The sequence below is a fragment of the Sulfurivirga sp. genome (genome assembly GCF_015490265.1).
Lineage (GTDB): Bacteria > Pseudomonadota > Gammaproteobacteria > Thiomicrospirales > Thiomicrospiraceae > Sulfurivirga.
Window position 1 is genome coordinate 1 of the sequence record NZ_WFYD01000062.1, and the last position, 56,083, is coordinate 56,083.

The following is a 56,083-nucleotide window of genomic DNA, read 5'->3' on the forward strand; positions in this document are numbered from 1 at the left end:
AACTCGATGCGGGCATGGGTCATGAGGGGAATGGGAATGGCCAGCGCCGGCTGACCGGTGGCGATGCTGTATTCGCCACTGAGAATGAGTTTGGCGGGGCTTGTGCCCTCAGCGACGCTCATACAGGCGTTTGTGATCTCTGATCGCCTTGAGGCGGTAGCGGCCACGGTTGTATTCGGGCAACACCACCTGGCCTTCGTAGAGCCCTTCCGGCTGGGTGTGGTAGAGCTGCAGGTAGTCGGCGTAATCCAGCGGCTGGCGGTGGTCGATCTGCCAGCGGTGGTCTTCGGTGAACAGATGGTCGCGATAGCCGGGTTCCACGATGCCGGTGAAGAATTCGGAGACGCAGCCGGAGCCGTAGCTGAACAGACCGATGCGCTGGCCGGTGAGGTCTTCCGGCGCGTTGTCCAGCAGGGAGGCCAGCCCGATGAACAGGCTGGCGGTGTAGCTGTTGCCCAGCTGGCGGTTGTAGGCCTGCATGGGGGCGAGCAGGGTCTTCAGCTCATCATCGCTCAGTTCGACGCCGGTGAGGCGGGTCAGCTGGCGGTGGGCCTTCTCCGCCATCTTGGTGAAGGGCAGGTGGTAACAGAACCAGTCGATGTCCTCGTAGCGGCGGCCGGTGTTGGCGGTGAAGTGCTTCCAGGTCTCCCGCAGGCTGTTGAGATAGACCTTGGTGGAGTATTTGCCGTCCACCAGCGCGGTTTCCCGGTAGTTGGGTCGCCAGAAGTCCATCACGTCGTCGGAGTAGAAGCCGGAGCCAGGCTCCAGCGTCAGCAGGCGCGGGTCCCGCTTGATGATCATGGCCGCCGCGCCGCAGCCCTGGGTGGCCTCGCCGGAGGAGTCCACGTCGTATTTGGCGATGTCGGCGGCGATGACCAGCACTTTCTCATTGGGGTTGGCGTGCACCAGTCCCTGGGCCATCTGCAGGGCGGCGGCGCCGGCGTAGCAGGCGTGCTTCAGTTCGATCAGGCGGCAGTTCTTGTGCAGGCCGAGCAGGCCGTGCAGGTAGGCGCTGGCGGACTTGGACTGATCGACGCCGCTTTCGGTGGCCAGCAGCACGGCCGTGATCTTGTCGCGCTCGATGTGGTTGAACAGGGGGTCGGCGGCCTTGGCGGCCAGGGTGACGATGTCCTCGTCCGGCGGGGCGATGGACATGCGTTCCTGCCCGATGCCCACGTAATACTTGTTGACGTCCACGCCCTTTTCGGCGGCGAAGGTGTCCAGGCCCAGATAGTAGTCCGCCGTGGCGAAGTGGATCAGATCAATGCCAACCTTCATCAGAATCTCGACTGTTGCAGTAGCAGCTGACGGTTATCGAACAGCGCTTCAAAGGTGGCGGCGCCGAGCAGGAACTGGGCCGTGTGGTAGGCGCGCCGGAAGTGCTCGATAACCTCGATGACCGCCTCGGTGCTCTCCGTGGCGGCGCGCAGCAGCGGCCCGGCCACGCCACAGGCGGAAGCGCCCATTATAACACACTTGACCATATCCACCCCTGAGCGGACGCCGCCGCTGGCGATGAACGTGGCGCGGTTGCGGTAGGGGGCCGCCTGCCGCAGGCTTTCGACCAGCGTCAGGCCCCAGTCCTGAAACTCGAAGCCCAGCGGGTCGTCGGCGCGCAGGGCTTCGATGCGGCTCCAGCTGGTGCCGCCACGCCCGGCCAGGTCAAAGTGATCCACCCCGGCGCGCAGCCCCAGCTCGATGTCCTCGGCCGACAGGCCGCAGCCCACTTCCTTCAGAATGACCGGCACGTCGATGCCATCAGCCACCTCGGCGATGCGTTCGGCCAGGCCGGCGAAATTGCGGTCGCCGCCGGGCTGGATCACCTCCTGCAATGGGTTGAGGTGCAGGTAGAGGGCGTCGGCATCCAGCACGTCGATCAGGTCCTCGATCTGTGCCAGGGTGACGCCCTCGTTGAGCTGCACGGCACCCAGATTGGCAATCAGCGGCACGCTGGGTGCGTAGCGGCGCAGGGCGAAGCTCTCCGCGGTTTCCGGGTGTTCCAGCATGATGCGCTGGGAGCCCACCGCCATGGCCACGCCACAGGCCTCCGCCGCCTCGGCCAGATGACGGTTGATGCGGTGCAGGGCCGCCCCCTCACCGCCGGTCATGCTGGAGATGAGGAAGGGGAAGCTCAGGGTGTGCTCCAGCAGCGTGCAGCAGGTGTCCACCTCGTCATAGTCCAGTTCCGGCAGGGCGCGGTGGGTCAGGCGGATGGCGTCCAGCCCGCTGGCGTGCCGGTCCACCTGCGGGTCGTTGAGCACCAGTTCCACATGGTCGTGCTTGCGCTGGCGGATGTCGCTCATGAGCGCTGCCGCTCCAGCTTCAGGTGGGCTGCCATCAGCTCACCGGGATTGGTCTGGGCCGCCAGCAGTGACAGTTCGCCGCACAGCACGGTGGCGGCGCAGATGGCTGCCAGTCGGCGGGCGTTTTCACCCGGCGCACGCTCTTCAAGGCAGCCCATGCGGCTCAGGTTGTCGCGCACGAAGTCCAGCCCTTTGCCGTTGCCCACCGTGCCCACGATCAGGTTGGGCAGGGTGGTGGAGAAGTAGAGGTCGCCCGCCGGCGTCACCTCGGCGTGGTTGATGCACTGGGAGCCTTCCACGATGTTGGCGGCGTCCTGCCCCGTGGCCAGGTAGAAGGCCAGCAGCATGTTGGCGGCATGGGCGTTGGCGCTCATCAGCGAGCCCGCGGCGATGCTGCCGAGCAGATCCTTCTTGATGTGCAGGTCCACCAGCCGATGGGGCGTGGTCTTGAGAAAACGGCGCACCAGCCGCTCGGGAATGACGCATTCCGCCACCACATACTTGCCGCGCCCGTGCAGGCTGTTGACGGCGGAAACCTTCTTGTCAGTGCAGAAGTTGCCGGAGATGGACACATACTGCAGGGCCGGATACTGCTCCAGCAGCCAGGGAATGAGCCGGTCGGCGGCATTGGTGACCATGTTGTGGCCGGAGGCGTCTCCGGTGGTGAAGTCCAGCCGCAGAATGAGCAGGTTGCCGATGATCTTCGGGTGCACGTCGATCAGGCGAGCGAAACGGCTGGTTTCCGCCACCACCGTCTGCAGGTCCTCCAGCCGCCCTGTCACCGCTTCGGCGATGTCCCGCGCCGAGCCGGCATCCGGTGCCTGCAGGGTGATCGAGCGGCTCATGCGTGCGTCTACCAGCGTGATGCGGATGCCACCGGCGTGGGCCGTGACCCGCGCCCCGCGGTTGACCGATGGCCAGAGGGGCGTCTCGTAGGTGGCCATGGGGGCCTGCACTTCGGCGTCCAGGTCGCCGGTCAGCCGCAGTGGGCCGACCCACTGCATGGGAATGGTGGCGTAGAGGGTGTCAGTCATGGCGCCATTATTGGAAGGGGCCAAAATCCTGTCAAGAAAAGTCGGGTGCGGGTCTTGAAAGAAAATAATCTGACTCTATGATGAAAAATCGAACGATAGACAGATCAAAACAACCCGATGACAGGAGGTGAGACCATGACCGAAGTACGCATGCCGCTTCTGGGCGAAAGCTTTCCCGAGCTGGAGGTTCAGACCACGCATGGCCCCATGAAGCTGCCCGAGGATCTGAAGGGCAAGTGGACCGTGCTGTTCAGCCATCCGGCGGACTTCACGCCGGTGTGTACTACCGAGTTTGTCGGCTTCCAGCAGAAGAAGCCGGAATTTGACGCGCTCAACTGCCAGCTGATCGGCCTGTCCGTGGACCAGGTGTTCTCCCACATTCAGTGGGTGCGCTGGATCAAGGAGAAGCTGGGCGTGGAAATCGAATTCCCCATCATCGCCGCCACGGACACCATCGCCGCCTCCATCGGCATGCTGCACCCGGGCAAGGGCAGCAACACCGTGCGCGCCGTGTTTGTCATCGATCCTGAGGGCGTGATCCGCACCATCCTCTACTATCCGCAGGAGATCGGCCGCAACATCGACGAGATCGTGCGTGTGGTGAAGGCGCTGCAGACGTCCGACGCCAATGGCGTGGCTACCCCTGCCAACTGGCCGGAGAACAGCCTTGTGGGCGACCATGTCATCGTGCCGCCGGCGGCGGACGAGAAGACCGCCGCCGAGCGCGAGAAGCAGTACGAGTGCTTCGACTGGTGGTTCTGCCACAAGTCACTGTAAGAGCAGCTCATCTGAGCGGTGGAGAAAAGCGGGCCTCTGTGCCCGCTTTTTTATTGGCATGATGGTTGCTATGTAGCCCCTGTCAAACTGTCGTCAAGGAACGGATTATGACCATTCGCGCCAAACTCTACATGGGGATGATCGGGGTGTCGCTGCTGCTGGTGGTGATCACCGCCATGGCCCTGATGAACCTCAATCTGGTCAAGTCGCAGCTGAATACGGTGATCGTGGAGGATCAGCCGCGCGCCTTTGCCACGCTGGAGCTGGCGCGGGACGTGGAGCGCCTGTCGGCTCATCTGGTCAGCTACATGCTGACGGGCGAGGAGGCCAAGCTGCAGAAGGTGCAGCAGGATCTGGAGCAGCTGGAACGCCGGGCCAGTCGGCTGGAGAAGCAGCTGGCCTCCCCGTCCGACCGGCAGGTGCTGGCCGGCATCCGGCAGAAGATCGATCTGGTGCGGCAGAAGTTGCCGCAGATTGAGGCGATGGAGAAGGACGACACCATCAAGTATCCGGCGCTGAAGGTGGTCTCCAGCGGCATGGACAGCGCCGCGCAGAAGATTCAGGGCGCGCTCTCCCAGATGATCCTGTCCGAACTGTCCGACATGGATCCGGAGCGGGCGGACCTGTTGCAGCAGCTGATCGACCTGCAGAAGACCTGGCTCAACATCATGATCAACCTGCGCGGGTTCGTGGCCTTCCGCAGCCATAACATGCAGGAGAACATCGACAACTTCCTCGACGTGTTCGAGAGCAAGCTGGGTCAGCTGGAAAAGGTCGAGGACCTCACGCTGGAGGAGGAAGAAGGCATTCCGGTGGTGCGTGAGAACTACCAGACCTGGCGTGAGAACTACATGGTGCTCAAGGGCGTGCTCACCAGCGACAAGTGGCGCATGGACGCCTGGATGTTCGTCCATGAGGTGGACCCCATCCTGATGGAGATCGAGCAGGATCTGCAGAAGCTGCTGCAGTCGGTCATTCAGGGCATTCAGGCCAAGGGCAGGGCGGCCGAAGAGCAGACCCACCGCAACATCTGGATCATGAGCGCGCTGGCCGGTGGCGGCCTGTTGCTGGGCTTCGTGGTCATGGGCTTCGTGATGCGCTCCATTCTCTCCTCGCTGGATGACCTGCGCGAGGCCATGAAGAATGTCTCCAGCGGCGAAGCGGACCTGACCTTGCGCCTGCCTGAGGACGGCAAGGACGAGCTGGCGGAGATCTCCCACTACTTCAACCGCTTCGTGGGGCGCATTCAGGAGGTGGTGCGCCAGCTGGTCAGTGATGCCCAGCAGCTGGAGCGGGCCGCGCTAGTGCTGTATGAGCAGAGCGAGGGCGCGCAGAAGGGGATTGACACCCAGTTCAGGAGCGTGGAGCAGCTGCAGACGCTGATGGACAAGCTGGAGCAGGAGGCCAACGAAGTGGCCGGCTTCTCCACCAACACCGCCCGTGCGGCCAATGACGCCATCGAGCGGGTGGACGACGGTGTGAGCAAGGTGGCCGGCACCCAGCGCACCATCGAGACCCTGGCGGAAGTGATGGTCAGCCTGCGCGACAGCATTCAGCTGCTGGATCAGGAGAGTGAGACCATCGGTTCGGTGATCAATGTCATTGAGGACATCGCCGAGCAGACCAACCTGCTGGCGCTCAACGCCGCCATTGAGGCGGCGCGGGCCGGCGAGCACGGTCGCGGCTTCGCGGTGGTGGCCGACGAGGTGCGTCAGCTGGCGCAGCGCACCCAGGAGTCCACGCAGGAGATTTCCAATGTCATCAACCGCATCCGTGACAACACCCGCCAGACGGTGGAGCGCATGGAGGCGGGCGAGCAGGCGACCGAAGAGAGCCGGGCGTCCATCGCCGCCGCCGAGCAGGGCCTCAAGCCGGTGGTGGAGTTGATGCGCGACCTCAACAGCCTCAGTGGTGAAATGCAGCAGGTGGCCCAGCAGGAGACGGAGCTGGTGCGCACCGTGGGACAGCAGATCACCCAGATCCGTCAGGTGACCGAAGAGACGGTGCGCCAGGCGCAGGCCACCAAGGAGGAGGGCGAGAAGCTGCGGCAGCTGGCCCACCACCTGGACGAGTTGCTCAAGCGCTTCCGCGTGTAGGGTTTTTCAGCTGGCAAAAGAAAAGGCCACCGTGAAGGTGGCCTTTTTCATTTGGTGTGGGAAGGTTGTCAGCCTTCCTGCTTGTGCAGGTGCACGTCCATCTGCGGATAGGGGATGGAGATGCCCTTCTCGTCGAAGGTGAGTTTGACCTTCTCGTTCATGTCCCACAGCACGGCCCAGTAGTCGCTGCTCTTGACCCAGGCGCGCACGGTGAAGTTGACGCTGGAGTCAGCCAGTTCGGCCACCGCCACCACGGGCGCGGGGTTGTCCAGAACGCGCGGGTCCGCCGCCAGCAGGGCTTCCAGGGTTTCCTTCGCCAGCTTCAGATCGTCGTCATAGCCGATGCCGAAGGTCATGTCCACGCGACGGGTGTCACGGGCGGAGTAGTTGGTGATGGTGTCGCCGTAGATCTTGCCGTTGGGCACGATGATCTCGCGGTTGTCGCCGGTGTGCAGCTGGGTGGAGAACAGGCTGATCTGATCCACCACGCCGCTGATGCCGGCGATCTCCACGAAGTCACCCTTCTTGAAGGGGCGCAGCAGAATCAGCATCACGCCGGAGGCGAAGTTCTGCAGCGAGTCCTTCACCGCCAGACCGACGGCCAGGCCGGCGGCACCCAGCAGTGCGATCAGGGAAGTGGTGTCCACGCCCAGCTGGTTGAGCGCGGCGATGACCACCACCAGCAGCAGCACCGCCTTGAGAATGGTGCCGAGAAAGTCGGTGAGCATGGGATCCAGCGGGATGCGGTTGAGGCTCTTTTTGACCAGTTGCACGATCCAGCCGGTCAGCCAGTAACCCACTACGGCGATGACAATGGCCATGGCGATCTTGATGCCCCACGGCAGGGCCATGTCGACAAGCGCTTGGGTATCCATCGAGGGTATCCTCCTGTGTTGTCAAATTATTGATGCCAGTGTTCAAAAAATGGCGGCGGAATTATTGACGATGTTGCGGCATAATACAAGCCGTTTCTGATCGGGGGAGTGGGTGTGCTGACCTATCCGCAGCTGGATCCTGTTGCGCTGGATCTGGGGTTTTTCCAGGTGCGCTGGTACGGGCTGATGTATCTGATCGGGCTGGGGCTGGGCTGGCTGATCGCCCGCCATCGGGCGCGCGCCTCCCACATCTGGACGGCCGAGAAGGTGGACGATCTGCTTTTCTACGTAGCCTTCGGGGTCATTCTCGGCGGACGTCTGGGCTATGTGCTGTTCTACAACCTGCCCTACTATCTGGATCACCCGCTGGAGATCTTCCAGCTGTGGCACGGTGGCATGTCATTCCACGGTGGCCTGCTGGGGGTGATCACCGCCATCTGGCTGTTCCACCGTCGTCACCGCATTCCCTTTCTGGCCATCGGCGATTTCATCGCCCCGCTGGTGCCGCTGGGCCTGCTGGCCGGGCGGCTGGGCAATTTCATCAACGGCGAGCTGTGGGGACGGGCCGCCCCCCCGGACAGCCCGTTCGGCATGCGATTTTTCGATCCCGCGCTGGGGCATGAGGTGGTGCGCTATCCCACCCAGCTGCTGGAGGCGACGCTGGAAGGGCTGGTGCTTTTCGCGCTGCTCAACTTCTATGCCCGCTGGAAACCGCCGGTGGGGGCGCTGTCCGGTGCCTTCCTGGTTGGCTACGGGCTGTTCCGTTTCATCGTGGAGTTCTGGCGCGCGCCCGACCCGCAGCTGGGCTATCTGGCCTTCGGCTGGTTGACCATGGGGCAGGTGCTCAGCACGCCCATGATCATCGCCGGCCTGTGGCTGTGGCGCCGGGCCTATCGTCACAACCGCGGCATGACCGCCTGGTGAGGAGACCATGAGACAGTATCTGGACCTTCTGCAGCACATTCTGGACCACGGCACCGACAAGGGGGATCGCACCGGCGTGGGCACCCGGTCGGTGTTCGGCTATCAGATGCGCTTCGACATGGCGGACGGCTTTCCGCTTCTGACCACCAAGAAGCTGCACATCCGCTCCATCATCTACGAGCTGCTGTGGTTTCTGCGCGGGGACACCAACATCCGCTATCTGCATGAGCATGGGGTGACCATCTGGGACGAATGGGCCACGGAGGATGGTGAGTTGGGGCCGCTTTACGGCAAGCAGTGGCGCGCCTGGCAGACGCCCCATGGTGAGGAGATCGACCAGATCAGCGAAGTGATCGAAACGCTGAAGACCAACCCCAACAGCCGCCGCATGATCGTCACCGCCTGGAATCCGGCCGATCTGCCGGATGAGTCCCTCTCACCGCAGGAGAACGTCAAACGGGGCAAGATGGCGCTGGCCGCCTGCCACGCCTTCTTCCAGTTCTACGTGGCCAACGGCCGGGTGTCGCTGCAGCTGTATCAGCGCAGCGCAGACACCTTCCTCGGCGTGCCCTTCAACATCGCCAGCTACGCGCTGCTGCTGCACATGGTGGCGCAGCAGACGGGCTATGAGCCGGGCGAGCTGATCTGGACCGGCGGAGACGTGCATCTGTATCACAACACGCTGGAACAGGCGAAACTGCAGCTGACCCGCGAACCGCGCCCGTTGCCCAGGCTGCATATCCGACGCAGGCCGGAGAGCATCTTCGACTACCGTTTCGAGGATTTCGAGATCGTGGACTACGATCCGCACCCGCACATCAGGGCCGAGGTGGCGGTGTGATCAGCCTGATCGCCGCCATGGACCGCAACCGCGCCATCGGGCGCGGCAATGCCCTGCCGTGGCACCTGCCGGATGACCTGAAGCATTTCAAGCGTCTGACGCTGGGCAAACCGGTCATCATGGGGCGCAGGACCTTTGAGTCCTTGGGTTGCCGGCCGCTGCCGCAACGGCCCAATTTCGTCGTCTCCCGTTCAGGGTTGGATGCGGAGGGCGTGACCGTGCTGCCCGATCTGGATGAAGCGGTGGCAGCGGCGCGGGCCACCGGTGCGGAGGAGATCATGATCATCGGCGGGGCGCAGATCTACCGCCAGATGCTGGACTGGGCCGAGCGCATCTATCTGACGCTTGTGGAGACGGAGATCGACGGGGCGGACGCCTGGTTTCCCATGCTGCCGGAGGCGGACTGGCAGCTGGTGGGGCAGGAGAGCCACCCGGCGGATGAACGGCATCCGTGGCCGTTTCACTTTCAGGTATGGCACAGAAAAGCCCCTCAGTGAGGGGCCTTCCATTCAGAACATCAGCATCTGCAGGCGGCGGCGGTATTTCTTGACCAGTTCCGGGGCTTCGTCCGCCAGCATGTCGAACACGTCCAGCAGCAGCGCCTTCACCTTGCCGTCCATCACGTTCACATCGGGGGTAAGCGCCTTCATGAAGGCTTCAAACGCGCCTTCGTAATCCTGCCGCAGCAGCTTGTGGGCCGCCTCGGCCACCCGCAGCTCCGGGTTGTTGGGGTCTTCCGCCAGTTTCTTTTCCACTTCTTCCAGCGGGCCGGCGGACTGGGCGGTGCGGGCGAATTTGAGAATCAGACCCAGCGGCTTCCCCTGGGCGCTGTTGCGCACTGCTTCCGGCAGGCTGTTGTAGAGTTCCGCCGCTTCGTCGATGCGGCCGGTCTTGAGGAAGATGTTGACCAGATCCAGATGGATGCGGGTGTTGCGCGGGTCTTCCGCCGCCGCCTTCTTGAGCAGTGCGATGGCAGTGTCCGCGTCTCCGGCGCGGAAGGCGGCCAGCGCCTGCTGGCGCAGGTCATCGGAGGCACGCACCAGATGGGGTTCCAGCAGCTGACGGAAGGCGGATTCCGGCTGGGCGCCCATCAGCTCGGCCACCGGCTGGCCGTTCTTGAACAGCTTGAAGGTGGGCACGGAACGCACCCCATACTGCATGGCCAGCGTCTGCTGTTCGTCGATGTTCACCTTGGCGAGAATGAACTGCCCGGCCATCTCTTCGGCCAGCTTTTCCAGCACCGGCATCACCATGCGGCACGGGCCGCACCAGGGTGCCCAGAAGTCCACCAGCACCGGCTGCTGGCTGGAGCCTTCGATGACCACCTGATTGAAGTTGTCCTGGGTGACGTCGATGATGAATTCACTCTTTGCCATGGTCTCGCATCTCCTTCAGTTCGTAGAGTGTCTGCAGCGCCTCTCGGGGTGTCATGGCGTCCGGTTCCAGCGTGTCGATAAATTCCAATATGGGGTCGGGTTGCGGGGTTTCAACAAACAGATCCAGCTGCGGCTGGGCAGGCTGGGCGTTGAGGCTGTGGCGTTCCAGCTCGGCCAGTTTTTTCCGGGCGCGGGCGATGACGGCGCGGGGCACGCCCGCCAGCGCCGCCACCTGCAGGCCGTAGCTCTGGGAGGCGGGGCCGGGTCTGACCTGATGCAGAAAGACGATGCGGTCACCATGCTCCACCGCGTCCAGATGCACGTTGGCCACGCCGTCCAGCTGCTCGGCCAGCTGGGTCAGCTCGAAGTAGTGGGTGGCGAACAGGGTGTAGGCGCCCACCTTGCGCGCCATGTGTTCGGCCACCGCCCAGGCCAGCGCCAGCCCGTCGAAGGTGGAGGTGCCGCGGCCGATCTCGTCCAGCAGCACCAGTGAGTCGGCGGTGGCGTGGTGCAGGATGTTGGCCGTCTCGCTCATCTCCACCATGAAGGTGGAGCGGCCGGAGGTGAGGTCGTCGGAGGCGCCGATGCGGGTGAAGATGCGGTCCACCGGCCCGATGACCGCTTTCTCGGCCGGCACGAAGCAGCCGGCATGGGCCATGAGCACGATCAGCGCCGTCTGGCGCATGTAGGTGGACTTGCCGCCCATGTTGGGGCCGGTGATGATCTGCATGGGCTGCTCCACCAGCACCGTGTCATTGGCGATGAAGGGCTCGTCCGAGAGCGCTTCCACCGTCAGGTGGCGGCCCTGTTCGATATGAATGCCCCGTTCATCGGTGAGGGCGGGGCGGGTGAGGTTGAGGCTGCGGGCCCGTTCGGCGAGCGCGGCCAGCACATCCAGCTCTGCCAGCGCGGCGGCGGCCCGCTGCAGCGGAGCCAGATGTTCATTGAGCCGTTCCAGCAGCTGCTGATAGAGCCACTTTTCCCGCGCCAGCGCCTTTTCGCCGGCGGAGAGGATTCTGTCCTCGAATTCCTTCAGCTCCGGAGTGATGTAGCGTTCGGTGTTCTTGAGGGTCTGGCGGCGCACATAGTCGGCGGGCACGGCATCCGCGTGGGTGCGGGTGACCTCGATGTAGTAGCCGTGCACCCGGTTGTAGCCCACTTTCAGGGTGGGAATGCCGGTGCGTTCCCTTTCCCGCGCTTCCAGCGCCGCAAGAAAGTCGCCCGCCTCGTCCCGGAGGGCGCGCAGTTCATCCAGCTCCGCATCGAAACCCGGCGCGATCACGCCGCCGTCACGAATGGTCATGGGCGGGTTGTCCACCAGCGCCCGGGTGAGCAGGTCGTGCAGCTCAGGCTGTGGCGCCAGCGCCTCGGCCTGTTGCGTCAGACCCGCGCCTGTCAGCGCCTCCTGCAGGGCGGGCAGCTGGCCCAGCGCCGTGCCCAGCTGCACCAGATCCCGCGGGCGGGCGGAATAGAGGGCCACGCGGGAGAGAATGCGCTCCACATCGCCCACCGGCTTGAGCAGCTCGCGCAGGGTGTCCTCATGCCAGCCGTCCAGAAGCTGCTCGATGACGTCGTGCCGGGCGCTGAGGGTGGCACGGTCACGCAGCGGCTGGGTCAGCCAGCGTCTGAGCAGGCGGCTGCCCATGGGCGTGCGGCAGGTGTCCAGAATGGACGCCAGGGTGTGTTCCTCGCCGCCGCGCAGGTTCTCGACGATTTCCAGATTGCGGCGGCTGACCGCATCCAGAATGAGAGTGTCGCCCAGATGCACCCGGCGGAAGCCTGTCAGGTGCTTGAGATCGTGGCGCAGCATGGACTGGGCATAGTGCAGCAGCGCGCCCGCCGCGCCCAGCAGGGCGGGAGCGCCGTCCAGCCCGAAGGCGCGCAGGTCTTCGGTGTCGAACTGGTCGCGCACCTTGCGCGCGCCCGTGTCCGGCTCAAAGTGCCAGTCGGCCAGCGGCGTGACGGCCGCCTCCACCGGCAGGTTCAGTGCGCTGCCTTCCGGCAGCAGGATCTCCGCCGGACTCAGGCGGGCCAGTTCGGCGCGCAGCGCAGTCTCGTCGTCGCATTCACACCCTTCGAAGCGGCCGCTGGAGACCTCCAGCCAGGCCAGCCCGAACCCTTTTTTGAAGGGAAGCACCGCCGCCAGCAGGTTGTCGCGGCGGGCGTCCAGCAGGTCGTCCTCGGTAAGCGTGCCCGGCGTGACGATGCGCACCACCTTGCGCTCCACCGGCCCCTTGCTCGTGTTGGGGTCGCCCACCTGCTCGCAGATGGCCACCGACTCGCCCGCCTGCACCAGTCGGGCCAGATAGCTTTCCACGCTGTGGTAGGGCACGCCGGCCATGGGGATCGGCTCGCCGGCGGACTTGCCCCGTTTGGTGAGGGTGATGTCCAGCAGCGCCGCGGCCCGCTCGGCATCCTCGTAGAACAGCTCGTAGAAGTCCCCCATGCGGTAGAACAGCAGATGGTCGGGATACTCCGCCTTGATGCGCAGATACTGCTGCATCATGGGGGTGTGCTGGCTGAGATCCTGGTTCATGGCAAACCTGTGGGAAATGGGCGTGATATGCTAAAAGACCCTCGGGAGTAAAGCAATGGAACCAAGGGTTGAGCTGACTGAGCGTCTGGCGCAGGCGCTGCTGGCACGGGGCTGGATGCTGGTGACGGCGGAGTCCTGCACCGGTGGCATGGTGGCCGAGTGGTGCACGTCGATCTCCGGCAGCAGCCGCTGGTTCTTCGGCGGCTTCGTCACCTATGACAACCGCGCCAAGATGGAGTGGCTGGGCGTGCGGGAGGAGACGCTGCGGCTGCATGGCGCGGTCAGCGAGCAGACGGTGCGGGAGATGGTGGACGGGGCGTTGAGCCGCTCGCCGGCACAGGCGGCGCTGGCCATCTCCGGCATCGCCGGGCCGACCGGCGGCACGCCGGACAAGCCGGTGGGCACGGTGTGGATCGGCTGGGGGATCGAGGATCGGCGCTGGGCCGAGCGCTTCCACTTCGACGGGGACCGGGACGCGGTGCGCCGGCAGGCGGCGCAGGCGGCGCTGGAAGGGCTGTCGACCCGCCTGCAACTCCTGTAAAATGAAACGCTTATCACACAACCGCCGTTGATTGACGCCATCTATGAAAAACAGCCGTTTTGAGCGCGGAATCTATTTTCTGCCCAACCTGATGACCACCGCGGCGCTGTTCGCCGGCTTCTACGCGGTCATCGCCGGGCTGAACGGCCAGTTCGAGGCGGGAGCCATGGCCATCTTCATCGCCATGGTGTTCGACGGACTGGACGGGCGCATCGCGCGGCTGACCAACAGCACCAGCGCCTTCGGAGCGGAGTATGACTCGCTGGCGGACATGGTCTCCTTCGGGCTGGCGCCGGCGCTGCTGCTCTACAGCTGGGGGGTGAGCGAATTCGGCAAGCTGGGCTGGCTGGCGGCGTTCGTCTATGTGGCGGGCGCGGCGCTGAGGCTGGCGCGTTTCAACGTGCAGGCCGGCAGCCTGAGCAAGAAATACTTTCAGGGTCTGCCGTCACCGGCGGCGGCGGCCTGGGCGGCCGGCTGGATCTGGGTGGTGGAGCATTACGCCCTGCCGATGGAGGTGTCGGCCCATTTTGTCGGGGCGGTGCTGCTGGTGCTGGCCGGGCTGCTGATGGTCAGCAATGTGCGCTATTTCAGCGGCAAGGAACTGAATCTCAAGAAAAAGGTGCCCTTCGTGGCCCTGCTGGTCATGGTGCTGGTGCTGGTGGTGATCGCCATCGAGCCGGCGCTGATCCTGTGGAGCTTTTTCAGCCTGTATGCGCTGTCGGGGCCGGTGATCACGCTCCGGCAGCTGCAGCTGCGCCGCCGACTACGGGCGCAGGCCCGTGAGAATCTGCGCAAGCGGCGCGAACAGGCGGCCGCGCCCGAGGCTGACATGCCGCCGAAGAACAGTTGAGGAACCGAGACATGAGCAACAAGGAACGTCTGATCATTTTCGACACCACCCTGCGGGACGGGGAGCAGAGCCCCGGCGCCTCCATGACCAAGGAGGAGAAACTGCGCATCGCAAAGCAGCTGGAGAAGCTGCGGGTGGATGTGATCGAGGCGGGCTTCCCCGCCGCCAGCCCCGGCGACTTCGAAGCGGTGAAGGCCGTGGCCGAGGTGGTGAAGGAGAGCACCGTCTGCGGTCTGGCCCGTGCGGTGGAGAACGACATCGTCAAGGCGGGCGAGGCGATCCGTCCGGCCGAGAGCGGACGGATCCACACCTTCATCGCCACCTCGCCCATCCACATGGAAAAGAAACTGCGCATGACGCCCGACGAGGTGGTGGAGCGGGCCGTGTGGGCGGTCAAACGGGCGCGAGACTTCACTGACAACGTGGAGTTTTCGCCGGAGGACGCGGGCCGCTCCGAGCTGGACTTCCTCTGCCGCATCATCGAGGCGGTGATTGACGCCGGCGCCACCACCATCAACATTCCCGATACGGTGGGCTACAACGTGCCGGAGCAGTTCGGGGCGCTGTTCAGGCAGCTGATCGAGCGCATCCCCAACTCGGACAGGGCGATCTTCTCCGCCCACTGCCACAACGATCTGGGTCTGGCGGTGGCCAATTCGCTGGCGGCGGTGTGCAACGGCGCCCGTCAGGTGGAGTGTACCATCAACGGCCTGGGCGAGCGTGCCGGCAACACGGCGCTGGAGGAGGTGGTCATGGCGGTGCGCGTGCGGCAGGACTACTTCCCGGTGGACACGCGCATCAACACCCGCGAGATTCTGGCCACTTCACGGCTGGTCTCCAGCATCACCGGCTTCCCGGTGCAGCCCAACAAGGCGATCGTGGGCGCCAACGCCTTCGCCCACGAGTCCGGCATCCATCAGGACGGCGTGCTCAAGCATCGCGAGACCTACGAGATCATGCGCGCCGAGGATGTGGGCTGGAGCGCCAACAAGATGGTGCTGGGCAAGCACTCCGGTCGCAACGCCTTCCGCACCCGCATGGCGGAGCTGGGCATCGAGTTCGACACCGAGGAGGCGCTCAACGAGGCCTTCATGCGCTTCAAGGAGCTGGCCGACCGCAAGCACGAGATCTATGACGAGGATCTGATCGCGCTGGCCACCGACGCGGCCAACCAGATCACGGAGAACGAACGCTACCGGCTGGTGAGCCTGCATGTCTGCTCCGAGACCGGCGAGACGCCCGTGTGCGAGCTGACCCTGTGGATCGATGGCGAGGAGCACAGGGCCAAGGAGGCCGGCGGCGGCGTGGTGGACGCCACCTTCCGTGCCATCGAATCGCTGGTGGACTCCGGCGCCGAGCTCAAGCTCTACTCCGTGAGCAATGTCACCAACGGCACCGACTCCCAGGCGGAGACCATGGTGCGGCTGGAGAAGGCCGGGCGCATCGTCAACGGACAGGGGGCGGACATGGACATCATCATCGCGTCCGCCAAGGCCTACATCAACGCGCTCAACAAGCTGTGCGCGGCCGATGAGCGCGCCCACCCGCAGCGGGAGACCGATGGCGACATCTGAGCCTCGGCGCGTGCCTGCCGTCGTGGTCGCCTGCGTCGTCTGTCGGCAGGGCGTGCGCGCATGAGCGGCCGGCTGCCGGCCGAGCTGCTGCTGGACTGGGGTGAACCCGTCTGGCGGCTGCGAGACGGGGTCTCCCCCATTTTTGCAGGCCGCCGTGCCGGCGCGCCGGTTGCGTCCGAGGACAATGCCCCGCAGAACCCCGGTTTTGCGGGGTTTTTCGTCCCTGAGGCGCTGGATGCGCAGGAAAGCGCCCTGCTGTCTGCCATCGAACGGGTGTTTCCCCAACTGGGCGCGCGTTGTGCGCTGGAGGATCCGGCGCCGCTGCTGGAGGCGGACGGTGGCCGGGCGGTCATCTTCGGCGAGGCGGACTGGCTGGCGGACGCCGATGAACTGCCGGTGCGCCTGTGTGTCGTGCCCGCTCTCGGCCAGATGCTGGAAGACCCGCTGGCCAAGAAGCGCGCCTATCTTGCCCTGCTGAACTTCCTTGCCGACGCATGAGTTGCTTTTCCCATCTGCGTGTCATGGACGTGGACGATCTGGACTGGGTGGAATCCGTGGAGCGGCGCTGCTACCCCATGCCCTGGTCCCGTCGTGGACTGGAACTGGCGCTACGCAACGGGCTGGGCTTCATCTTCTGCGCCGCCGATGAAACGCCACTGGGCTACTGCTTCGTGCAGACGGCGGCCGACGAGGTGGAACTGCTCAACTTCGCCGTGGCTCCGCAGCAGCAGGGACGGGGTGTCGGCAGCGCGGCGCTGCGGGCGCTGCTGGGCCGCTTCGAAGGCGGGCGCTTCGCCCAGATGTTTCTTGAAGTGCGCGCGTCCAACACGCCCGCCATCCGTCTCTACCAGCGCGCCGGCTTCAACGAGATCGGCCTGCGTCCCGGCTACTACCGCAACCCCGACGGCAGCCGCGAGGACGCCGTGCTGATGGCCCACACCTTTCTGCCCGACTTTCCAGCCTGAAAAGCCTGCCTGAAATCGGGGAAAGCGTGGCGATTTTCCGCCGCGACAGACCACCGTCCGGCAAAAATGGGGGAGACCCCATCGTCAGGGCGCTTTCAGCATGGCAGGGCGACTTCTGCGGTGTCGTGCCGTTCGCCGGTGGCGGTGACCGTGGCGTATCGGGTCGGCCTGCAACAATGGAGGGCGCCACACCGGAAAAAATCGACGGAAGGCCGCATTTCCCCCTGTTTTCCGCCAGGCCGCCGGCGCGGTTGCGCGGCGGACCGTATAAACGGGAGAGACCCCGTTCAGTGGGCGTTGCGGGGCGGAAAAGGGTTGTTGGGCGGGCTTTTTCCGATGTGCCGCGGGCGGGTCGGACAGGCATTGGGCAAAAATGGGGGAGACCCCGTGTGGGACGGTGTCTGCCGGTTGCCCGGCAGAGCCTTTGAGAAGCCTCGGCCACTCAGTGACCGCCGTGGCCGAGGCTGCGGGCGTAGAGGGTGAGGGCAAACAGAGCCAGATAGCCCCAGATGACCAGCCCGGCCAGCAGGGTGGCGCCGGTCAGGCGCAGACCGGTCAGCCCCAGCTGTTTCAGCTGGCGCACCAGCACCCACAGGGCGGCGATGGCGGCCAGCACATTGAACAGATTGAAGGCGCGCAGCCACGGGTCATGGCGGAAGCTGGCCCAGGGTTCCGCCGTCTGGGGCAGACCCACCAGCCAGTAGAAGGCGTTCTGCAGATCCGGCGCGTAGTGCAGGAAGAAGAAGGCGCCCACATGGCTGAGGGCGCCGATGAGCATCAGCGGCCCGAGCGCCAGTCCGGCGTGGTCGAACATCTGCCAGAAGGGCACGCGGGCAAATCGGGCCGCCAGCCAGAAGCCGCCGAACACCAGCGCCAGAGTGCCGGCGGTGGCGGTGACCAGCGCACTGAAACCCACCCAGTCCAGCCCACCGAAATCCGGCAGGTGAGCGGCCAGCCAGTGGCCCATCTGCACCCACGGCAGCTGTTCCTTGAGGGCGGAATGCCCCAGAGCGTGATGCAGGCGCATGGTCATGGTGATGACAATCAGCAGGGTGAGAAACACCCACACGGTCATGCGCCGGTCCAGTTTTCCGGAATGGCTCAGCTGGGTCATGGGCGGCACCAGATCCCACCGGACGGCGCTGCAGGCCTGCGCGCAGTCCATGCAGGTGGTGCAGTCCTGCATGTCGTTCTTCTGCTCGAACAGGTAGGGGCGCAGTTTCCACTGGCACGCCTTGACGCAGTCGAAGCTGCGGCAGCTGGTGCAGCGGCTCTGGTCCGTCTCCAGCCGGGCGAAGCCCACCTTGCTGAACGCCTTGGTGACGCTGCCGATGGGGCACAGATAGCGGCAGTAGTCCATGTTGCGGTAGCGGTAGAACATGAACCAGGCCAGCAGGGTCAGCGCCAGAAAGTAGCTGGCGGTGACCAGCGGGTTTTTCAGCAGCCCCGGCCACAGGTAGAGCGGCACCCAGTAGCTGACCACCAGCAGTCCCAGCCCCCACCAGCGGTTGCGCAGCCAGTTGGGCATCAGCTTTTGCGGCCCGGACCGGTTGAGCCAGCGACCGATGAAGCTGTGGGGGCAGATCATGCAGAACACCGGCCCCAGCGTCACCATGGTGGTGATGAGAAAGAAGGGCCAGAACAGTGACCAGAACAGCGCCGTGGTGTAGGGGTTCTCCTCCGCCTTCGGGTAGATGAAGCCGAAGGCGATGGCGGAGAGAAACAGCAGCAGCACCGCGGCCCGCAGGCCCTCCAGCAGCGCGTGGCGGCGCAGCAGCGGGCCGATCAGCGGCCAGTCGAGCAGGTTGCGGGTCATGGCCGGATGTCCTCAGAAGGTGTATTTGTAGCGCAGCTGCACATAGCGCGGCTCGCCCGGCACATAGCTGGTCTTGCTATAGGAGCCATACCAGGTTTTGCTGGCCTCCTCCGCGTAGCGCAGGTCGAACAGGTTGTTCACATTCAGCTGCAGGTCATGGTGGCCGTGCCGCCAGCCCACCATCAGGTCGGCCACCATGTTGTAGCCGGGGTAGCGCTCGGTGTTTTTGTCATCCATGTAGTAGGCGTCCATGCCCCGGCCGGACAGGCGTGCCCGCCAGGCGCCGCGGTGGAAGTCGGCATACAGCATCCAGCGCTGTTCCGGGGTGAAACGCACCGCATTGCCGGAGTAGTCGATGCCGTCGTCCTTGAAATCGATGTAGCGGTAGTCCAGTCCTTCCCAGTTGGCGCCCACATCCAGCCAGCTGAGCAGGGTGTAGCCGAGGCTCAGCTCCAGCCCTTTCTTTTCCGTCCGTCCGGCATTGGTGTAGTAGGTGGCGCCGGTGGCGTCGGTGCGTTTGACGATCTCGTCCTCCAGGTTGATCAGGTAGGCGGCCAGCTCTCCGTGCAGTTTGCCACGGCGGAACCGGGCGCCCACTTCATACTGGGTGCTGGTGGAGGCTTTCAGATCGGCCCCCCTGCCGACGGCATAGTTGGCGGAGACCTCGTTGTCGGTGGGCGCCTGCTGGCCTCGGCTCACATTGGCGTACAGGTTCACGCCCGGCAGGGCCTTGTAGAGCAGCCCGATCTTGGGGGAGAGCAGGTCGTAGTCGGCGCTGTAGCTGTAGCGGCCTGCGCCGGTCACATAGTTGCCGGCGGCGTAGTCATAGCGCTCCCATTGCATGCCGCTCACGTCGAAGTTGAGCCGGTCATAGCGTACGCCGGCGTCCATGGACAGGCGGTCGGTCAACTGCAGGTGCTGCTGGATGTAGCCGCCAAACAGGGTCGAGGTGCTGTCGCTGCGCTCCATCAGCGCGCCTTTTTCGTCGGAGAGCACCTCGGTGATTCTGGTTCCGCTCCATCCTGATGTAACCAGATAATCACGATAGCGGTAGCGCTCGCTCTTGTCGGTGGCGTCCTGCCGTCCGGTCAGGCCCACGACCAGCTGTCCCTTGCGGCCGAACAGGGTGTTGTGGCGGCTCAGCGGCAGATCCAGCCCGACCACATGGTCATACTTGACATTGATGGTACCGGTGACCGGGTGGAAGTGATCCCACCAGTTGGCATAGATGCGCGGCTGGAACCGCCAGTCGCCCAGACGGGTGTCATAGCGGCTGTTGAGAAAGAAAATGTGGCTGTAGCGCCCGCTTTTGACGAAGGCGCTGCCGGTGGCATCCGGCGTGTTGCGGGTCTTGCCGCTGTCCATGTATTCATCGAAACCGGTCTGGTTGAGCGTGCCCGGCAGCTGCAGGTTGGCCTCCGTGTAGCTCAGTTCCGTCTCCAGCGCGCTGTCGTTGTTGAAAAAGTGCCCGTGCTTGAGGCTCACCTGCGTGGTGTCGAATTTGTTCCACTCGCGCCAGTCATTGTCGGAGGCGCGGCGGCTCACATTGAGGGAGAACATGTCATCGGCCCCGGCGCTGAAATGCTTGCGGGCGTTCAGGTCATAGCTGCCGAAGCTGCCCCTGGCCGCCTTGACGCGGTCGCCGGTGGTGTCGAACACCGACTTGGAATGCAGGTAGATGACACCGCCGGTGGCATTGGCCGCCTCGATGGAACCGGGCCCCTTGAACACTTCAAGACTGTCCAGATCGTCAATGTCGATGTAGTCGAAGCGGGTGAAGCTGTCCGGGTCGGTCATGGGCACGCCATCGCGGATGACCATGATTTCGCGCACCCCGTAGCGGGCCTTCAGCCCAGCGCCACGGATGATCAGACGGCTGTCGTAGCCGTTGCTTTTGCTGATGGCCGTCACGCCCGGAATGCCCTTGAGCACGTCGTTGATATTGCGGGGAGCGCGCTGTTCAACCGCCTGCTGGTCCACCACCGTGACGGCGTGGGGCACTTCGCTGGCAGGGGTTTCCATCTTGGTGGCGGTGACGCTGACGGCCTCCATCTCTTCGGCCAGAGCGGGGGTCGATACGGCTGCGAGCACGGCTGTGGCAATAAGCGTTCGGCGCATGATGGACTCCTTTTTCATATTGCAGACCCTAAACACTGATGGATGTGCGGGTATTAGACGATTGAGTGTTCGGGAAAAGTCTGAAGAAAGCCTTGAAACAGGCTTGCGAAAGTATTGAGGTGGCAGGATGGGGATTGACAGCCGGTTTGAGATTTGTTGCCACTGTTGCCGCCTGCCTGGAGAACGGATGACCAGGGCTGAAGGTGACAGGCCGTGACGCTGCATTCGGAGCAGGTCGCACGGCAAAAGGGCGCTCGTCACACCGGAAAAGCCGGCTGACCGCGCATTTCCACGCCATGCTCCGCTCGGCCATCAGCGCGGTTGTACGGCAGGCTGTAAAAACGGGGGAGAGCCCGTTCAGCGGGCATTGCGGGGTGGGATATAGCCACGGAAAGGGCGTTTTTCCGGCACGCCGCAGGCGCGTCAGACGGGCGTTCGCTAAAAACAGGGGAGACCCCGTGCGGAGTCTGTCATTGCGGGCGCGGTCGTGCCCGCCGGGATTCAGGTGCGGTATTCCTGCGGAATGGTGCGGGCGATCACTCTGGCCATCTCGCGGAGCATGGCCGGGTTGGCCGCCAGAATGTTGCCGGACTTGAGGAAGTTCTCGCCCCCGGCAAAATCGGTGACGATGCCGCCGGCTTCGCGCACGATCAGCGCACCGGCCGCGATGTCCCATGGGCGCAGGTTGAACTCCCAGTAGCCGTCCACCCGTCCGCAGGCCACATAGGCCAGGTCCAGCGCGGCGGAGCCGGGACGGCGGATGCCCGCAGTATGCATCATGAAGTGGCGCAGGCTGGCCATGTAGCTGTCCACGAAGTCGAACTCCCGGTAGGGGATGCCGGTGGCCAGCAGCGCCTGTTCCAGCCGCCGCGTCTCGCTGACGCGGATGCGGCGGTTGTTGAGCCGTGCCCCTTCACCCCGGCTGGCGGTGAACAGCTCATCCCGGATCGGGTCGTAGATGACGGCGTGCTCCAGCCGTCCCCTGATGCGGATGGCGATGGAGACGGCGAAGTGGGGAAAGCCGTGCAGGAAGTTGGTGGTGCCGTCCAGCGGGTCAATGATCCACTCCGCCTCGGCGTTCTGCACCCGTCGGCCGTGACCCTCCTCCGCTATAATGCTGTGCTTCGGGTAATACTTCTCGATGGTGTCCACGATGGCCCGTTCGGCCTCGCGGTCCGCCTCGGAGACAAAGTCGTTGTAGGCCTTCTGTTCAACATTCAGGCGGTCGAGGTCGTCAAAGTGGCGGCGCAGCAGGCCGCCGGCCTTTTCGGCCGCCCGGATGGCGATGTTCAGATAGGGATGCATGGGTGTCCTGACATTGAATTTCGGGCGCGGAATTATACCCCACGGGCGGAGCGGAAGGGGCCTTTGAAGGAGTGTGGCATGGAAGCAGTCGTCCGGCCGGACAACCACTGTGACGACCCGCATCTGTCCCGGCTGCGGGTGGTGCTGGTGGAGCCCTCCCATCCGGGCAACATCGGTGGCGTGGCGCGGGCCATGAAGAACATGGGCCTGTGTCGGCTGGCGCTGGTCAATCCGCCGGCGGACTGGGCCGGCGAGCAGGCGCGCGTGCGCGCCACCTCGGCGCTGGATGTGCTGCAGCGGGCGGAGGTCTTCGACAGTCTGGAGGCGGCCATCGCCCCCTGCTCGCTAGTGCTGGGGGCCAGCGCCCGGCTGCGTTCCAGCCGCTGGCCGCAGCTGCCGGTGGACGAGGCGGCCTCGCTCGCCTTCGCCCGGGCGCAGGAGGGGGAGCATGTGGCGCTGGTGTTCGGACGGGAGAAGTCCGGTCTGACCAATGCCGAGCTGGATCTGTGCCATGCGCTGCTGCACATTCCCACCAACCCGGCGTGCAGCTCGCTGAACCTGGCCGCGGCGGTGCAGGTGGTGGCCTGGGAGGTCTATCAGCGCTGGCTGGGTGACGAGAAGCCGGTCAGCAGCACCTTCGAGGGCGCGCCGCGGGTCAGCGCCGAGGTGATGGAGGGCTTCTACGACCACCTGTTCACCCTGCTGGAGCAGGTGGAGTTCATGGACCCGAAGCAGAACGCACATTTTCGCCGGCGCATGCGCAAGCTGTTCCACCGCGCCGGGCTCAATCAGAAGGAAGTGGACATTCTGCGCGGCATTTTCCGCGCCTGTCAGCGCAAACTGGGTGTACTGGACTGAATCATGTGGGAACGTATTCGAGAAGACATCCGCTGCGTGTTCGACCGGGACCCGGCGGCGCGCACCACCTTTGAGGTGCTGACCACCTATCCGGGGGTGCACGCGGTGCTGTGGCACCGGCTCAACCACTGGCTGTGGCAGCGCAACTTCAAGTGGCTGGCCCGCTGGCTCTCCACGCTGGCCCGCTGGCTCACCGGCATCGAAATCCACCCGGGGGCGAAGATCGGCCGGCGCTTCTTCATCGACCACGGCATGGGCGTGGTCATCGGCGAGACGGCGGAGATCGGCGATGACGTGACGCTCTATCACGGCGTCACGCTCGGCGGCACCAGCTGGCAGCCGGGCAAGCGCCACCCCACGCTGCGCGATGGCGTGGTGGTGGGTGCCGGCGCCAAGGTGCTCGGCCCCATCGAGGTGGGCGAGAACGCCCGTATCGGCGCCAATGCCGTGGTGGTGCGGGACGTGCCGGCGGGCGAGACCGTCGTGGGCGTGCCCGGTCATCTGGTCAAGCGTGCCAAGGCCGAGCAGGCGGAGAAGCGCAAAAAGGCCGAGGCGCTCGGCTTTGACGCCTACGGCATCACCCCCGACCTGCCGGATCCGGTGGAAAACGCCATCTACAGTCTGCTGGAGCACATCCACGCGCAGGACTGCAAGCTCCGCGCGCTGGAGGAGGCGGTGGAGAAGCTGGGAGGGCGTGTGGAGGACAACTGCCCGCTGCCGCCGCTGGATGAGGCCGCACTGGATGACGCGTCCGACAAGATGTGATATATTTCCGACCAAAACAGTCGGAAATAGACATATCAACACGCGGGTGACATTATGAAACTGACCTCACGAGGACGCTATGCGGTCACCGCCATGCTGGACATGGCGCTGCGGCCGGAAGGCGAGCGGGTGACCCTCAACGAGATTTCCAGACGTCAGGGCATCTCCCTGTCCTATCTGGAGCAGATCTTCGCCAAGCTGCGCAAGGCGGGGCTGGTCTCCAGCCTGCGCGGGCCGGGGGGCGGCTACACGCTGGCCCGTCCGGCGGATGAGATCAGCGTGGCGCAGATCATCCATGCGGTGGACGAGGTGCTGGATGCCCGCTACTGCGGCGGCGGGCGTGACTGCCACAACGGACAGGAGTGCCTTTCACACCAGCTGTGGAACGACCTGAGCGAGCGTATCGAGAGCTATCTGGACAGCATTACCCTTCAACAGCTGCTCGACGCCCGCCAGCTGGGCGGGCCGGTCGAGGTGACCTTTTCGCGGGAGGCGGCATACTGATGGCAGTGACACTGACGGAATCGGCGGCGGAGCGGGTGAAGCAGATGCTGGCCAAACGGGGCCACGGCGTCGGCATGCGCGTGGGCGTGAAGAAGTCCGGCTGCGCCGGCTACAGCTATGTGGTGGACTACGCCGACGAGGTGGGGCCGGAGGACGAGGTGTTCGAAAGCCACGGCGCCAAGGTGGTGGTCAGCCGCAAGGATCTGGAATTCATCGACGGCATGACGCTGGACTACGTGAAGGAGAACCTGCTCAACGAAGGGTTCCAGTTCAACAACCCCAACGTCAAGGACAGCTGCGGCTGCGGCGAGTCATTCAGTATCTGATAGAATAGCCGCAGTTTTTCAACGGATGGAACACGCGTGGAACGAACTTTTGCCATCATCAAGCCGGACGCGGTGGCGCGCGATCTGATCGGAACCATCATCAGCCGCATCGAAGCGGCTGATTTGCATATTGAGGCCATGAAAATGGTGCACATGAGCCGGCGCGAGGCGGCGGGCTTCTACGCCGAGCACGAAGGCAAACCCTTCTGGGAGACGCTGCTGACCAACATGACCGCCGGCCCCAGCGTGGTGATGGTGCTCTCCGGCGACGACGCCATTGCCCGCTGGCGCGCGCTGATGGGGCCGACCGACCCGGCTCAGGGCGAACCGGGCCAGCTGCGTCATGATCTGGCCGAAAGCATGGAACGCAACAGCGTGCACGGCTCGGATTCGCCGGCCAGCGCCGTGCGCGAGATCGCCTGGTTCTTCGCCGGCATGGAGCTGCATCCCCGTGGCTGACGAACGCGTCGATCTGCTGGGCATGGACCGCCCGGCGCTGGAAGCCTTCTTCGCCGGGCTGGGCGAGAAGCCCTACCGTGCCGTGCAGGTGATGAAATGGATCCATCAGCGCGGCGTGGCGGATTTCGACGCCATGACCGACATCTCCAAGGCGCTGCGGGAGAAACTCAAGCAGATCGCCCGCATACGCACGCCGCGCATCGTGGCGGAGCAGAAGTCCGCCGACGGCACCATCAAGTGGCTGCTGGAGGTGGACCGGCATAATTTCGTCGAGACCGTCTTCATCCCCGAGAAGGACCGGGGCACCCTGTGCATCTCCTCACAGGTGGGCTGCGCGCTGGACTGCAGTTTCTGCGCCACCGGCAAGCAGGGTTTCAACCGCAATCTGGAGAACTGGGAGATCATCTCCCAGATGTGGGTGGCCACCAAGGCGCTGGATGCCGACCCCAAGCGCAACCGCAAGATCACCAACGTGGTCTTCATGGGCATGGGTGAGCCGCTGCTCAACGTCACCCACGTGTTCCCCGCCGCGCGCATCCTCATGGACGACAACGCCTACGGACTGTCCAAGCGGCGGGTGACCATCTCCACTGCGGGCGTGGTGCCCGCCATCGACCGCATGAGCCGTGAGCTGGACGCCTGTCTGGCGGTGAGTCTGCACGCGCCCAACAACGCCCTGCGGGACGAACTGGTGCCCATCAACCAGAAATATCCGCTGGAAGTGCTCATGCCTGCGCTGCACCGCTATGTGGAGGCCTCCAGTCACAAGAAGCACATCGTCATCGAATATGTGATGATCGAGGGCGTCAACGACACCCTTGAGCACGCCGAGGAGCTGAAAACACTGCTGAAGGGGCTGCCGTGCAAGGTGAACCTGATTCCCTTCAACCCCTTTCCCGGCAGCGACTACCGCCGCTCCAGCAACAACCGGGTGCACCGCTTCCAGCGCGTGCTGCTTGACGCCGGGCAGAACTGCACCATCCGCAAGACCCGCGGCGACGACATCGACGCCGCCTGCGGCCAGCTGGCCGGCAAGGTGAAGGACCGCACCGGCCGTCAGCGCAAGTATCAGGAAATTTTCGTGGAAAAGATTGGCTCATGAGCAAGACCATCAGCGCCGTGCGCGGCATGAAGGACATTTTCGGCGACGAGGCGCGCGCCTTCGACCACCTGGTGGACACCGCCACCGACCTGCTGCGCCGCTACGGCTTTCAGCCCATCCGCCTGCCGGTGGTGGAGAAGGTGGAGCTGTTCGTGCGCTCCATCGGCGAGGTCACCGACATCGTCGAGAAGGAGATGTATGTCTTCGAGGACCGCAACGGCGATGTGCTCGCCCTGCGGCCGGAAGGCACCGCCGGCTGCGTGCGCGCCGTGGTGGAGCACAACCTCACCCGCGGCCAGATCCAGAAGCTGTTCTATGTCGGTCCCATGTTCCGCCGCGAGCGTCCGCAGAAAGGGCGCTACCGCCAGTTCCACCAGCTGGGGGTGGAGGTGTTCGGCGTGGAGACGCCGGAGGCGGATGCGGAGCTGATCGCGCTCACCGCCCGCCTGTGGGAGGCGCTGGGCATCAATGGCCTGCGGCTGGAGCTCAACTCCCTCGGCAGCGCCGACAGCCGCCGCCGCTACCGCGAGGTGCTGGTGGCCTATTTCCGCGAGCACTACGACCAGCTGGACGAGGACTCGAAGCGGCGGCTGGAGACCAACCCGCTGCGCATTCTCGACAGCAAGAACCCGGACATGCAGGCGCTGATCGAGGCGGCCCCCAAGCTGACCGACCATCTGGACGAGGCGGATCGGGCGCACTTTGAACAGGTGCGCGCCTATCTGGACGATCTGGGCATCGAGCATGTGGTCAATCCCACGCTGGTGCGCGGGCTGGACTACTACAACCGCACGGTGTTCGAGTGGATCACCACCGATCTGGGTGCCCAGGGCACCGTGTGCGCCGGCGGTCGCTACGACGGACTGGTGGAACAGATCGGCGGCAAGCCGACGCCGGCGGTGGGCTTCGCCATGGGCATCGAGCGGCTGATGGCGCTGCTGCTGGAGCGCAACCTGCTGCCGTATCGCAGCGTGGCAGATGTCTATGTGGTGGCCGTGGGCGAGGGGGCTCAGCGGCCGGCCATGGTGCTGGCCGAGCAGCTGCGCGAGGCGCTGCCTACGCTCAAGGTGCAGCTCAACGCCGGTGGCGGCAGCTTCAAGAGCCAGTTCAAGAAGGCGGACAAATCCGGCGCGGCCTACGCGCTGGTGCTGGGCGAGGACGAAGTGGCCGCGCGGCAGGTGGGCGTCAAGCCGCTGCGCGGTCAGGGCGAGCAGGAGATGGTGGGCTGGGATGAGCTGGCCGATCACCTGCAGGGCCTGTTCTGTTGTTATCTGTAAGGAGTTGAATCCATGAGCCGCTACGAGACCGACGAGGAACAGTGGGAAGCCATCAAGCAGTGGTGGAAGGAGAACGGCAAGTCCATCGTGCTGACGGTGGCCATCACCCTGGCGGCGGTGTCCGGCTGGAAGTGGTGGCAGACGCAGCAGCTCAACAAGGCGCTGCACGCCTCCGGCACCTTCGAGCTGCTGCAGCTCAAGGCCCAGAGCGGTCAGTTCGAAGAGGTGGCCCGCGAGGCCGAACGCCTCAAGACCGAGCAGCCGGACAGCCCCTATGCCAGCGGTGCGGCCCTGTTGCTGGGCAGGTATTTCGCCGAACGCAAGCATGATGCCGCCAAGGCGGCGGAACAGTTCAACTGGGTGGTCGAGCACGCCCCCGAGGCGGCCATGAAGGATGTGGCCCACCTGCGTCTGGCCCGGCTCTATGCCGATCAGAAGCAGTTTGACAAGGCGCTGGTGGAACTGAACAGGGTGCCGCAGACGGGGCTGCCCAAGGCCGAGCAGGCACTCTATCAGTATGTGGCCGGCGAGGTGGCGCTGCTGAAGGGGGACCGTGCGGCGGCCAGAGCGGCCTTTGCGAAGGTGCTCGAGCTGACCGACGCGCAGGACCTGAAACAGCTGGCGCAGCTGCAGCTGGACGATCTGGCCGATGTGGCCAAGGGTGGCTGAGACCATGCGCCTTTTTCTGACCGTTCTACTGCTCGCACTGCTGGCCGGTTGCGGTCACATCACCACCGACGATGGCGAGACGCTCGACTGGACGCCGGTGGTGGATCGGGCCGGGCAGAAGCTGGTGGAAGGGGAGCATGACCGCAATGCCCTGCCGGGCATCGGCGCCCACAATCCCGTGGCCGCGCGTCTGGTGTGGACCCTCTACTACAAACCGCTCAACAGCGCCGACACCCGCGGTCTGCAGTGGGCCGAGGACGGTCAGCGTCTCTATCTGGCCATGCCCAACGGCATGGTCACCGCCTTTTACCGGGAGGAACAGCCCACCTGGGCCAGTCAGGTGGCGTGGCAGACGCTGCTGTCCAGCCCGGTGCTGGCCGGGCCGATCAAGCACGGTGATGTCCTCTACGTGGGCACTGCGGATGGTCAGCTGGTGGCGCTCAACGCCCGCAACGGCGAGGTGGTGTGGAACCGCCAGTTGAGCAGCTCCATCGACGCGGCGCTGGTACCGGCAGGCGACCGGCTGATCGTGCGTACGCTGGACAGCAAGGTGTATGCGGTGCGGCTCGCTGATGGCGGAACGCTGTGGAAGACGGATCACGAGGCGCCGCCGCTGGCGTTGCAGGGGGAGTCTGCGCCGGTGGTCACCGGTGGCAAGGTGGTCGTGGGCTGGGAGAACGGGCTGCTTGAAGCACTCGACCTGACCAACGGTGAGCCGCTGTGGCAGCGTCGTCTGGCCACGCCGTCCGGGCGCACCGATCTGGAACGCATGGTGGATGTGCAGGCGCAGCCGCTGCTGGTCAATGGACGCCTGTATGCGGTGGCCTTCAACGGTCGGCTGGCGGCGCTGGATCCGGACACCGGCGCGCTGGTGTGGGTCAAGGACTTCTCCAGCTACCGGGACATGGTGGCGTTGGATGACCGGCTGGTGGCGCTGGACGATGAGGGCGACCTGTTCGCCTTCGACCTGATCACCGGCACGCGCATCTGGGAACAGAAGGCGCTGCGCCACCGCCAGCTGACCGACCTGCGCCTGTGGCCGCTGGCCAGGAAGGTGGTCACCGGCGACCGGGCCGGGCTGATCCACTTCGTCGAGCCGCTCAACGGCGCCCTGTGGGGCCGCCTGCGCCACCACAGCCATCCGATCGCCGATCTGATGATGCTCTCCGACCATCAGATGGTGGTGGTGGACAACGAAGGCTATCTGTCGCTCTACGAGGTCAGACTGGCGGATGAGTGACGTCACACGCACGCAGGATGAGGCGCTTCGCCGCGCGCTAGAAGGGGCCCAGCCGGAAGAGCAGTCTGCTGAACGGCAGCCGTTGCCTCAGCCGGCATCCCGGCGCAAGCGCAAGCCGGTGGTGGCGCTGGTGGGGCGGCCCAACGTGGGAAAGTCCACGCTGTTCAACCGCCTGACCAAGAGCCGTGATGCCATCGTGGCCGACTACCCGGGGCTGACCCGCGACCGCCAGTATGGCACCGGCAAGGTGGGACGCTTCCCCTACATCGTGGTGGATACCGGCGGTCTCAGCGGCGAGGAGCAGGGTGTGGACCCGCTGATGGAACAGCAGGTGCGTGCCGCGCTGGAAGAGGCGGACGCCATTCTCTTTCTGGTGGACGCGCAGGCGGGCCTGACGCCGGCGGATGAACAGATTGCCGATATGCTGCGCCGCCACTACGGCGACAAGCCGCTCTACGTGCTGGTCAACAAGGCGGAAGGGCGCGATGCGGACAGCGTCCGCGCCGAGTTCTTCGGGCTGGGGCTGGGCGAGCCGCTGGTCATCTCCGCCGAGCACGGCGACCATGTGCGCGAGACCATCGACCATGTGCTGGAGATCGTCGAGCCGCGCCTGCCGGAGGATGATCAGCCGCTGCCGGATGAGCAGGGCGGCATCCGCGTGGCGGTCATCGGCCGGCCCAACGTGGGCAAGTCCACCCTCATCAACCGCATGATCGGCGAGGAGCGGGTGGTGGCCTATGACATGCCGGGCACCACCCGCGACAGCATCCGCGTGCCCTTCGAGCGGGACGGGCAGCGCTACACGCTGATCGACACCGCCGGGGTGCGCCGCCGCAAGAAGGTGTCCGACCGCATCGAGAAGTTCAGCGTCATCAAGGCCATCGAGGCCATGGATCAGGCTCATGTGGTGGTGCTGGTCATCGACGGCTCCGAGGGCATCACCGACCAGGATCAGACCCTGCTGGGCCATGCGCTGGAATCCGGCCGTGGGCTGATCATCGCCATCAACAAGTGGGATGGGCTGGATCCCGACCAGCGCCGGCAGGTGAAGGCGGATCTGGACATCAAGCTGCAGTTTGCCGAGTTTGCCCCGCGCCATTTCATCTCCGCGCTGCACGGTACCGGCGTGGGCAACCTGTTCGACACCATCCGCAAGGTGTATGAAGCGGCCACCCGGCGGGTGTCCACCAGCCAGCTCAACCGGGTGCTGGAGCAGGCGCTGCTGGAGCATCAGCCGCCGCTGGTCAGCGGCCGGCGCATCAAGATGCGCTACGCTCATCTGGGCGCCCTCAACCCGCCGACGGTGGTGATCCACGGCAACATGGTGGACCGGGTGCCCCAGCACTACACCCGCTATCTGACCAATGTCTTCCGCAAGGCGTTCGGCTGGCAGGGCACGCCGGTGAAGATCGAATACCGCGTGACCGAGAACCCCTACGAGGGCCGACGCAGCAAGATGACCCGCCGCCAGATCGAGCGCAAGCGCAAGCTGATGGCCTTCGTCAAGCAGAAGAAAAAGGCCCTGCAGCGCAAGAAACGCGGCAGATGACGGGGTCTCCCCCATTTTTGCCGGGTCGAATTTCCGCACGCCGGGAAAAGACGTGGACGTGTGCTAAAATTGCCGGCTTTTCATTGATTTGGAGCGTTGGAGCGCATGACTGACCGCATCCGCGAAATCCCCTACAACTACACCTCCTTTTCCGACCGGGAGATCGTCATCCGCTTTCTCGGCGAGGACGGCTGGCGCGTCATCGAGGCGCTGCGCGGCCAGCGGCGCACCGGGCGCTCGGCGCGCATGCTGTTCGAGGTGCTGGGGGACATGTGGGTGGTCACCCGCAATCCCTATCTGCAGGACGACCTGATCGAAAACGAGAAACGCCGCGCCCAGCTGATCGAGGCGCTGCGCCACCGCCTGCGCCAGGTTGAAAAACGCCTCAACGGCAATGAGCAGGCGGCGGAGCTGCTGGAACGGGTGCGTGATGCGGTCACGGAATTCGAGGCCTGGTTCCCGGAACAGGCTGCATTGCGGGAGAAAATCCTCAAACGGCTGAAAAAGGTCACCCGTGCCGACAATGTGGACTTCTCCGGTCTTGCGCGCATCAGCCATGCCACCGATGCCACCGACTGGCGCGTGGAGCTGCCGCTGGTGGTCATCAGCCCCGACACCGAGGCGGAGATCGCCCCAATCGTGCAGGCGTGCATCGAGCTGGGCCTGACCATCATTCCCCGCGGCGGCGGCACCGGCTACACCGGCTCGGCCATTCCGCTGGTGCCCAACACCGCCGTCATCAACACCGAGAAGCTGGAATACATCGGCCCGGTGGAGGAGATTCCCCTGCCCGGGCTGGAGGCGGTCAAAGTCAAGTCCGTCCATGTGGAGGCGGGGGTGGTCACCCGCCGCGTGTCCGAGGTGGCCGAGGCCCACGGACTGGTGTTTGCGGTGGATCCCACCTCGCAGGATGCCTCCACCATCGGCGGCAACATCGCCATGAACGCCGGCGGCAAGAAGGCGGTGCTGTGGGGCACCACGCTGGACAACCTCATCAGCTGGAAGATGGTCATGCCCGACGGCCGCTGGCTGGAGGTGACCCGTCTCGAACACAACCAGGGCAAGCTGCACGACCAGAAGACGGTGCGCTTTTCCGTGCAGTGGTTCAAGCACGACGGCCTGAGCAAGGACGGCGACCCCACCATTCTGGAAATGCCCGGGGCCATGTTCCGCAAGCACGGGCTGGGCAAGGATGTCACCGACAAGTTCCTCGCCGGCCTGCCCGGGGCGCAGAAGGAGGGGTGCGACGGCATCATCACCTCCGCCCGCTTCATTCTGCACCGCATGCCGGCGTTCACCCGCACCTTCTGTCTGGAATTCTTCGGCCACGACCTGAGCCAGGCGGTGCCCGCCATCGAGGAGATCACCGCCTTCATGGAGAAGAAGCGGGCCGAGGGCGTGGTGCTCTCCGGGCTGGAGCATCTGGACGAGCGCTACATCAGGGCAGTGAAATACAATACCAAGGCCGACCGGCGCGAGCTGCCCAAGATGATCCTGCTGGGGGATGTGTCCGGCGACAACGGCTTCGAGGTGGCCAAGACGGTGGAAGAGATCGTCGAGATGGCCCGAAAGCGTGACGCCGAGGGCTTCATCGCCATCGACGAAGCCTCGCGCAAGGCCTTCTGGGCCGACCGTGCCCGCACCGCGGCCATCTCCGCCCACACCAACGCCTTCAAGATCAACGAGGACGTGGTCATCCCGCTGTCCCGCCTCAACGAATACAACACCGGCATCGAGAAGATCAACATCGAGCTGTCGCTGGACAACAAGCTGGCCTGCGTGGACGCCATGCTGGCCTGGCTGCGCTCCGATGCGCCGGAGCTCAAGGCGCGCGAGTGCATCGAAACCGGTGAAGGGACGGTGGAGGATCTGGTGCACCATCGGGTGCAGGCGGCCATCGACCATCTGGAGGCGGTGCGTGCCCGCTGGCAGCTTTGGCGGGACAACTTTGACACCCCCGCCGCCGAGCTGATGGACAGACTGCCTGAAGACGTGCGCGGCCGGGTGCGGGCGGGCGACACCCTCATGGACCTGCTGCTGCGCCGCGACCTGCTGGTCAAGTTCCGCACCGAGGTGACCCCCTTCCTGCGGGAGAACTTCCTCGGTTACGACTTCGAGCCGGTGCTGGACAGGCTGCGCCAGATCCATGCCGATTACAAGAACGTGCGCCTGTTCGTGGCGCTGCACATGCATGCCGGCGATGGCAACGTGCACACCAACATTCCCGTCCACTCCGACAACTACGAGATGCTCAAAAAGGCCGACGAGGTAGTGGACCGGGTGATGGAGCTGGCACTCTCACTGGATGGGGCCATCTCCGGCGAGCATGGCATCGGCCTGACCAAGATCAAGTATCTGGAGCCGGAGAAGGTCGAGAAGTTCGTCGAATACAAGAACCAGATCGACCCGAACCATGTGTTCAACCGCGGCAAGCTGATGCCCGACTCCAGCCTCGATGTGGCCTACACCCCGTCGCTGACGCTGGTGGAGCAGGAGGCGCTCATTCTGGAGGCCACCGATCTGGACGCGCTCAACAACGAGATCCGCCACTGCCTGCGCTGCGGCAAGTGCAAGCCGGTGTGCCAGACCCACATTCCCCGCGCCAATCTGCTCTACTCGCCGCGCAACAAGATTCTCGCCACCGGCAGCGTCATCGAAGCGTTCCTGTATGAGGAGCAGACCCGCCGCGGCGTGTCGCTGCACCACTTCGACGTGATGAACGACATCGCCGACCACTGCACCGTGTGCCACAAGTGTGCCAATCCCTGCCCCGTGGACATCGACTTCGGGGATGTCACCATTCACATGCGCAACATCCTCACCCGCATGGGCAAGAAGCGCACCAGCCTGATGACGAAGGCGGCGCTGTTCTACCTCAACGCCAAGTCGCCCAATGTGGTCAAGGCGCTGCGCACCACCCTCATCGGCTGGGGCGCGACCGCCCAGCGCATGGGCTACCGCCTGTTCCGCGTACTGGGCGTGTTCAAGCCCCAGTTGACCGAGCTGCCGGAACGCACCGACAGACCGCAACCGGTGCAGAAACAGGTGATCCACTTCGTGCGCAAGCCGCTGGACACCGGTCCCAATGAGCCGCCCATGCGCGCCCTGCTGGGGCTGGAGGATCCCCGCTACGTGCCGGTGCTGCGCCGTCCGGACGTGGGCGAGGACGCCGAAGCGGTGTTCTATTTCCCGGGCTGTGGCTCCGAGCGGCTGTTCTCCGACGTGAGCCTGGCCACCCTGGCCATGCTCTATGACGCCGGCGTGCAGACCATCCTGCCGCCGGGGTATCTCTGCTGCGGCTACCCGCAGACCGCCGCCGGACAGGAAGACAAGGGCATGCAGATCACCACCGAGAACCGCGCCCTGTTCCACCGGGTGGCCAACACCCTCAACTATCTGGACATCACCACGGTGATCGTCTCCTGCGGCACCTGCCACGACCAGCTGCTCAAATACGAGTTCGAGCGCATCTTCCCCGGCTGTCGCCTGCTGGACATTCACGAGTTCCTGCTGGAGCGGGGCTACAAGGTGGAAGACGTGCCCGGCGTGAAATATCTCTACCACGACCCGTGCCACACACCCATGAAGAGTCACGACCCGCTCTCCGTGGCCCGGGGATTGATGGCCGGCACCGAAGTGAAGCTCACCGACCGCTGCTGCGCCGAAGCCGGCACGCTGGCGGTCAGCCGTCCGGACATTTCCAACCAGCTGCGCTTCCGCAAGGAGCAGGAGCTGTTCAAGGGCATCGAGGACCTCACCGGCGAGGCGCACCGGGTCAAGGGCGAGGTGAAGATTCTCACCAGCTGCCCCGCCTGTCAGCAGGGCCTCAACCGCTATCAGGACAGCACCGGCCTCAAGACCGACTACATCGTGGTGGAGATGGCGCGCCTGCTCAAGGGCGAGGGCTGGAAGCGGGACTTCCTTACCGAACTGCGCCAGAAGAACGCCGTGGAGAAGGTGCTGCTCTGATGAGCGTTTTCGGGCAGGCGCTCAGTCCCCTCTGGGTGCCTGCTCAAGCCACGCATCCATGGCCTCGACATCCATGGGGCGCCCGTAGAGATAGCCCTGCGCCCGGCGGAAGCCCAGGGCGGTGAGGAAGGCCGCCTGTTCGGCGTTTTCCACCCCTTCGACCACGCTTTCAAGCCGGAAGGTGTCCACAATGTTCTTCAGCAGGCGCACCAGATCGGCGTCCTGCGGGTTGTCCGGCAGGCCGCTGACGAAGGCGCGGTCGATCTTCAGCTCGTCGATGGGCAGGCTGTGCAGGTAGCGCAGGGAAGAATAGCCGGTGCCGCGAAGTCGTCAATGGAGATCTTCGCCCCCAGGCCACGCAACTCGGCCAGTCTGGTCAGCTCGGCCTCATCGCACTTGAGAATTTCCGCTTCGGTCAGCTCCAGCGTGAAGCCCGGTTCACCGGCGGCCTCCCGCAACCGCTCGAACAGCCGCGGATTCTCAAGATCGCTGATGACGCAGTTGACCGACAGGTTCAGCGCGCCATGCTGCTGGCGCCAGCAGTGCCACTGATTCAGGGCCTGTTCCAGCACCAGTGCGTCCAGCTGGGCCATCAGCCCCTCTTCACGGGCGATGGAAAGGAACTCGGCGGGACTGATCAGACCTTCATCGGGGCGGTGCCAGCGCACCAGCGCTTCCATGCCCACCGGTCGGCCCGAGGTCATCTCCACCTGCGGCTGGTAGTGCACTTCGAAACGTTCCGGGTGGGCATGCAGATCGTTGCGCAACGCCTCGGCCAGCTGATGCCGGCGGCTGAGGGTTTCCAGCATGGAGGGCGCAAAGGCGAGAAAGTGTGTGCCCGGCAGGGTGGCATGATTGCGTTTGAGATAGCGCAGCGCCGTCTGAGCGGTGCGGATCAGGCCATCTGGCGTGTACGCATCCTGCGGGGCACGGCTGCAGCCCATGCTGGCTGACAGGTGCAGCACGTGATCCTCCACTTCCAGCGGTTCACGCACCAGCGCGTGCAGCCGTTCACAGTGGAGTGACCACTCTCCGGCAGGCAGGATGATGGCGAATTCGTCCGCATTGTAGTGAAACACCTGATCCGGATAGGCGGCAGTGAGTCGCTGCCCCAGCGCCTTGAGCACCGCATCGCCGAAGCGATGGCCATGGCGGTTGTTGAGGGTGCCGAAATCGGCCAGATCCAGCATGGCCAGATAGAAGGTCTGGCCTGAGGTCAGCAGGTGCGCCAGCGTCTCCTGTAGAGAGCGTTTCCCGGGCAGGCCGCTGACCGGGTTGTAGGCCTGGAGGTAGTCGAGCCGCCGGCGCTGGTCGCGCAGCAGCTCCATCAGCTGCATGCGGTCGGTGATGTCATAGACGATGCCTTCCATACGCAGCGGTGTACCGTCCCGGTCCCGGATCACCAGTCCCTTTTCATGGATCCAGGCAGTGCGGCCATTGCGCAGGTGGATGCGGTGCTGCAGGTCGTAGTAGGGTTTCTCGCCCTTGAGCACGGCGTCGATTTCCGCCATGACTCGCTGGCGTGTGGGCTCGTCCAGCACGGCCAGAAAAGCCTCGAACGAGGGTTTGAAGGTAGCGATGTTCTCGCCGTAGATGCGGATTTTGGTCTTGCTCCAGACCACCTCCCCGGAGGCGATGTCCCACATCCAGTAGCCCACATGAGCCACTTCCTCGGCCAGCTTGAAAAGGTCGAGACAGGCTTCGGGCGAAATTGCAGGGATGTTCCTGTCCATGGGGTGAGTTTAACCCACATGGACGGACGGAAGGAAGGCGCAGGGGCGGACGCGCCGCACCCGCTCGATGGCAGGAAAGCTTACTTGGCCTTCTGGCTGGAGAAATACTGGGCGATGGCCTTGATGTCTTCGTCGCTCAGTCCCTTGGCGAAGCGGTTCATCATGTCGTTGCGGCGGAAGCCGTCACGATAGGCCTTGAGTGCGTTTTCCAGATACTGGGCATGCTGACCGGCCAGTTTGGGAAAGATGGGAGAGGTGCTGTTGCCGTCTGCGCCATGACAGCCGATGCAGGCCTGTGCCTTGGCCGGCATGTCGGCAGCCAGAGCGGCGGTTGAGATCAGAGCGGCGCCCAGCGCCAGTGCAGCAATACGCATTTTCATGGTGAGACTCCTGTCGGTTTCATGAAGATGGCTCACATTTTAGCCAAAGGCGGCGCATCCGGCCATGCAGAAAGGTGATGGCCGCATAAGCAGGGGGTTCGAGTGCTCCAAAATGGAAAAACCGCCCGAAGGCGGTTTTTCCATCACTGAATCGCCGTGCTGAATTACTTCAGGGTGGCGATGTAGGCAGCGATGTTTTCGATGTCCTGATCGGACAGGCCCTGCGCCATGGGCGCCATCATGGAAGTCATGGGGCCCACCTGTTCGCCAGCCTTGTACTTGTGCAGCTTGGCAGCGATGTCAGCAGCGGACTGACCGGCCAGCTTGGGACCGACACCGCCTTCACCGTTGGCGCCGTGGCAGCCAACGCAGGTGGAACCGTAGGTAGCCTTGCCGGCGTCAGCGTTGCCGCCTGCGAAAGCAGACGCGCCGAAGGAAACCAGACCAGCAGTTGCCAGAGCGATGATCATCTTTTTCATAGGATCTCTCCTTTGTGTTTGAAAACGTGCGCTGTGCGCTCGATTTCTATTATCGGTGCCTGTCGCCGTTTTGGAAGACGTCAAGCATGACAGAAGTCTTGAGATATCGCCGGTTGCCCGTTGACATCATTCGGCACATTATCTGCCATGCCCGCACCGTTTGCAATTACTTCTCGCGCAGCTTCTGCGGCAGGATGAACGCCAGCGCGATCAGCGCGCCGCCGAATACCAGCGCCACCACGATGCCCGGCACGGAATCGAAGATGGCCGGCATCACATGGCCGTGACGCACCACACCGTCGGCCAGCGTCACCTTCGGGCCCAGATCGCTGACCAGCTGGAACAGCGGGGTGGAGGTGAGCCAGCCCCAGCTGAGGGCGATCAGGAAGGTGCCCACCAGGCCGCCGATGACATAGACCACCGCGTCCAGACGGCCTTCGCCCAGCGCCGCCACGCCGGTGCCCGGGCACAGGGCTGCCAGGGCGAAGCCCACACCGAAGATCAGTCCGCCGACGAAGGTGCCCCAGTAGGCGGCGCGGATGCTGAAGTGCACCGCACCGGGCGCCACGGTGTTGATGGTGAAGATGGCGATCATGGTCAGACCGATGGAGAAGAGGATGATCTTCTCCAGCTTCAGGTCCGAAAGGCGCAGCATGTCGATCAGACGGGTCGGGTTGGTGGCGCCGATGCGGTGCAGCACGAAGCCGAAGGCGCCGCCGAGAATGATGGCCAGCAGGATTTCCATGTCACTGTCCTCCACGCTTGCGGTAGATGAGAATGGCCAGCGGAATGGCGGTGGCGAACACGCCAGCGGCGAACAGCAGGCTGGAGACCGCCGTCTGCGAGATGCCGCTGATCATGTGGCCGGAGGTGCAGCCGCCGGCCAGACGGGCGCCGTAGAGGGTCAGCACGCCGCCGACGAACGCCATGGCGTAGCGCAGCAGCGGCCGGTCGCCGAAATAGCGGCGGAAGCCTTCCGGCGCCATCTTGTCCTTGCCTTCCGGCTTCGGGCCGCCGGTGAGCACGGAGAGGAAGGCGCCGCCGATCATGGCCAGCACGAAGATGAAGCCGTAGTTGACCGGATTGTCAGCCGCCTTCGCATAGGCGCCGTGGGATTTGTTGATGTAGGGGTTGGGGGAGTGATAGACCTGCCTGCCGTTCTTCTCCTCGACGGTGTAGATGTCGGGATCAATAGCCTTCCAGATCATGGTGTCGAGCACGGCGAACTGGGTGGAGACGCCGATGGGCTTGACCAGCAGGAAGGCGGCGATGGCCACGGCGGCCATGGCCAGCCCCCCCTTGAGCCAGTTCCATTCACCTTTTGGATACATGACGGTTCCTCCGTTTGCAGGGGGTTGGATTTTCAGGGCCGAAAAAATTCTAACATGCTGAAGATAAGAGAATAATAATCACTTTATGGGGAGGAATAAGTCATGCTGATCATCATCCGCTTCTGGCTGTTTGTCATCGCCATGACGGCGCTGAGCTTTCTGGTGTTGCGGTTGCTGGGGCGCACGGTGGCGCTGTTGAAGCTGTTTCTGTTCTGGCTGGCGGTGACACTGGCCTCCGTGGCGGTGCTCTACGGCTTTTCGCTGCTGCTTTCCGGCGCCTGAACGCAAAAACCCCCGCAGAACAGCTTTTCTGCGGGGTTTTTCGTGACATGTCCGGTCGCGTGCTGCGGCCGTCCGGCAAAAATGGGGGAGACCCCGTCCCGACCCGCCTTTTACGGCATGAGTGTGGGTTTTTCGCGCATTTTTTCGGCGCGTCCGCGCGCCGCTGCGCAAAATCAGGGGAGACCCCATTGGCCAGACGAGCTTTCCGGCCAGAAAGGGGGCGGCGCGGCCTGCTGGTGACCCTGTGCGGCGTGGTGTGCCCCGGTGGTGAAACGGGCAACTCCCGCTTCAGGGGGCTTCAGCGCATGCGTCTGAGCACGTCGTCGCCGTCGATGAAGTGGTGCTTGAGGGCGGCGGCCACATGCACGCCCACCAGCATCAGCAGCAGCCAGGCCAGCAGCTCATGGCCTTCCTTGAAAAATTCGTGCAGCATTTCGTTCTCGCCGATGAGCATCGGCATGGCTACACCGAAGAACAGGGGCGCCTCGCCCTTGGTGGTGATGGCCAGATAGCCGAAGGCGGCCACCAGCAGCACGCCCAGATTGAGCGCTATCTTCATCAGGTCGGCCAGCCGGCATTCCCACGGACCCATGTGGGGCGGATAGACAGGCTGGGTCTGCAGCTTGCTGACGGGAATGCGGATCAGCACCAGCAGCGCCAGCAGGATGCCGAGGCTGGTGTGCAGGCCCAGCTGTGAGGGATCATCGTCGTCCATGAGGTCGCCAATGACGAACTGCACGAAAAACAGTGCGGCGATGCCCCAGTGCAGCAGTTTGCTGACCAGACCGTAGCGTTCGGTGGTGTTCCACAGTTGCATGGTTGTCGTCTCCTCTGATGGTTAAAGGTCGAATTCTTCCCGCAGCCGCTGGAAGCTGTGATAGCGGCTGAAGGCGATCTCACCGTCGGCCACGGCGGCCAGCACGGCGCAGCCGGGCTCGTCGGTGTGGGTGCAGTCATTGAAGCGGCAGCCTCGCGCCACCTCGTGAATGTCCGGGAAGCAGGCTTCCAGCGCCTTGAGGTTTTCCGGCCTCTCCGGGCTGAACAGGCGCACGCCGGGCGAATCGATCAGATCGCCGCCTTCCGGCAGATGATACAGCACGCTGTTGGTGGTGGTGTGCCTGCCCAGTCCCGTGGCCTCGGACAGGGCGCCGATGCGGATGTCCAGGTCGGGAATGAGTGCCTTGATCAGCGACGACTTGCCGGCGCCGGAAGGACCTACGAACACCACGGTATGCCCTTTGAGCGCGTCGCGCAGGTCGTCCAGGCCGCTGCCATCTACCGCCGAGACGGGCAGGATGGGCAGCTCCAGCTCGTCATAGGCCAAGAGCGTTTCCGCCAGCGCTTCCCATTCCTCTTCGCTTTCGATCAGGTCGGTCTTGTTGATGATCAGAAGTGGCTCGAAGCCTTGCTGGCAGCAGGCCACCAGATAGCGGTCGATCATGTCCGGATGCACGCCCGGGTCCAGCGGCGCCACGATGCCGATGCGATCGATGTTGGCGGCGATCATGCGGTCCTGCCCGCGGAAGCCGGGACGGGCCAGCAGGCTCTCGCGCGGTTCCAGCGCGATGACCACGCCTTCGCCTGGCACGCCGGTTTCCGTCCACAGCACCCGATCGCCAGCCACCAGCTTGCCCAGGTTCTGGCGGATGGCGCAGTTGTGGTGTTCTCCCTGTTCGTCCTCCACCAGCACCCGCTTGCCGAAGTTGGTGATGACCACGCCGTTGCAGGCGCTGGCGCGTTCCTCCGGTGTCAGCGCCTCGGCGTTGCGGCGCTTTTCCACCCGGCGCTGCTGCTGGCGGTTGAGTTTGCGGCGCGTGTGCTTGCCCATGGGTTTCAGGTCCCGCAGAAAGTCTGTGTGATGCGCTCATGGGGCTTTGGCGGCGCCATGAACGGTCGTGTGGACGCATTGTCGCAGAAAGGCTGTCGCACTGCATCCAGCAGGGTGTGCAGCGGGGCAAGATCGCCCGCCTCCGCCGCATCCAGCGCTCGCTGCACCTGATGGTTGCGGGGAATCACCGCGGGGTTGGCCTTGTCCATGTCTGCGGCGGCCTGCTCGGGCGGCCGTGCCAGCTGGGTGCGCCAGCGTCGCAGCCACGCCTGCCAGCGGGCGTCGTCCGGCAGGCCGTGAGAGGGATCGCCCCGCAGCCAGGCCGCCAGCCGGCGGAAGGTGAGGGTGTAGTCCTGTTCCGTTTCCGCCATCAGTGTCAGCAGGTCGTAGATGAGCGCGCGGTCCGGTTCGGGCAGGGCCAGCTTATCCGCCATGCCCGCCAGCCAGTGCTTTTCCAGTTGCGGGCCGAAGCTTTCCAGCGCCGTCTGCGCCAGCGTGCGCGCACGGTCGGCGTCCGTATCCAGCAGCGGCAGCAGGGTTTCGGCCAGACGGGTCAGGTTCCACGCTCCCATGGTGGGCTGGTTGGCGAAGGCGTAGCGTCCGCCGGTGTCGATGCTGCTGAACACCGTGTCCGGATGATAGGTGTCCATGAAGGCGCAGGGGCCGTAGTCGATGGTCTCACCGGCGATGCTCATGTTGTCCGTGTTCATCACCCCGTGGATGAAACCCACCTGCAGCCAGCGGCTGATCAGCCCGGCCTGCCGGGCAATGACGCTTTCCAGCAGCGCCAGATAGGGGGTGTCCGCTTCCCGGCAGGCGGGATAGTGGCGGTCGATGGCGTAGTCGGCCAGGGCACGCACCGTATCAGCGCTCAGGCGGGCCGCCAGCTCGAAAGTGCCCACGCGGATGTGGCTGGCCGCCACCCGTGTCAGCACGGCGCCGGGCAGGGGGCGCTCCCGCCATACCGTTTCACCTGTGGCGACCACCGCCAGCGAGCGGGTGGTAGGAATGCCCAGCGCGTGCATCGCCTCGCTGATGACATATTCCCGCAGCATGGGGCCAAGCGCCGCGCGCCCGTCGCCTTGGCGGGAGAAGGGCGTGCGTCCGCTGCCCTTGAACTGAATGTCCCACAGACGGCCGTCAGGGTCGCGCCACTCGCCCAGCACCACGGCGCGGCCGTCGCCCAGCAGGTTGAAGTGGCCGAACTGATGGCCCGCATAGGCCTGCGCGAAGGGGCGGGCGCCCGGTGGCAGGCGGTTGCCGGAAAAGACTTCGGCCCTGTCGATGTCGGCCAGCCACGGGGTCAGGCCCAGCGCATCGGCGAGCCGGTCATTGAAGAGCATCAGGTGCGGGGCACGCACCGGCACCGGGTCGATGCGTACCCACAGCGGTTGTGGCAGGGTGGTGTAGCCGTATTCCAGCGGCCAGTTCATTCAGCCAGCAGCTGGTCGATCTTGGCGGCCAGAATCAGGTCGTTGAGGGTGATGCCCTTGGCGGCATGGGTGGTGAGGGTGATGCGCGCCTCGTTGTAGCCGAAGCAGATTTCCGGATGGTGATCCTCTCGGTGCGCCAGCCACGCCACGGCGTTGATGAAGGCCATGACCTGATAGTAGTTCTTGAAGGAGAAGGTCTTGCTGATCGTCTTGTAGTCCAGACTCACCTCCCACCCTGGCAGCTGGGACAGATAGCTCTCGATGGTGGGGATGATCAGCGGCTTGCTGCCCTTGGGAATGTACTCGCAGCGTTCTTCCAGCAGGATCTTGATCGGTTCTGCGGTGTCAGTCATGTTTCAGGCCCTCCAGATGTTGAATGCGTATCGGCGCCGGCGGATGGCTGTCATGCCAGGCGGAATACCACGGGTCCGGCGTCAGGGTGGCGGCGTTGTCCCGATAGAGCTTGAGCAGGGCGCGGATCATGGGATCGGCACCCACGGTTTCCACCGCGAAGGCGTCCGCCTCGAACTCATGTCTGCGGCTGAGCCACGCCATCAGCGGGCCCAGCCAGAAGAAGAACACGGGCACGGCGGTGACAAACAGCAGCAGCGCCATGCCCGGCGTCTGGTATTCGGTGCCGAGACCGGTGTAGAACTCGGGTCGCTGCATCAGGGTGTTGAGCAGCCAGAAACCGGCCAGGCTGATCAGCCCAGACAGCAGCAGGCGCTTTTTCACATGCCCGTGTCTGAAATGGCCCAGCTCGTGGGCCAGGACGGCTTCGATCTCCTCCGGTGCCAGTTTTTCCAGCAGGGTGTCGAAGAAGACGATGCGCTTGTGCCGACCCGTGCCGGTGAAATAGGCATTGCCATGACTGGAGCGGCGCGAGCCGTCCATGACGAAGATGCCGTCCGAGGCAAAGCCGGTCTTCTCCAGCAGCGTCTCGATGCGCTGGCGCAGCGAGGCATCCTCAAGCGGGGTGAATGTGTTGAACAGCGGTGCGATCCACCTGGGGAAGGCCCACAGCAGGGCGAATTGCACGCCCATCCACAGCAGCCAGGCCCACAGCCACCACTGGGCATCCATCAGCCGGGCCATCAGCCACAGCAGCGCATAGACCAGCGGCACGCCCAGTACCGCCCCCAGCAGCCAGCCCTTGATCAGGTCGATGACGAACTGCTTTGGCGTGGTGCGGTTGAAGCCGAATTCCGCCTCCACCCTGAAGGTGCGCAGAATCTGAAACGGCAGGTGCAGCAGGCTCAGGAACCACAGGGTGCCGAGCACGAACAGGGTGTCCCGCCACAGCGGCGGCAGATCCACCTGCTGCCAGGCGGCGTAGAGGTCGTTGAAGCCGCCGCCCAGAGTCATCACATACAGCAGTGCCGTGTCGAAGAAGAGCCGGTAGCGTTCCAGCTGCAGCCGGGCACGGGTGTAGTCGGCCGCCTTCTGATGGTCTGCAAGGCTGACGGTGTCGGCAAAGGCCGGCGGCACCCTGTCGCGGTTGAGGGCCACCGCCAGCAGCTGGCGGATGTTGAGCAGCAGTTCGATGGCCAGCTGGGCCGCCAGCGCGGTGACGAAAAGGGTGGAGATCCAGTTCATTTCGGTGTTCGCCTGTTGCGATAATAGGCAGGTTATTTTACGGGAGCGCGACCATGGACAAGGACAACAATCTCATCTGGATCGATCTGGAGATGACCGGGCTGGACCCGCAGCGGGACACCATCATCGAGATCGCCACTCTGGTAACCGACAGCGAACTGAATGTGCTGGCCGAAGGGCCGGTGCTGGCTGTCGCCACCGACGAGGCGGTGCTGGCGGCCATGGACGACTGGAACAGGACGCATCACGGCGCCTCCGGCCTGCTGGATCGCATCCGCAGCGAGGGGGTGCCCATGGAGGAGGCGGAGCGGGCCACGCTGGACTTTCTCAGCCAGTGGGTGAACCCGGGCAAATCCCCCATGTGCGGCAACAGCATTTGTCAGGACCGCCGCTTCCTCGCCCGCCAGATGCCAGAGCTGGAGGCCTTCTTCCACTACCGCAATCTGGATGTGAGCACCCTCAAGGAGCTGGCCCGCCGCTGGGCGCCCGCCGTGCTGGACAGCGCCGGGGACTGCAAGCGCGACATCCATCTGGCGCTGGAGGACATCAAGGATTCCATCTGTGAACTGCGTCACTATCGCCGCCACCTGTTTGCGCCGGAATATCGCGGTGCGGGTGAGTGATAGATTGTTATAATATTTCGTTCTTTTCCATTTTTAACCAACACTTTGGAGGACGAAGTTGTGGAATTGACAGGGGCCCAGATCGTCATCAAGTTTCTTGAAGACGAGGGCGTAGAGCACATCTGGGGGTATCCGGGCGGCGCCGTGCTGCCCATCTACGATGCCCTGGACACGGACGCCGAAAAGCTCCAGCACATTCTGGTGCGTCACGAGCAGGCGGCCGTGCACGCAGCAGACGGCTACGCGCGCTCTACAGGCAAGCCCGGTGTGGTCCTGGTCACCTCTGGTCCCGGCGCAACCAACGCCGTGACCGGCATCGCCACCGCCTACATGGACTCCATTCCCCTGGTTGTGCTCACCGGTCAGGTGCCCACGGGCATGATCGGTCTGGACGCCTTTCAGGAGGTGGATACGGTTGGCGTGACCCGGCCCATCGTCAAACACAACTTCTTGGTCAAGGATGTCAACGACCTGGCGATGACGCTCAAAAAGGCGTTCCACATCGCCACCACGGGCCGACCGGGTCCGGTGGTCGTGGACATTCCGAAGGATGTGCAGACCGCCACAAGCGACTACGAATATCCCCAGGAAGTGAAACTGCGCTCCTACCAGCCGGTGACCAAGGGGCACAGCGGCCAGATCCGCCGTGCCGTGGACATGATGCTGGAGGCGGAGCGCCCCATCTTCTACGTGGGCGGCGGCGTGGTGCTGGACGACGCCTCCGAGCAGCTGACGGCGCTGGCGCGCAAGCTGGGCTACCCGGTCACCACCACGCTGATGGCGCTGGGCGCCTATCCGGCGTCCGACCGGCAGTGGCTCGGCATGCTGGGCATGCACGGCACCTATGAGGCCAACCTGGCCATGCACCATGCCGACACGCTGATCGCCATCGGCGCGCGCTTCGACGACCGGGTCACCGGCAACATCGAGCGTTTCTGCCCCAATGCGAAGATCATTCACGTGGACATCGATCCTGCGTCCATCTCCAAGAACGTGCAGGTGGACATTCCCATCGTGGGGTCGGTCAGAAGCGTACTGGAGGACATGAACCACCTGCTGGACCGCCAGCTGGAGAAGGGGGTTGCGCCGGACGAGGAAAAGCTGAAGGCCTGGTGGGATCAGATCGAACAGTGGCGCGCGGTGGACTGCCTCAAATACGGCCCGTCCGTCGGCCAGATCAAGCCGCAGGCGGCGGTGGAGGCCGTGTGGAAGGTGACCAACGGCGACGCCTTCGTCACCTCGGATGTGGGCCAGCACCAGATGTACGCGGCGCAGTACTATCGCTTCGACAAGCCGCGCCGCTGGATCAACTCCGGCGGTCTGGGCACCATGGGCTTCGGTCTGCCCGCGGCCATGGGCGTGGCGCTGGCGCATCCGGACGAGACGGTGGTGTGCATCACCGGCGAGGGCTCCATCCAGATGAACATTCAGGAGCTGTCCACCTGCCTGCAGTACGGCTTCCCGGTGAAGATCGTCAACCTGAACAACGGCTTCCTCGGCATGGTCCGCCAGTGGCAGGAGCTGTTCTACGAGCGGCGCTACTCCATGTCCTACATGGACTCCCTGCCGGACTTCGTGGCGCTGGCGGAGGCCTACGGCCACGTGGGCGTGCGCATCGAGAAGCCGGAGGAGCTGGAGTCGAAGCTGGCGGAGGCCTTTGCCATGAAGGACCGGCTGGTGTTCATCGACATTCAGGTGGAGAAGGCGGAGAACGTCTATCCCATGATCCCGGCCGGTGCGGGCCAGGACGAGATGATTCTGGTGTGAGGAGGGCGTCCGCATGAAGCATGTCATTTCAATTCTGCTGGAAAACGAAGCCGGCGCCCTGTCCCGGGTGGCCGGGCTGTTCTCCGCGCGCGGCTACAACATTCAGGCGCTGACCGTGGCGCCCACCGAAGACCCGACCCTGTCGCGCATGACGCTGACCACCATCGGCAACGCGCGGCAGATCGAGCAGATTATCAAGCAGCTCAACAAGCTGATCGATGTGGTCAAGGTGGTGGACCTGACCGAGGGCGCCCACTACACGGTGGAGGTGATGCTGGTCAAGTTGCGTGCCGTGGGGCCGCAGCGGGAGGAGTTCAAGCGGCTGGCCGACATCTTTGATGCGAAGATTGTCGATGTGACGCCGACCACCTACACCCTGCAGCTGCTGGGCGACAGCAGCACGCTGGACCGCCTGCTGGAAAACGTGCATCCCGACTACATTCTGGAGACGGTGCGCTCCGGCGCGGTGGGCGTGCAGCACGGCGACAAGTTTCTACACGTTTGATTGAGAGGAAAGACCATGAGCGAAAGCAAGCAACTGAACATCTATTACGACAAGGACTGCGACCTGTCCATCATCCGCGGCATGAAGGTGGCCGTCATCGGTTTCGGCTCCCAGGGTCACGCCCACGCGCTGAACCTGTCCGACTCCGGTGTGGACGTGGTTGTGGGCCTGCGTGAGGGCTCCGGTTCCTGGCGCAAGGCCGAGCAGGCCGGCCTGACCGTCATGCCCGTGGCCAAGGCGGTGGCTCAGGCGGATCTGGTGATGATCCTGACACCGGACGAGTTCCAGGCGGAGCTGTATAAGAAGGAGATCGAGCCGCACCTGAAAGTGGGCGGCACCCTGGCCTTCGCCCATGGTTTCTCCATCCTCTACAACCAGATCGTGCCGCGCAAGGATCTGGACGTGATCATGATCGCGCCCAAGGCGCCGGGCCACACCGTGCGTTCCGAGTTCGTCAAGGGCGGCGGCATTCCCGACCTGATCGCCGTGCATCAGGACGCCTCCGGCAAGGCCAAGCAGGTGGCGCTGTCCTACGCCTCCGCCATCGGGGGCGGCCGCACCGGCATCATTGAGACCACCTTCAAGGATGAGACCGAAACCGACCTGTTCGGCGAGCAGGCGGTGCTGTGTGGCGGCTGCGTGGAGCTGGTCAAGGCCGGCTTCGAAACGCTGGTGGAGGCGGGCTACCCCGCCGAGATGGCCTACTTCGAGTGTCTGCACGAGCTCAAGCTGATCGTTGATCTGATGTACGAGGGCGGCATCGCCAACATGAACTACTCCATCTCCAACAACGCGGAGTATGGCGAGTATGTCACCGGCCCGAAGGTGATCAACGAGGAGTCCCGCAAGGCCATGCGCGAGGCGCTGAAGAACATTCAGGAAGGCAAGTACGCCAAGCAGTTCATTCTGGAAGGCCAGACCGGCTATCCGGAGATGACCGCCATGCGCCGCATCAATGAAGAGCACGAGATCGAGAAGGTGGGTGCCCGCCTGCGTGCCATGATGCCGTGGATCACCGCCAACAAGATCGTGGACAAGGAAAAGAACTGATCCTTTCCGGTTCCCGAGACAGAAAACCCGGCCGCGCGCCGGGTTTTTTCGTTTGAAGGTCAGGAGCCTTTCAATGCTTCCAGTGCGGCTTGTGGGGCCCGGTCCAGCACGCGCAACAGTGCCTGCGCTGCTCCGGTCGGGCTGCGTTTGCCCTGCTCCCAGTTGCGCACGGTTTCCACGGAAACATGGATGCAACGCGCAAAGGCCTGCTGGCTGAGGCCCAGCTTGTGGCGAACATGACGGGCGTAGCGGGCTGCATCTTCACGTGCGGCCCGCTCGTCTTCTGCCATCTGGCGGGCAATATCGATTTCACTGGTGGCGTCCACCCGCTCGGAATCGATGCGCCCTACGGGCTGATGACCTTCAAGTCTGATGCGAACAGTCTTTCCCATATTTTCGAACCTCCCGTCTGTTGGCTTTGCGGGCTGAGATAATCCGAATGGCCTGACCACGGGGTGTGTAGACCACAACGAACAGGCGTCCTTCGATGCAGCCATACACCCGAAACCGCTGCTCGCCATATTCGTATCGAGCATCCGGTTCTTCTACACGGTTGGGATCAAAGAAGATGCGGGCTGCGTAAAGGAAGTCAAAGCCCCGTTCCCGAAAACAGCGTTCGCTTTTTTCCTCGTCCCACTCGAATTCCATGGAGTGAGTATAGCATGTGTAGGCCTCTGAACCATGTTCATGCATGCAGCCAGTTCAGCCAGCCATGAGTAAGCGTGTATCCGGCACCCACCCAGAAGCCGGCCCAGAGGAGGGAGGCGACAAGGCTGCGCAGCGCGAAGGGCGCCCAGCGGATGCCGCTGATGCCGGCCATGGGAGGGGCGGCGGTGCGGCTGACCGGGTTGAACTTGGCCACCAGCAGCGCCAGCGCCAGATAGCGGTGCAGCTGGTGCTGCAGGGCGTCCACGCTTTCGTCGCGCAGGTGGAGGCGGCGTTGCAGCCAGCTTCTTGCCGGCGTGCCGATCTGCCGGCCGAGCAGGTAGCCGATCTGGTCGGCCAGTGCCGAGCCTGCGGCCGCGCTCAGCCAGACGCCGATGAAGGAGAGCTGACTCTGGTGGGCGCTGTAGCCGAGAAAGGCCAGCAGCGGCTGCACCAGAATGAGCGTGCCGATCACAGGCAGGTTTTCCACCGCCACCACCACGGCCAGTGCCATATAGAAGCTTGAGCCGTGGTGGGCGTTGAGCCAGCCAATCCAGTCGAATTCCAACGGGGTCTCCTCTGATTTTGCCGAGTGCCGGTCTGCCGCGCCGGGCGCGCGCTTGCGGCGGATCAATTATCGCCCCATTTTTGCCGCAAGGCACGGTTGTGGCGTTAAACTCGTAAAAAAATCCGGAGTGCGATGCATGGAGAAGACCGAACACGTCTATCCCTGTCTGGACAGTGAGACGGCGGAGCAGAAGCTCAGTGAGGTCGGCCCCAACGAGATCCGCGAAAGGAGCGTGCCCGGGTGGCTGCGGCTGCTCAGGCGCTTCTGGGGGCCGATTCCGTGGATGATCGAGGTGGCGGCCATGCTCTCCGCGGCGGTGCAGCGCTGGGAGGATTTCACCATCATCATGATTCTGCTGCTGGTCAACGCCATTGTGGATTTCTATCAGGAATCCAAGGCGCTCAGCGCGGTGGCGGCGCTGAAGAAGAAGCTGGCGCGCACGGCCATCGTCTGCCGGGACGGCCAGTGGCAGACGATTCCGGCGCGGGAGCTGGTGCCGGGGGATGTGATCCGTCTGCGCATCGGCGACATTGTGCCGGCGGACGCGAAGCTGCTGGATGGCGACTATCTGCTGGTGGATCAGTCGGCGCTGACGGGGGAATCCCTGCCGGTGCAGAAGCGCGCAGGTGACGAGCTGTATGCCAACAGCGTCATCAAGCAGGGGGAGATGGTGGCGCAGGTGACCGCCACCGGCGCCAACACCTTCTTCGGCAAGACGGTCAAGCTGGTGGCCCGGGCGGAGCGGGAGGCGCGCAGCCACTTCCAGCGCATGGTCATCCGGGTGGGCAACTTCCTCATCGCCATCACGCTGGTGATGGTGGCCATCATCGTGGCGGTGGGGCTGTGGCGGCACGAGTCGCCCATCGAGCTGCTCATCTTCTCGCTGGTGCTGACGGTATCGGCCATTCCGGTGGCCATGCCGGCGGTGCTGACGGTGACCATGGCGGTGGGGGCCATGGCGCTGGCGCGGCGGCAGGCCATCGTCAGCCGGCTGGCGGCCATCGAGGAGCTGGCGGGCATGGACGTGCTCTGCTCCGACAAGACCGGCACTTTGACCCAGAACCGCATGACCCTGGCCGAGCCGTGGCTCTATGGCGAGCACACGGCGGAGGAACTGTTCCTCATGGCGGCGCTGGCCAGCCGACGGGAGAACAACGATCCCATCGAGCAGCCGATTTTTCAATGGCTGGAGCAGAACGGACTGAGCGAGCGGCTGAACGGCGCGCGGGTGGAAAGCTTCATTCCCTTCGACCCGGTCCGCAAGCGCACCGAGGCGAAGGTGGCGCTCGATGGCGAAACCCTCACCGTGGTCAAGGGGGCGCCGCAGGTGGTGCTGGGCCTGTGCGAGCTGCCGCTGGAGAAGCGGGAGCAGGTGCAGGCGGCCATCGATGCGCTGGCTGCAGACGGCTACCGCACGCTGGGCGTGGCGGTGAGGCGGGAGAAGAGCGACCGCTTCGACCTCATCGGCCTGATCCCGCTGTTCGACCCGCCGCGGGAGGATTCCCGCGAGGCGGTGCGGCAGGCCAAGGCGCAGGGGGTGACGGTGAAGATGGTCACCGGCGACAACCTGGCGGTGGCCCGCCACATCGCCCGCATGCTGGACATTGGCGACAACATCCTTGACGTGCGCGAGCTGCGTGGCCAGTCCATGGAGGAATATCTGGTGCTGGCGGAGGTGCTCTCCGAGGCCTTCGTCAAGGTGCTGGGGGCGGCGCGCAGCGAGGAAGAAATCCGGCGTCTGAGCCGCCAGATCGTGGAGACGGTCAAGGATGAGCTGCATCAGCGCCCGCTGCCGAGCGGCTCGGTGCGGCGGCACGAGTCGGAGATCATCCGCCTGATCGAGCAGGCGGACGGCTTCGCGCAGGTGTTCCCTGAGGACAAGTATTTCATCGTCGATGAGCTGCAGAAGGCGGATCACATCGTCGGCATGACCGGCGACGGGGTCAACGACGCCCCGGCGCTGAAGAAGGCCGACTGCGGCATCGCGGTGGAAGGGGCCACCGACGCAGCGCGGGCGGCGGCGGACATCGTGCTCACCCAGCCGGGGCTGAAGGTGATCGTGGAGGCGATCGATGTGGCGCGGGTCACCTTCGAGCGCATGAAGAGCTACACCATCTACCGCATCGCCGAGACGCTGCGCATCATCTTCTTCATGACGCTGGCGATCACCATCTTCCAGTTCTATCCGGTGACGGCGATCATGATCATCCTGCTGGCGCTGCTCAATGACCTGCCGATTCTGATGATCGCCACCGACAACACCCACCACCCGCAGCACCCGGTGCGCTGGGACATGCACGAGATGCTGGTGCTCTCCAGCTGGCTGGGGCTGGCGGGGGTGGTCTCGTCCTTCACGCTGTTCTGGATCGTGATGACCTGGTTCAACCTGCCGCATGAGTTCATCCAGACGCTGTTCTTCACCAAGCTGGTGGTGGCGGGGCACAACACCATCTTCAACACCCGCATCGACACCTGGTTCTTCAGACGGCCCTGGCCTTCGGCCAAGCTGTTCTGGACTTCTCAGGCCACGGCGCTGATCGGTACGGTCATCGCCGTCTATGGCTTCGGGCTGATCACGCCCATCGGCTGGCAGTGGGCGGGCATCATCTGGGCCTACGCGCTGGCGTGGTTTGTGTTCAATGACGCGGTCAAGGTGGCGGTGGTGCGCTACTACCGCCGCAGGAAGGGGGTTGACGTGCTATGAAGTTCATCAAGTGGTTTGCCGAGATCGGCGCGCAGGACGTGCTGGAAGTGGGGGGCAAGAACGCCAATCTGGGGGAGATGTATCGGGCGCTGACACCGCTGGGCGTGCGGGTGCCCAACGGTTTCGCCGTCACCGCGGCGGCCTACCGTCATCTGCTGGACGTGCATGGGGCCTGGGACAGGCTGCATGAACTGCTGGACGACATCGACCCCGATGATGTGGCCCAGCTGCAGCAGCGGGGGCAGGCGGCGCGGGCACTGATCCTGTCGCTGGAGCTGCCGGCAGAGATCCGGGAGGAGATTCTCGCCGGCTATGCGAAACTGCGCGAGGAGTATGGCGACACCCTGTCGCTTGCGGTGCGCAGCTCCGCCACGGCGGAGGACTCGCCCGGCGCCTCCTTCGCCGGCCAGCACGACACCTACCTGAACATTCAGGGCGATGAGGCGCTGCTGGACGCCTACCGACGCTGTCTCGCCTCCCTGTTCACCGACCGGGCCATCCACTACCGCATTGACAAGGGCATCAGCCACTTCACCACCTGGAACGCCGTTACCGTGATGAAGATGGTGCGCTCCGATGTGGGGGCCAGCGGAGTGATGTTCTCGCTGGATACGGAGACCGGCTTTCGTGACGTGGTGTTCATCAATGCCGCTTACGGTCTGGGTGAGAATGTGGTGCAGGGGGCGGTGGATCCCGACACCTTCTATGTGCACAAGCCCACCTTCGAGAAGGGGCATCGGGCGGTGCTCAAGCGTCGGCTGGGGCGCAAGCAGATCAAGATGATCTTCTCCGACACCCTCAATACCGACAACATCGCCGTGGAGTTCACCCGCAATGTGGATACCACCCCGGAGGAGCGCCAGCGCTACGCCCTGACCGATGAGGAGGTGATGGTGCTGGCCGACTACGCCATCAAGGTGGAGCGCCATTATCGGGAGCAGGTCTATGGCCACGACCAGCCCATGGACATGGAGTGGGCCAGGGACGGGCTGGACGGGCAGCTCTACATGGTGCAGGCCCGTCCAGAGACGGTTCACTCCGTGCGCAGAGGCACGGTGCTGACCCGTTACGTGCTGGACGAGACCGGGCCGGTGCGCATCGAAGGGCTGGCGGTGGGCACGAAAATCGCCGCCGGCCCCGTGCGGGTGATCCGGGATGTGAGCGAGCTGGACAGCTTCCGGGATGGCGAAGTGCTGGTGGCCGACATCACCACGCCCGACTGGGAGCCGGTGATGCAGCGGGCCAGCGCCATCGTCACCAACCGGGGCGGGCGCACCTGCCACGCCGCCATCGTGGCGCGGGAGCTGGGCCTGCCCGCAATCGTGGGCACGGGCAACGCCACCGAAGTGCTGCGCAATGGCGAAGAGGTGACCGTCTCCTGCGCCGAGGGCGAGGTGGGCCGCGTCTATGCCGGCCGGCTCAAATGGCATGTGGAAAAGACCGATCTCAGCCAGCTCCCCCGTCCGAAGACGGAGCTGATGCTTAACGTGGGCAATCCCGATCTGGCCTTCTCGCTGGCGGCATTGCCCGCCGACGGTGTCGGCCTTGCGCGCATGGAGTTTGTCATCAACAACGCCATCAAGGCGCATCCCAGGGCGCTGCTGGAAATGGACCGGCTGGATGCGGACATCCGCGCCCGGATCGAGCAGCTTCTGGTGCCTTTTGATGGGGATGCCGAGCGCTTTTTCATCACCACCCTGTCGGAGGGCATCGCCACCATCGCCGCCGCCGTATGGCCCAGGCCCTGCGTGGTGCGCACTTCCGATTTCAAGTCCAACGAATACGCCCAGTTGATCGGCGGAGACGTTTTTGAGCCGCAGGAGGCCAACCCCATGCTCGGCTTCCGCGGCGCCGCCCGCTATGTGGATCCGGACTACCGGTCCGCCTTCGCACTGGAGTGCGCCGCCATCAGGCGGGCGCGGGAGGTGATCGGCATGGACAACATCATCCCCATGATTCCCTTCTGCCGCACGGTGAAGGAGGCGGAGCAGGTGGTCGAGGTGCTGGCGGAAAATGGGTTGAAGCGGGGTGAGAACGGCCTTCAGATCTACATGATGTGCGAGATTCCCAACAACGTCATTCAGGCCGATGCCTTCGCCCGCCATTTCGATGGCTTCAGCATCGGTTCCAACGACCTGACCCAGCTCACCCTGGGCGTGGATCGGGATTCCGACAGGGTGGCGCGGGACTATGACGAACGTGATCCCGGCGTGCTGGAGATGATCCGTCTGGCCATCGAGGGCTGCCGCCGCAACGGCATCCATTCCAGCCTGTGCGGACAGGCCCCGTCCGACTATCCGGAAGTGGCGGAGTTTCTGGTGCGCCATGGCGTTGACGCCATCAGCCTCAACCCGGATGCCTTTCTGCTCACCTGGCAGCGAGTGGTCGAGGTGGAAAGGGCGCTGGCGGCACAGGCCTGACCGTCCTCCGGCGGCATCAGGTCGATGCCTCTTTGGGGCGGCTGGCAGGCGGGCGACCCGCCGCCGTGGGCGCTGTCAGGCCGCAAACCACGGGGTCTCCCCTGATTTTGCCCGACGCCGTGTCACCGCGCTGCCAGCGCGCCGCAAAAATGCCTGCAAAAGTTGCTTCCATGCCGGAAAGGGGCCGTCAGAACGGGGTCTCCCCCGATTTTGCAGGCTGCCCGTGTCGCCCCGCTGCGGAAAACCACCGTCATGCCGCCTCTGAAGGTTTTTTCGCCCGGAAAAGGTATGGGCAACGGGGTCTCCCCTCATTTTGGCAAGTGTCCTGCCACCGCACCGGGAAAAAATCCGCAGAAGTGGACTGTTCACGCCGGATAAGCCGGTCTGCAACGGGGTCTCCCCCATTTTTGCCGAATGCCGTCCGACCGCGCCTCGCGCGTGCCGGAAAAAACGCTGCTGGGAGGCGTTTCAACCGGTCTTGCGCACCAGCATGGCCGCCAGCAGGATGAAGGTGCCGGAGCAGAGCAGCACCATCTCCATGCCGCCCGCCTGATAGAGCGCGCCGGAGAGCACCGTACCCAGCAGCCGCCCGCCGGCATTGGCCATGTAGTAGAAGCCCACATCCCTGGAAACCCCATCCTCCGTGGCCATGGCCACCACCAGATAGGAGTGCACGGCGGAGTTGAGGGCGAACAGCACGCCGAACAGCGCCAGACCGATCAGCAGCGTGGCGGTGGGAGAGAGCGGAAACAGCGCCGCCATGGCGAAGGGCACGGCGGCGAGTACGAAGGCCAGCAGACTGGCGGTGCCCGCCGTGGGGTGGGGGGTCAGCCGGGCGGTCAGCCGGGGGCTGATGCCCTGAATGAAACCGTAGCCGATGACCCAGGTGGCGAGAAAGCCGCCGCTCTCAACAAACGACCAGCCGAGCACGCCTTCCAGATAGACCGGCAGCGCCACTACGAACCATACATCCCGCGCCGAAAACAGAAAGAAGCGCGCCGCAGACAGCCAGTTGAGCGCGGCGGACTTGGAAAAAATCTCGCGGAACCGGCTTTTGGCCTTTGCCTTGCCCAGATCGGTCCTGAGCCAGATGAGCGAGCCGGTCAGCACCACCGCCAGCATGGCAGAAAGCAGCATCAGTGCCGGGCGGAAGCCGATCCACTCCAGCAGCGCCGCACCTACGAAGAAGCCCACGCCTTTCAGGGCATTCTTGGAGCCGGTCAATGCCGCCACCCAGCGATAGAGCTGGCCGGAGGCATCATCCGCCAGCAGCTTGACGCTGGATTTGGCCGACATCTTGTTGAGATCCTTGGCGATGCCGGAGAGCATCTGGGCGAACATCACCCAGGCCACGGACAGATACTGATCGGGCACGGTCAGCATCATCAGCGCCACGATCTGCAACGCCAGTCCCATGTTCATGGTGCGGTTGAGGCCATGGCGCGCCCCCAGCCAGCCGCCGACGAGGTTGGTGAACACGCCGGCCAGCTCGTAGAGGATGAACAGAGTGGCGATGGCGAACGGCGAATAGCCCAGCTGGTAGAAGTAGAACAGCACCAGCATGCGGATGGCGCCGTCGGTGATGGTGAAGGCCCAGTAGTTGCCGGTGATGAGGGCGTACTGCTTCAGCCGGGGCGACATGGCGTGCTCCTCAGCGCGCGGCGGCCCGGTTGAGCCGGCCCACCTTGCGCGCCAGCACCGGCGGCGGCAGAAGCCGCCTGATGGCCGCATGAATCTTCATGATGCATCTGCCTTTATTCGTTTATGCGGATAAGGGAACTCTATAAGCATGATGTATGGTGAAGCATGAACATTTTGTGACAGGGCGTCCCGGGCCGTGAGTGATGCGGGGAGACGGACGCTGATGGCACCGTCGCTCTGGGGGGTCTAACGGCTTTTGCCGGGCACCGGGCAGGAACGCCTGTGCGGGCGGATGAGGGCGGTGGCAGAGGTCGTGCCGGTCAGCCCGTGCAGCCGCCCTTGCTGCACAGTGCCTGATTCAGCGCGGCGTCATCCCTCCTGAGCTGATCATCCGTCGCCTTCAGCTGGCGCACCGCTTCCAGCGCCTGCCGCTGCCAGTCGGAGAGGTC

53 protein-coding genes (1 of these 53 cut by a window edge) are annotated in these 56,083 nt (G+C 64.4%); 28 read left to right on the forward strand and 25 right to left on the reverse strand.

Features of this window, described 5'->3' with window-relative positions; translation table 11 throughout:
- Positions 1–108 precede the first annotated feature (108 nt).
- The 3 genes from F8K16_RS04165 to F8K16_RS04175 are packed head-to-tail and all read right to left on the reverse strand — an operon-like array spanning position 109 to position 3,337.
- Positions 109–1,278 (reverse strand): hydroxymethylglutaryl-CoA synthase, encoded by a 1,170-nt coding sequence (locus F8K16_RS04165; RefSeq protein ID WP_294947351.1) that lies wholly within the window; start codon positions 1,276–1,278, stop codon positions 109–111.
- Positions 1,278–2,303, reverse strand: coding sequence for a type 2 isopentenyl-diphosphate Delta-isomerase (fni, locus tag F8K16_RS04170; protein WP_294947353.1), 1,026 nt, complete (start codon positions 2,301–2,303; stop codon positions 1,278–1,280). Before fni ends, F8K16_RS04165 begins: the two co-directional genes overlap by 1 nt.
- Entirely contained in the window at positions 2,300–3,337 is a 1,038-nt protein-coding gene (locus F8K16_RS04175) for a hydroxymethylglutaryl-CoA reductase (protein ID WP_294947355.1), read from the reverse strand. Before F8K16_RS04175 ends, fni begins: the two co-directional genes overlap by 4 nt.
- Before the next feature lie 135 nt (positions 3,338–3,472).
- Here F8K16_RS04175 and F8K16_RS04180 point away from each other — a divergent pair, with 135 nt between their 5' ends.
- Complete coding sequence (locus tag F8K16_RS04180; protein ID WP_294947357.1) at positions 3,473–4,114, forward strand: peroxiredoxin; 642 nt, start codon at positions 3,473–3,475, stop codon at positions 4,112–4,114.
- A gap of 107 nt (positions 4,115–4,221) precedes the next feature.
- Positions 4,222–6,210 (forward strand): methyl-accepting chemotaxis protein, encoded by a 1,989-nt coding sequence (locus F8K16_RS04185; protein ID WP_294947360.1) that lies wholly within the window; start codon positions 4,222–4,224, stop codon positions 6,208–6,210.
- A gap of 68 nt (positions 6,211–6,278) precedes the next feature.
- On the opposite strand, the gene F8K16_RS04190 is transcribed toward F8K16_RS04185, so the two are convergent.
- The gene (locus F8K16_RS04190) at positions 6,279–7,085 is read right to left on the reverse strand and encodes a mechanosensitive ion channel domain-containing protein (protein ID WP_294947363.1); all 807 of its coding nucleotides are present in this window, start codon (positions 7,083–7,085) and stop codon (positions 6,279–6,281) included.
- A 114-nt stretch (positions 7,086–7,199) separates the two neighbouring features.
- Between F8K16_RS04190 and lgt the strand changes: the two genes are divergently transcribed.
- Genes lgt through F8K16_RS04205 form a run of 3 tightly spaced genes read left to right on the forward strand, consistent with a single transcriptional unit; the run spans position 7,200 to position 9,347 of the window.
- Complete coding sequence (gene lgt / locus F8K16_RS04195; RefSeq protein WP_294947365.1) at positions 7,200–8,009, forward strand: prolipoprotein diacylglyceryl transferase; 810 nt, start codon at positions 7,200–7,202, stop codon at positions 8,007–8,009.
- A gap of 7 nt (positions 8,010–8,016) precedes the next feature.
- Positions 8,017–8,850: a thymidylate synthase gene (locus F8K16_RS04200; RefSeq protein WP_294947368.1), complete on the forward strand. Its 834-nt coding sequence runs from the start codon at positions 8,017–8,019 to the stop codon at positions 8,848–8,850.
- Entirely contained in the window at positions 8,847–9,347 is a 501-nt protein-coding gene (locus tag F8K16_RS04205) for a dihydrofolate reductase (protein WP_294947371.1), read from the forward strand. Before F8K16_RS04200 ends, F8K16_RS04205 begins: the two co-directional genes overlap by 4 nt.
- 12 nt (positions 9,348–9,359) lie before the next feature.
- Here F8K16_RS04205 and trxA read toward each other — a convergent pair whose 3' ends face one another.
- Together trxA and mutS are read right to left on the reverse strand one after the other, a co-directional pair.
- Positions 9,360–10,226: a thioredoxin gene (trxA, locus tag F8K16_RS04210; RefSeq protein ID WP_294947373.1), complete on the reverse strand. Its 867-nt coding sequence runs from the start codon at positions 10,224–10,226 to the stop codon at positions 9,360–9,362.
- Positions 10,213–12,762, reverse strand: coding sequence for a DNA mismatch repair protein MutS (gene mutS / locus F8K16_RS04215; RefSeq protein ID WP_294947376.1), 2,550 nt, complete (start codon positions 12,760–12,762; stop codon positions 10,213–10,215). Before mutS ends, trxA begins: the two co-directional genes overlap by 14 nt.
- A gap of 55 nt (positions 12,763–12,817) precedes the next feature.
- Between mutS and F8K16_RS04220 the strand changes: the two genes are divergently transcribed.
- The 5 genes from F8K16_RS04220 to rimI are packed head-to-tail and all read left to right on the forward strand — an operon-like array spanning position 12,818 to position 16,692.
- On the forward strand, positions 12,818–13,303 hold the full coding sequence (locus tag F8K16_RS04220) for a CinA family protein (protein WP_294947378.1): 486 nt from the start codon (positions 12,818–12,820) through the stop codon (positions 13,301–13,303).
- 43 nt (positions 13,304–13,346) lie between these two features.
- Positions 13,347–14,153, forward strand: a complete 807-nt coding sequence (gene pssA, locus F8K16_RS04225; RefSeq protein ID WP_294947381.1) for a CDP-diacylglycerol--serine O-phosphatidyltransferase — start codon at positions 13,347–13,349, stop codon at positions 14,151–14,153.
- 11 nt (positions 14,154–14,164) lie between these two features.
- Positions 14,165–15,727 carry a 2-isopropylmalate synthase gene (locus tag F8K16_RS04230; RefSeq protein ID WP_294947383.1) on the forward strand — a complete coding sequence of 521 codons (1,563 nt, stop codon included), beginning with the start codon at positions 14,165–14,167 and terminating at the stop codon, positions 15,725–15,727.
- A gap of 60 nt (positions 15,728–15,787) precedes the next feature.
- Complete coding sequence (locus tag F8K16_RS04235; RefSeq protein ID WP_294947384.1) at positions 15,788–16,225, forward strand: hypothetical protein; 438 nt, start codon at positions 15,788–15,790, stop codon at positions 16,223–16,225.
- Positions 16,222–16,692 carry a ribosomal protein S18-alanine N-acetyltransferase gene (gene rimI / locus F8K16_RS04240; protein ID WP_294947387.1) on the forward strand — a complete coding sequence of 157 codons (471 nt, stop codon included), beginning with the start codon at positions 16,222–16,224 and terminating at the stop codon, positions 16,690–16,692. Before F8K16_RS04235 ends, rimI begins: the two co-directional genes overlap by 4 nt.
- 442 nt (positions 16,693–17,134) lie before the next feature.
- Here rimI and F8K16_RS04245 read toward each other — a convergent pair whose 3' ends face one another.
- The 3 genes from F8K16_RS04245 to suhB form a co-directional block, all read right to left on the reverse strand.
- A complete protein-coding gene (locus F8K16_RS04245) occupies positions 17,135–18,508 on the reverse strand; it encodes a 4Fe-4S binding protein (RefSeq protein WP_294947390.1) in 1,374 nt (457 codons plus the stop codon).
- A gap of 12 nt (positions 18,509–18,520) precedes the next feature.
- Positions 18,521–20,626, reverse strand: a complete 2,106-nt coding sequence (locus F8K16_RS04250; RefSeq protein WP_294947393.1) for a TonB-dependent receptor — start codon at positions 20,624–20,626, stop codon at positions 18,521–18,523.
- Between the two features lie 501 nt (positions 20,627–21,127).
- Entirely contained in the window at positions 21,128–21,931 is an 804-nt protein-coding gene (gene suhB, locus F8K16_RS04255; protein WP_294947396.1) for an inositol-1-monophosphatase, read from the reverse strand.
- A gap of 78 nt (positions 21,932–22,009) precedes the next feature.
- Between suhB and F8K16_RS04260 the strand changes: the two genes are divergently transcribed.
- The 11 genes from F8K16_RS04260 to F8K16_RS04310 all read left to right on the forward strand — a co-directional run bounded on the left by F8K16_RS04260 (position 22,010) and on the right by F8K16_RS04310 (position 34,649).
- Positions 22,010–22,789: an RNA methyltransferase gene (locus tag F8K16_RS04260; RefSeq protein ID WP_294947398.1), complete on the forward strand. Its 780-nt coding sequence runs from the start codon at positions 22,010–22,012 to the stop codon at positions 22,787–22,789.
- 3 nt (positions 22,790–22,792) lie between these two features.
- A complete protein-coding gene (gene cysE, locus F8K16_RS04265; protein WP_294947401.1) occupies positions 22,793–23,554 on the forward strand; it encodes a serine O-acetyltransferase in 762 nt (253 codons plus the stop codon).
- Between the two features lie 54 nt (positions 23,555–23,608).
- The gene (locus F8K16_RS04270; protein WP_294947404.1) at positions 23,609–24,058 is read left to right on the forward strand and encodes an Rrf2 family transcriptional regulator; all 450 of its coding nucleotides are present in this window, start codon (positions 23,609–23,611) and stop codon (positions 24,056–24,058) included.
- Positions 24,058–24,384: an iron-sulfur cluster assembly protein IscA gene (iscA, locus tag F8K16_RS04275; protein ID WP_294947406.1), complete on the forward strand. Its 327-nt coding sequence runs from the start codon at positions 24,058–24,060 to the stop codon at positions 24,382–24,384. Before F8K16_RS04270 ends, iscA begins: the two co-directional genes overlap by 1 nt.
- 36 nt (positions 24,385–24,420) lie before the next feature.
- A complete protein-coding gene (gene ndk, locus F8K16_RS04280) occupies positions 24,421–24,843 on the forward strand; it encodes a nucleoside-diphosphate kinase (protein ID WP_294947409.1) in 423 nt (140 codons plus the stop codon).
- Positions 24,844–24,865: 22 nt separating this feature from the next.
- On the forward strand, positions 24,866–25,945 hold the full coding sequence (gene rlmN, locus F8K16_RS04285; RefSeq protein WP_367122706.1) for a 23S rRNA (adenine(2503)-C(2))-methyltransferase RlmN: 1,080 nt from the start codon (positions 24,866–24,868) through the stop codon (positions 25,943–25,945).
- Positions 25,942–27,222 carry a histidine--tRNA ligase gene (gene hisS, locus F8K16_RS04290; protein ID WP_294947415.1) on the forward strand — a complete coding sequence of 427 codons (1,281 nt, stop codon included), beginning with the start codon at positions 25,942–25,944 and terminating at the stop codon, positions 27,220–27,222. Before rlmN ends, hisS begins: the two co-directional genes overlap by 4 nt.
- 12 nt (positions 27,223–27,234) lie before the next feature.
- Positions 27,235–27,891 (forward strand): tetratricopeptide repeat protein, encoded by a 657-nt coding sequence (locus F8K16_RS04295; protein WP_294947418.1) that lies wholly within the window; start codon positions 27,235–27,237, stop codon positions 27,889–27,891.
- A 4-nt stretch (positions 27,892–27,895) separates the two neighbouring features.
- On the forward strand, positions 27,896–29,131 hold the full coding sequence (bamB, locus tag F8K16_RS04300) for an outer membrane protein assembly factor BamB (protein ID WP_294947421.1): 1,236 nt from the start codon (positions 27,896–27,898) through the stop codon (positions 29,129–29,131).
- Positions 29,124–30,680, forward strand: coding sequence for a ribosome biogenesis GTPase Der (der, locus tag F8K16_RS04305; RefSeq protein WP_294947423.1), 1,557 nt, complete (start codon positions 29,124–29,126; stop codon positions 30,678–30,680). Before bamB ends, der begins: the two co-directional genes overlap by 8 nt.
- Before the next feature lie 105 nt (positions 30,681–30,785).
- A complete protein-coding gene (locus F8K16_RS04310) occupies positions 30,786–34,649 on the forward strand; it encodes a DUF3683 domain-containing protein (protein WP_294947426.1) in 3,864 nt (1,287 codons plus the stop codon).
- 21 nt (positions 34,650–34,670) lie between these two features.
- Here the strand turns inward: F8K16_RS04310 and F8K16_RS04315 are convergent, their stop codons facing one another.
- From F8K16_RS04315 to F8K16_RS04340, 6 genes are all read right to left on the reverse strand, one after another.
- Entirely contained in the window at positions 34,671–34,952 is a 282-nt protein-coding gene (locus tag F8K16_RS04315) for an EAL domain-containing protein (RefSeq protein WP_367122707.1), read from the reverse strand.
- A complete protein-coding gene (locus F8K16_RS04320; protein WP_294947429.1) occupies positions 34,916–36,382 on the reverse strand; it encodes an EAL domain-containing protein in 1,467 nt (488 codons plus the stop codon). Before F8K16_RS04320 ends, F8K16_RS04315 begins: the two co-directional genes overlap by 37 nt.
- Positions 36,383–36,462: 80 nt before the next feature.
- Positions 36,463–36,762: a cytochrome c gene (locus tag F8K16_RS04325; RefSeq protein ID WP_294947432.1), complete on the reverse strand. Its 300-nt coding sequence runs from the start codon at positions 36,760–36,762 to the stop codon at positions 36,463–36,465.
- A 164-nt stretch (positions 36,763–36,926) separates the two neighbouring features.
- Positions 36,927–37,241 (reverse strand): cytochrome c, encoded by a 315-nt coding sequence (locus tag F8K16_RS04330; RefSeq protein WP_294947435.1) that lies wholly within the window; start codon positions 37,239–37,241, stop codon positions 36,927–36,929.
- A 166-nt stretch (positions 37,242–37,407) separates the two neighbouring features.
- Positions 37,408–37,986, reverse strand: coding sequence for a YeeE/YedE thiosulfate transporter family protein (locus F8K16_RS04335; RefSeq protein ID WP_294947438.1), 579 nt, complete (start codon positions 37,984–37,986; stop codon positions 37,408–37,410).
- 1 nt (position 37,987) lies between these two features.
- A complete protein-coding gene (locus F8K16_RS04340) occupies positions 37,988–38,572 on the reverse strand; it encodes a YeeE/YedE thiosulfate transporter family protein (RefSeq protein WP_294947441.1) in 585 nt (194 codons plus the stop codon).
- A 102-nt stretch (positions 38,573–38,674) separates the two neighbouring features.
- On the opposite strand from F8K16_RS04340, the gene F8K16_RS04345 reads away from it, so the two are divergent.
- A complete protein-coding gene (locus tag F8K16_RS04345) occupies positions 38,675–38,854 on the forward strand; it encodes a hypothetical protein (protein ID WP_294947445.1) in 180 nt (59 codons plus the stop codon).
- Between the two features lie 298 nt (positions 38,855–39,152).
- On the opposite strand, the gene F8K16_RS04350 is transcribed toward F8K16_RS04345, so the two are convergent.
- From F8K16_RS04350 to F8K16_RS04370, 5 genes are read right to left on the reverse strand one after another with little or no spacing between them, the layout of a single operon-like run.
- Positions 39,153–39,671, reverse strand: a complete 519-nt coding sequence (locus tag F8K16_RS04350; RefSeq protein WP_294947448.1) for a cytochrome b/b6 domain-containing protein — start codon at positions 39,669–39,671, stop codon at positions 39,153–39,155.
- A 21-nt stretch (positions 39,672–39,692) separates the two neighbouring features.
- Positions 39,693–40,682, reverse strand: a complete 990-nt coding sequence (gene rsgA / locus F8K16_RS04355) for a ribosome small subunit-dependent GTPase A (RefSeq protein ID WP_294947451.1) — start codon at positions 40,680–40,682, stop codon at positions 39,693–39,695.
- Between the two features lie 5 nt (positions 40,683–40,687).
- The gene (locus F8K16_RS04360) at positions 40,688–42,115 is read right to left on the reverse strand and encodes a YdiU family protein (RefSeq protein ID WP_294947453.1); all 1,428 of its coding nucleotides are present in this window, start codon (positions 42,113–42,115) and stop codon (positions 40,688–40,690) included.
- Entirely contained in the window at positions 42,112–42,468 is a 357-nt protein-coding gene (locus F8K16_RS04365) for a 4a-hydroxytetrahydrobiopterin dehydratase (RefSeq protein WP_294947456.1), read from the reverse strand. The genes F8K16_RS04360 and F8K16_RS04365 overlap by 4 nt, the downstream gene beginning before the upstream one ends.
- Positions 42,461–43,711, reverse strand: a complete 1,251-nt coding sequence (locus F8K16_RS04370) for a M48 family metallopeptidase (protein WP_294947458.1) — start codon at positions 43,709–43,711, stop codon at positions 42,461–42,463. Before F8K16_RS04370 ends, F8K16_RS04365 begins: the two co-directional genes overlap by 8 nt.
- A 53-nt stretch (positions 43,712–43,764) precedes the next feature.
- On the opposite strand from F8K16_RS04370, the gene orn reads away from it, so the two are divergent.
- From orn to ilvC, 4 genes are read left to right on the forward strand one after another with little or no spacing between them, the layout of a single operon-like run.
- A complete protein-coding gene (gene orn, locus F8K16_RS04375; protein WP_294947460.1) occupies positions 43,765–44,334 on the forward strand; it encodes an oligoribonuclease in 570 nt (189 codons plus the stop codon).
- 60 nt (positions 44,335–44,394) lie between these two features.
- Complete coding sequence (locus tag F8K16_RS04380; RefSeq protein ID WP_294947463.1) at positions 44,395–46,101, forward strand: acetolactate synthase 3 large subunit; 1,707 nt, start codon at positions 44,395–44,397, stop codon at positions 46,099–46,101.
- A gap of 13 nt (positions 46,102–46,114) precedes the next feature.
- Positions 46,115–46,606 carry an acetolactate synthase small subunit gene (gene ilvN / locus F8K16_RS04385; RefSeq protein ID WP_294947466.1) on the forward strand — a complete coding sequence of 164 codons (492 nt, stop codon included), beginning with the start codon at positions 46,115–46,117 and terminating at the stop codon, positions 46,604–46,606.
- A 33-nt stretch (positions 46,607–46,639) separates the two neighbouring features.
- Entirely contained in the window at positions 46,640–47,656 is a 1,017-nt protein-coding gene (ilvC, locus tag F8K16_RS04390; protein ID WP_294947537.1) for a ketol-acid reductoisomerase, read from the forward strand.
- 59 nt (positions 47,657–47,715) lie between these two features.
- Here the strand turns inward: ilvC and F8K16_RS04395 are convergent, their stop codons facing one another.
- From F8K16_RS04395 to F8K16_RS04405, 3 genes are read right to left on the reverse strand one after another with little or no spacing between them, the layout of a single operon-like run.
- Positions 47,716–48,048 (reverse strand): helix-turn-helix domain-containing protein, encoded by a 333-nt coding sequence (locus F8K16_RS04395; protein WP_294947469.1) that lies wholly within the window; start codon positions 48,046–48,048, stop codon positions 47,716–47,718.
- Positions 48,020–48,304 (reverse strand): BrnT family toxin, encoded by a 285-nt coding sequence (locus F8K16_RS04400; RefSeq protein ID WP_294947472.1) that lies wholly within the window; start codon positions 48,302–48,304, stop codon positions 48,020–48,022. Before F8K16_RS04400 ends, F8K16_RS04395 begins: the two co-directional genes overlap by 29 nt.
- Positions 48,305–48,341: 37 nt before the next feature.
- On the reverse strand, positions 48,342–48,869 hold the full coding sequence (locus F8K16_RS04405) for a DedA family protein (protein WP_294947475.1): 528 nt from the start codon (positions 48,867–48,869) through the stop codon (positions 48,342–48,344).
- Positions 48,870–49,005: 136 nt separating this feature from the next.
- Here F8K16_RS04405 and F8K16_RS04410 point away from each other — a divergent pair, with 136 nt between their 5' ends.
- Together F8K16_RS04410 and ppsA are read left to right on the forward strand one after the other, a co-directional pair.
- Entirely contained in the window at positions 49,006–51,573 is a 2,568-nt protein-coding gene (locus F8K16_RS04410; protein ID WP_294947478.1) for a plasma-membrane proton-efflux P-type ATPase, read from the forward strand.
- Positions 51,570–53,993: a phosphoenolpyruvate synthase gene (ppsA, locus tag F8K16_RS04415; RefSeq protein WP_294947480.1), complete on the forward strand. Its 2,424-nt coding sequence runs from the start codon at positions 51,570–51,572 to the stop codon at positions 53,991–53,993. The genes F8K16_RS04410 and ppsA overlap by 4 nt, the downstream gene beginning before the upstream one ends.
- A gap of 468 nt (positions 53,994–54,461) precedes the next feature.
- Here ppsA and arsJ read toward each other — a convergent pair whose 3' ends face one another.
- Together arsJ and F8K16_RS04425 are read right to left on the reverse strand one after the other, a co-directional pair.
- Positions 54,462–55,634 carry an organoarsenical effux MFS transporter ArsJ gene (gene arsJ / locus F8K16_RS04420; RefSeq protein ID WP_294947483.1) on the reverse strand — a complete coding sequence of 391 codons (1,173 nt, stop codon included), beginning with the start codon at positions 55,632–55,634 and terminating at the stop codon, positions 54,462–54,464.
- Between the two features lie 320 nt (positions 55,635–55,954).
- On the reverse strand, positions 55,955–56,083 hold the 3' end of the coding sequence (locus F8K16_RS04425) for a helix-turn-helix transcriptional regulator (protein WP_294947486.1). The gene runs 222 nt beyond the window's last position; 129 of the gene's 351 nt are visible here — the last part of the coding sequence; its start codon lies beyond the right edge, outside the window; the stop codon is at positions 55,955–55,957.

Bases quoted from the DNA above. Each gene is read 5' to 3' on its own strand.
- F8K16_RS04165 (WP_294947351.1), bottom strand. From the start codon at position 1,278: ATGAAGGTTGGCATTGATCTGATCCACTTCGCCACGGCGGACTACTAT.
- fni (WP_294947353.1), bottom strand. From the start codon at position 2,303: ATGAGCGACATCCGCCAGCGCAAGCACGACCATGTGGAACTGGTGCTC.
- F8K16_RS04175 (WP_294947355.1), bottom strand. From the start codon at position 3,337: ATGACTGACACCCTCTACGCCACCATTCCCATGCAGTGGGTCGGCCCA.
- F8K16_RS04180 (WP_294947357.1), top strand. From the start codon at position 3,473: ATGACCGAAGTACGCATGCCGCTTCTGGGCGAAAGCTTTCCCGAGCTG.
- F8K16_RS04185 (WP_294947360.1), top strand. From the start codon at position 4,222: ATGACCATTCGCGCCAAACTCTACATGGGGATGATCGGGGTGTCGCTG.
- F8K16_RS04190 (WP_294947363.1), bottom strand. From the start codon at position 7,085: ATGGATACCCAAGCGCTTGTCGACATGGCCCTGCCGTGGGGCATCAAG.
- F8K16_RS04200 (WP_294947368.1), top strand. From the start codon at position 8,017: ATGAGACAGTATCTGGACCTTCTGCAGCACATTCTGGACCACGGCACC.
- trxA (WP_294947373.1), bottom strand. From the start codon at position 10,226: ATGGCAAAGAGTGAATTCATCATCGACGTCACCCAGGACAACTTCAAT.
- mutS (WP_294947376.1), bottom strand. From the start codon at position 12,762: ATGAACCAGGATCTCAGCCAGCACACCCCCATGATGCAGCAGTATCTG.
- F8K16_RS04220 (WP_294947378.1), top strand. From the start codon at position 12,818: ATGGAACCAAGGGTTGAGCTGACTGAGCGTCTGGCGCAGGCGCTGCTG.
- pssA (WP_294947381.1), top strand. From the start codon at position 13,347: ATGAAAAACAGCCGTTTTGAGCGCGGAATCTATTTTCTGCCCAACCTG.
- F8K16_RS04230 (WP_294947383.1), top strand. From the start codon at position 14,165: ATGAGCAACAAGGAACGTCTGATCATTTTCGACACCACCCTGCGGGAC.
- F8K16_RS04235 (WP_294947384.1), top strand. From the start codon at position 15,788: ATGAGCGGCCGGCTGCCGGCCGAGCTGCTGCTGGACTGGGGTGAACCC.
- rimI (WP_294947387.1), top strand. From the start codon at position 16,222: ATGAGTTGCTTTTCCCATCTGCGTGTCATGGACGTGGACGATCTGGAC.
- F8K16_RS04245 (WP_294947390.1), bottom strand. From the start codon at position 18,508: ATGACCCGCAACCTGCTCGACTGGCCGCTGATCGGCCCGCTGCTGCGC.
- F8K16_RS04250 (WP_294947393.1), bottom strand. From the start codon at position 20,626: ATGCGCCGAACGCTTATTGCCACAGCCGTGCTCGCAGCCGTATCGACC.
- suhB (WP_294947396.1), bottom strand. From the start codon at position 21,931: ATGCATCCCTATCTGAACATCGCCATCCGGGCGGCCGAAAAGGCCGGC.
- F8K16_RS04260 (WP_294947398.1), top strand. From the start codon at position 22,010: ATGGAAGCAGTCGTCCGGCCGGACAACCACTGTGACGACCCGCATCTG.
- cysE (WP_294947401.1), top strand. From the start codon at position 22,793: ATGTGGGAACGTATTCGAGAAGACATCCGCTGCGTGTTCGACCGGGAC.
- F8K16_RS04270 (WP_294947404.1), top strand. From the start codon at position 23,609: ATGAAACTGACCTCACGAGGACGCTATGCGGTCACCGCCATGCTGGAC.
- iscA (WP_294947406.1), top strand. From the start codon at position 24,058: ATGGCAGTGACACTGACGGAATCGGCGGCGGAGCGGGTGAAGCAGATG.
- rlmN (WP_367122706.1), top strand. From the start codon at position 24,866: ATGGACCGCCCGGCGCTGGAAGCCTTCTTCGCCGGGCTGGGCGAGAAG.
- hisS (WP_294947415.1), top strand. From the start codon at position 25,942: ATGAGCAAGACCATCAGCGCCGTGCGCGGCATGAAGGACATTTTCGGC.
- F8K16_RS04295 (WP_294947418.1), top strand. From the start codon at position 27,235: ATGAGCCGCTACGAGACCGACGAGGAACAGTGGGAAGCCATCAAGCAG.
- bamB (WP_294947421.1), top strand. From the start codon at position 27,896: ATGCGCCTTTTTCTGACCGTTCTACTGCTCGCACTGCTGGCCGGTTGC.
- der (WP_294947423.1), top strand. From the start codon at position 29,124: ATGAGTGACGTCACACGCACGCAGGATGAGGCGCTTCGCCGCGCGCTA.
- F8K16_RS04310 (WP_294947426.1), top strand. From the start codon at position 30,786: ATGACTGACCGCATCCGCGAAATCCCCTACAACTACACCTCCTTTTCC.
- F8K16_RS04320 (WP_294947429.1), bottom strand. From the start codon at position 36,382: ATGGACAGGAACATCCCTGCAATTTCGCCCGAAGCCTGTCTCGACCTT.
- F8K16_RS04325 (WP_294947432.1), bottom strand. From the start codon at position 36,762: ATGAAAATGCGTATTGCTGCACTGGCGCTGGGCGCCGCTCTGATCTCA.
- F8K16_RS04330 (WP_294947435.1), bottom strand. From the start codon at position 37,241: ATGAAAAAGATGATCATCGCTCTGGCAACTGCTGGTCTGGTTTCCTTC.
- F8K16_RS04335 (WP_294947438.1), bottom strand. From the start codon at position 37,986: ATGGAAATCCTGCTGGCCATCATTCTCGGCGGCGCCTTCGGCTTCGTG.
- F8K16_RS04340 (WP_294947441.1), bottom strand. From the start codon at position 38,572: ATGTATCCAAAAGGTGAATGGAACTGGCTCAAGGGGGGGCTGGCCATG.
- F8K16_RS04345 (WP_294947445.1), top strand. From the start codon at position 38,675: ATGCTGATCATCATCCGCTTCTGGCTGTTTGTCATCGCCATGACGGCG.
- F8K16_RS04350 (WP_294947448.1), bottom strand. From the start codon at position 39,671: ATGCAACTGTGGAACACCACCGAACGCTACGGTCTGGTCAGCAAACTG.
- rsgA (WP_294947451.1), bottom strand. From the start codon at position 40,682: ATGGGCAAGCACACGCGCCGCAAACTCAACCGCCAGCAGCAGCGCCGG.
- F8K16_RS04360 (WP_294947453.1), bottom strand. From the start codon at position 42,115: ATGAACTGGCCGCTGGAATACGGCTACACCACCCTGCCACAACCGCTG.
- F8K16_RS04365 (WP_294947456.1), bottom strand. From the start codon at position 42,468: ATGACTGACACCGCAGAACCGATCAAGATCCTGCTGGAAGAACGCTGC.
- F8K16_RS04370 (WP_294947458.1), bottom strand. From the start codon at position 43,711: ATGAACTGGATCTCCACCCTTTTCGTCACCGCGCTGGCGGCCCAGCTG.
- orn (WP_294947460.1), top strand. From the start codon at position 43,765: ATGGACAAGGACAACAATCTCATCTGGATCGATCTGGAGATGACCGGG.
- ilvN (WP_294947466.1), top strand. From the start codon at position 46,115: ATGAAGCATGTCATTTCAATTCTGCTGGAAAACGAAGCCGGCGCCCTG.
- F8K16_RS04395 (WP_294947469.1), bottom strand. From the start codon at position 48,048: ATGGGAAAGACTGTTCGCATCAGACTTGAAGGTCATCAGCCCGTAGGG.
- F8K16_RS04400 (WP_294947472.1), bottom strand. From the start codon at position 48,304: ATGGAATTCGAGTGGGACGAGGAAAAAAGCGAACGCTGTTTTCGGGAA.
- F8K16_RS04410 (WP_294947478.1), top strand. From the start codon at position 49,006: ATGGAGAAGACCGAACACGTCTATCCCTGTCTGGACAGTGAGACGGCG.
- ppsA (WP_294947480.1), top strand. From the start codon at position 51,570: ATGAAGTTCATCAAGTGGTTTGCCGAGATCGGCGCGCAGGACGTGCTG.
- arsJ (WP_294947483.1), bottom strand. From the start codon at position 55,634: ATGTCGCCCCGGCTGAAGCAGTACGCCCTCATCACCGGCAACTACTGG.